Origin of the sequence: Polaromonas eurypsychrophila (assembly GCF_014641715.1) — a bacterium.
GTDB classification, from domain to species: Bacteria; Pseudomonadota; Gammaproteobacteria; order Burkholderiales; family Burkholderiaceae_C; genus Polaromonas; species Polaromonas eurypsychrophila.
Window position 1 is genome coordinate 451,397 of the sequence record NZ_BMIG01000001.1, and the last position, 54,077, is coordinate 505,473.

Below are 54,077 nucleotides of genomic sequence, written 5' to 3' on the forward strand. Positions count from 1 at the left end.
TAGAGACGCCAGAGCCGAGAAAAATTATTGCCCTCCTTCTTGCTAGCTCATCCACCAGCGGTACGGGCCATGTGATCATTCCAAGTCCCCAAGATTCACCACTACGTGATCGGCGATTTCCTGGATGGTTTTCTTATACTCGGCTACTTTTGCAAAATGGGCACCCACGACTCCATCCACCGCTCTAAGTGAGAATATTGGGCGACGGCTAGTTTGACTAAGTGGGATCAAGCTATGCAACGTAGGAATAGTCCCCAATACATAGTCGACATTTTTTTTGGCCTCTGGTTGAAGTTTTGCGACTATTTGGTCTTTGATCGCGCTTGGCACTTTTTTAATAATGTGATCGAAAGCCCGAACAGCCCTGGGTTTTCCTTCAACATCTCGTTTCGCGGTGTATTGCTGAGTGACATAGCCTAGAAATTGAAGCCGCCAATTGAGGTCCTCAATTCCAATTTCCGAGGAATCATCGGCTTGATTTATAGCGTTTTCGTATTGCTTTTTCCACTTCACTAAAGATAGCGAAATATTCTCTAGAGCCTTAAGGCTGAAGATGTCAGTGGAAAGTGGAGTTAAAAAGTAACCAACGGCAAGTAGTACGGATCGATTTATCGCCCCTAGGGAGGGACCTACATCAAATAGCACGTAATCATAGTCTCCGCACATATGAAGCAGATGGCGGAAGAGTAGCGTAGTTCGCAAGCCGCGTACATTTCCAGAAACCGCGTGCCCCCAGTCGGTCGCGAGCAGGTCTTCTGTTAATGCAAGCCTAGGATCACCTACAAGTACGTCAACTCCAAAGTTTTTGCTTTTTCTTGTTTCTAGTAAGTCTGTATAGCCTTTGCCAAGCGCCAACGGCTTTACGACATTATCGATAGTGAAAGATTTTTTTTTGTAAATGGCATCTAACGTGTCATCCGAAAAAAGGCTTTGCGTGGCGTTGCATTGCGGGTCTGCATCGACGACTAGAACTTTGTATCCCTTCTCTAGAGCGAGATATCCAGCTACATTGCAAAGGAGCGTTGTTTTTCCAACACCACCTTTATTATTAAAGAAGGCAATAGACTTCATAGTTCTCCCTTTTTGACTCCATTAGCAAGATCACTGTTGCGATTCGCTATTTCCCCCAACTATCCTTCATCCCCGTCACCCGATTGAAAACCGCTTTCCCCGCAGCATGATCCTTCAAGTCGGTCACAAAGTACCCATGCTGCTCAAACTGAAAGCGCTGACCAGTCGCCATAGTCGCCAGTGAAGGCTCTACATAAGCCGTCACCACCGACAGGCTGTTGGGGTTGAGGTTCTCCAGAAAATCTTTGCCATCCGTTTCGGCTGGAACTCCTCTGGAGCCAGTCCGGTGTCCCGTTTATGCACTGTTCTTCCTGCAGGTCATCGCGCTTGTACCCTGTTTTTCCAGTACTGTGGCTTGCGGTGCTGATGGGCGACCGCGATGACCAAGAGGTCGCTCTCGTCTGCACTGTAGATGATGCTGTAAGGAAAACGATTCAGTCGGCAGCGCCTAAGGGTGGGCGACAGCGGATGCCACGCGTTTGGAAACTGGCTGATCAGCTTCAGGGTTTTCAGGGTTTCAAGCAAAAATGCCTGGCCCAAACCGGGCGCCTGACTTGCATACCATTCGATGGCCCCATCGAGTTCGGTCTGTGCGGGCTCAAGAAGCCGGATGTTCATGCCGACCGGTTGGCTACCTGGTATTTGCCCAGCACGTCTGACAGCGGGATGGCGCGGATCTCGCCGCGCCTGTATGCCGCAAGGCGGTCGTTGGCCTCTGCTGTCCACAGCGCTTCCAGCAATGTGTCAGGAACGTCGAGGCTGTCGAGAAGATGCTCGACCAGCGCCAGACGTTCATTCGGGGGCAATTGCAACGCTTGCGCGCTCAGGGCTTCTGCGGTTTGGCTCATTGTTCGCTCCTTGACAGGATCAGAGAAGGCATGACTCACTATAACGCCGACCCGTTTGCACGTGGCCTGCTGGCGTTATGTCTTATTTGGCCCAGGAATCCTTCATCCCCGTGACCCGATTGAACACGACTTTCCCCACAGCGTGATCCTTCAAGTCAGTGACAAAGTACCCATGCCTCTCAAACTGAAATCTCTGCCCGGCCGCAACAGAAGCCAGTGAAGGCTCCACATAAGCCGTCACCACCAACAGGCTGGCTGGATTCAGGTTCTGCAGAAAATCTTTTCCATCCGCTTCAGGTTGCGCCTTGTAGAACAGCCGGGCATACGATCGCATGTCCGTCCAAGCTCAAGCAGCTTTTTTGAGTTTCAACTGAACCGAGTACCCGAGACTGGCCGCTACGTTGACCAATGCGTCCAGCGTAAATTTGTGAGTACGGTTTTTAACCAGATCGTTCATGCGCGGCTGGGTAATCCCCACGCGTTTTGCGGCTTCTGCCTGGGTGATACCAAGCTTGTCTATCACTTTGCGGATGTGGATGACCAGATCAGCGCGCAGCAGCAGGTTTTGCGCTTCGGCCTCGGGAAAACCCAGATCGCGAAAGACGTTGTCACTGCCGACAACACGGCGCATTTTTTCAGTCATGATTTCTTCTCCTTCGACAGTGCGGCGTATCGGTTTCTCGCAACTTCCAGATCAGGCAGGGCAGTCTTGGGTGTCTTTTTAATGAAGGCGTGAAGCACGTAAACCGAGTCGGAAAATTTCGCCACATAAATCACACGGTACTGGTTTCCTGCACGTACCCGTATTTCATAAGCCCCGGAGCCTACCGAAAGCATGGGCTTGAAGTCGCTTGGCATCAAACCACTTTGCACCAGTCGAAGTTCCTGCCCGATGAACATACGCGCATCGACCGGGAACTCGCGTACCGCATTCAGCGATGTTCCCAGCCATTGAATGCGTTTCATTTTATATCAAATATGATAAGTTTTATCGTTTTCCGATATTGGCATCTACTTGCCCCAGGAGTCCTTCATCCCCGTCACCCGATTGAACACCGCTTTCCCCGCAGCGTGATCCTTCAAGTCAGTGACAAAGTACCCATGCCGCTCGAACTGGAAGCGCTGACCGACCGCGACAGAAGCCAGTGAAGGCTCAACATAAGCCGTCACCACCGACAGGCTGTTTGGGTTCAAGTTCTCCAGAAAATCTTTGCCGTCCGCTTCGGGATGCGCCTCGGTGAACAGGCGGTCGTAGAGCCGTACTTCGGCCTGCACTGCATCGTCGACGCCGACCCAGGTGATCACACCCTTGACCTTGACCGCGTCGGAGCCCGGTGTGCCGCTTTTGGTGTCGGGGATCAAGGTGGCCAATACTTCCGTGACATTGCCGTTGGCGTCTTTCATTGCGCCGGTGCATTCGATCACGTGGCCGTATTTCAGGCGCACCTTGCTGCCAGGAAAGAGGCGGAAGAAGCCCTTGGGCGGCGTTTCTTCGTAGTCGGTGCGTTCGATCCAGACTTCCTTGCCAATCTTGAATTCGCGTTTGCCCTGCTCGGGGTGGTGCGGGTGCACCGGGGCGCTGCAATCGTCGAGCGTTCCTGCGCCCATGACCTCATCCCAATTCGTCAGCACCAGCTTGACCGGGTCCAGCACAGCCATGGCGCGCGGGGCGATCGGGTCCAGCGTGTCGCGCAATGCGCCTTCGAGCGTGCTGTAGTCGATCCAGCTGTCGCTTTTGGTCACGCCTATGCGTTCGGCAAACAAATGAATCGCTTCGGGCGTGTAGCCGCGCCGGCGCAGGCCGACGATGGTGGGCATGCGTGGGTCGTCCCAGCCGCTGACGCGCTTCTCGTTGACGAGCTGGGCCAGCTTGCGTTTGCTGGTCAGTACATAGGTCAGATTGAGGCGCGCAAACTCGTATTGGCGCGGGTGTGGGGTGGCGATCAGTTGCCCTTCGGCCAGTTTGTCGAGCAGCCAGTCGTAGAAAGGGCGCTGATCCTCGAACTCCAGCGTGCAGATGCTGTGGGTGATCTGCTCAAGCGCGTCTTCGATCGGGTGGGCGTAGGTGTACATCGGGTAGATGCACCACTTGTCGCCGGTGTTGTGATGGTGCGCGCGGCGTATGCGGTAGATCGCCGGGTCGCGCATATTGATGTTGGGCGAGGCCATGTCGATTTTGGCGCGCAACACGGCGGCGCCGTCTGCCAGTTTGCCGTCACGCATTTCGCGGAAGCGCGCCAGATTTTCAGCCGGGGTGCGGGTGCGGAAGGGGCTGTTGACGCCGGGTTTGACAAAGTCGCCGCGGTGGATGCGCATCTCGTCGGCGCTTTGTTCGTCCACATAGGCGTTGCCACACTCGATCAAATACTCGGCGGCGCGGTACATGAAGTCGAAGTAGTCGCTGGCCTGATACAGGTTGACTTCTATACCGCGAGGACCGTTGTTGAGCCAGTCGAAGCCCAGCCACTGGACCGCGTCCTTGATGGCGTCGACGTACTCGGTGTCTTCTTTTTCGGGGTTGGTGTCGTCAAAACGCAGGTGGCAGATGCCGCCGTAGTCGCGCGCCAGGCCGAAATTCAGGCAAATGCTTTTGGCATGGCCGACGTGCAGGTAGCCGTTGGGCTCGGGCGGAAAACGCAGGCGGACCCTGGCCGGATCCGGCTGGCCGGCGGCGTGGTGGGCGGCGTCGCCGGGGCTGCCGCCCCATTTCCTGCCGGCGTAGGTGGCTTCGGCCAGATCTTTTTCGATGATCTGGCGCAAAAAATTGCTGGTTTTGGGGTGTTCTTTGTCTGCAGAGGGGGTCATGCGCTTGATTCTAGGGGGTGCCCGTGTTTAAAGACGGCCTGGGCGTTACTTTTGGCTACGCTCTTCACTGTGCAGTGGGTAGGCGGTTTCAGGGCTGGGACGTTTAATACCCACATAGGCAACAAGCGCCCCAACCAGGAGAAAGAAATGATCAAGTCAATCACCCGTTCCGATTCGTCCAGCCGGACCCTGCTGATGGCCGGTGCCGCTGCGGTGTTGTCCATTGCCGCGATGGGTTTTTCCAGCGGTGCACATGCCCGTGGCGATGTGAGTTTCTCTGTCGGGGTGTCCACCCCGGGCGTGGTTTTCGGTGTGAGCAACGCCTACCCGGTCTACACCTCGCCGGCTTATGGCCAGCCTGTGTATGGCTACCAGCAACAACCGTCATATGGCTACCATCCGCAGCCCGTGTATGTGCAGCCTCAGCCGGTCTACCGTCCGCACCCGGTTTATGTGCAGGCGCCGGTTTACATGGCGCCGCCTCCGGTTTATTACCGCGGCGGCCATCACTACCGCCATGAGGGTCACGGTCATCGCGGACACCGCGGACACGGTCAAGGTCAAGGTCAAGGTCACCGCGACCATGGCGACGGTCATGGAAATGGTCACCATCGTTAATATCAGCGCGGGGCGCTTCCGAAAGGTGCCATTCATAAAAAAGCCCCCAAGCTGCATGCTTGGGGGCTTTTTTTTATGGTTTGGTTTCGATCAAGAGGCCGTGGGTCGCCAGAACACGTAGTCGGCCTCATAAGGCACGTTGACACGCATGCCGAGTTCGGCTGAGCTGCAATTGCGCGTTGACGGCAAACCACCCAGGGTTCTGATGCGCTGGATGTAGCTGATGTTGTGGAGCGCGCCAGGCTGGTTGCCGGGTTCGACCCGGGCGCGCTGCAGCGGCAGGTTGGGGTCGCCGTTGTTCACTTCGATGAACTCTTTAACAGCCAGCTCGGAGCCGTCGCGGTGCAACCAGTTGCGGGCGCTACGCGCCAGCACGATGCGGTTGTTGGCGCTGTCCCTGAGCTCGATGCTGCGGTCCCTGGGCAGCCAGGCATACTGAAAGGGCGCACGGTTGACGGCCTGGCATTCGTATTGCAGTTCGCCAATGCCGCGGGCTTCAAGCACCGCCAGGTGGCCTGCCGGCACGCGGATGTCTAACGGCAAGGTGGGTTGCTGGGTCAGGTACTGCGTCAAATTCAAGGACCGGGAATTGCATCCCGCCAGCAGGGCGGCTGCAACAAGCAATGTCAGCGCAGGCAGGCCTTGCAAGGGGCGGCGGAGACGGGAAGAGGCAGGATATGGTTTCAAGATGCTTTCCGGTGATGACAAGCTCGTGCCCCTATCCAGGCGATCAACTCACCAAATTACATGCAATGTCGTAGGCGTGGTTGGTCGGAGGGCTGCAGTTTTTGACGGCTTTGCTCAGGCCCGTCGGTTTCACCACCAGAGTGTAGCTGACGGTTCTGGCTGCGCTTGAATAAATTGACGAACTGTCGGGCTCGCCGGACAGCACCCATTGAACTCGGCCGTTTACAAGAACGACGGGCTCATACAACACGGTGTCATGGCCGATAGCCTGGTGTGTTGTGGGCGGGAGAGGGGCGGTGACGGCGACGCGGCGATAGATATGGGTCGCGGGCGCAGGGGCGGAAAAAGCGGCCATCACGGCGGCGGTGCCGGTGATGACAAGCAGGGTCAGACCAATTCCTATGACCAAGGCGCGAATTGTGTTGTGTGTGCTTCTCATCGCAATCACCCCTTATTCAACTTTTGCTTTGCTTGCCAAGTTGTTTTGGCAGTCGGGTTGTTTACCCGCTTGTTACAGTACACCGCCAAAGTCGGTCCGCAGGTGTAGGAGTTAGCCCCCAAGGCATGCAGGTGCGCTTCCTTGCGTGGCCTGCGTACCTCGGGTTTGCCCTACCCTGACGCTTGATGCTTAACCCTGGCGCCAGAAGATGTAGTCAGCCTGGTAGGGCAGGGTCAGCTTTTCACCGGTGTTGAGGGCAGCGCAAGGTTTTGTTTTTTCAACACCGCCCTTGGTGTTGACCCGCTGGATGAAGCTGATGTTTTGCAATGCGCCGGTGCCCATGGACGGTTCGGCCCGCGCCAGTTGCAGCGGCAGCGTGTACTCACCGTTAGGCGCCACGGAGACCTGGGTGCCCACAACGCTGGAGCCGTCAATGTGCTTCCAGGTGGCGGGCGGGCCGGAATAAGCGACCACATCCTTGCCGGTGCGGTCCAGCAGGTTGGCTTGCGGGCTGACCAGCACCCAGCCGTAGGGGCCGGTGGCGGTGGGCTTGCATTCGTAATTGAGGATGCCGGTGGCGCGGGTTTCGAGCACGACCTGGTGGCCGGCCGGCACCATCACAGCTTGTGGCAGGCGGTCCTGGCTGTACATTTTGGGCAGCGGTGGCGCGCTGGAGCAAGCAGCCATGATCAGCGCGGTGCCACCGATCATCAGGGTGGTGCAGAGCAGACTTTTGCCAGCGGTGCGGAATTGGGTGTTGGTGCTTTTCATCTGGATTCCCCGGTTTGTTTTTACTTATTGCCAGTAGAGCCGGGAATGATGTAAGTGCATGTAGGACGCTTGGTCGGCAGACTGCAAGGCAAGAGCGCTTTCCAGATGCACCTCTGCAGTGCACCCGGAAGCAGGCGCAAAAAAGCCCACAGGGCGCACGCGGCCTGTGGGCTAAAACCAGCTCCGCCTAACTTCAGAGCTGGTCGCTCACCATCTGGACAGAAAGCGAGCTTCCCGAGAGCAGATCAACCTGGCCTTACATGGCCTTGTAGAAGATGTAGTCGGCCTGGTATTTGACGATTTGTTTGGCATTCAGGTTGCCGGCAGCGCATGGCATGGCCGGGGCGACGCCGCCGCGGGTGTCCACGCGCTGGATGAAGGTCACGCCCTGCATGGCGCCGGAGCCCATGGCGGGGTTGCCCTTGACGAGTTGCAGCGGGATGCTGCCGGCCATGCTGGCGTTGGGCGCAACAGCGACTTGCACGGCGGTCAGCTTGGAGCCGTCCATGGCTTCCCAGGTGGCCGGTGGGCCGTAATATTTGCCGACTTGCTTGCCGCTGCGGTCATTGAGCTTGGCGTCGGGGCCGACAAACACCCATTCGAACTGGCCTGCCATGTCTTTCTTGGCGCTGCACTGATAAGTGATCTCGCCGACGCCCACGGTTTCCAGGGCAACTTTGTTGCCGGCGGGCACTTGCACGGCTGCGGGCAGCGCGGCCTGGGAGTAGGTTGGCATCATTGGGGACATGCTGCCGCAGGCGGTGATCAGCGAAACGGCGGCGGTAGCGATGGCGGTGCGGATCATCATTTGGTAACTCCTGGTTAAGTGAGAGGTGAGCTGGCGGGTGCCAGTTTGTTGTCAGCTCCTCTGCACGACCGTTTTGACCTGGCCATGCATGGCTCCCTGAAAAGTTTACGCAAGCGGATGGACGCTGGATTCAGACCGGGACAAAAAAGTGCAAAAAGTCCCGTGGACGACCTGAGGCGGCGGCTGGGACGGCTGGTGTGACAGGCCGGTGTGACCGCCTCACTGCCCGAAGCGCGGGCCGTTTTTGAGGAACTCGAATTCCAGCGCCGAGTTGGCGCGTCCCAGCGCACTGTTTCGATAGGGAAAGCGGCCCAGGCGGGCGATGATGTCGCGGTGTTGCTCGGCAAAACGCAAGCTGCTGGCCAGTGTGACACGCAGGTCTTGAGGCACCGCGTCGGCCATTTCGCGAAAGCAGCGCACGCCTTCTTCCTGCAGCATCAGGTCTTCCGCGTGCATCAGCGGCATACACAAAAACATGCGGCCCACCCAGGGTAGTTGCGCATCCATGCTCTGCGCCAAAGCGTCTGTCACCAGGGACTGGGCGCGCTCGTCGCCGGCGAAGGCCTGGGCCTTGCCGCGATACATATTGCGCGGAAACTGGTCGAGCAGGATCACCAGCGCCAGGCGGTCCAGTGGCTGGCCCTCCCAGTCGGTCAGGCCACCGCCCAGCGCTTGCGTGACTGGTGTCCCAAAGCGGTCGGCAATCTGCTGGTCCAGCTCTGTCGTACCGCCAAACCACTGCCTGCCCATGTCGCGGCTGGGCCACCCGGAGGCGAAATTTTCACCGAGCCAGAAGTCGAGGACGGACGCAGGCGTGACGGAATCAGGCATGGCGGCAGTCGGAACAGGGCGCTTACATCGCCCGGAACTGCTGACTGTACAACCGGCTTACCGCCAGCCTCTCGGGCCGGCCGCGCAGAGTCAGCGACAGCTTGCCGGCTTCGTCGCGTTGCACGCTGTCGATGGTCTGGGCCTGCACCACCGTGCCGCGGTGGATCTGCCAGAACAGCTGCGCATCGAGCTGAGGCAGCAGCTCCTTGAGCGGCATGCGTATCAGGTACTCGTGGCTGGCGGTCAGCACGCGGATGTACTTGTCGGCAGCCTCGAAATACACCACGTCGGCAACCGGCACCATGCGAATGCTGCTGCCCGCACTGACCTGAATCAGCTTGAGCGGGCTGGCGGCCGGCGTCTGGCCAGCGGCCAGCAGATGGCGCAACTGGCCCAGCGCCTGGTCCAGGGCGGGGTTCCAGGTGGCGCTGTCATGTGCGCCTGAATTCACGGCTGCCTGCGCCCGTGCTGCAAGGGCTGACTGCACTTTTGACACTGTTTTTTGCAAGCGAGCCGGCTGCACGGGTTTGAGCAGGTAGTCGACCGCCTGGGTTTCAAACGCCTGCACCGCGTACTGGTCGTAGGCCGTGACGAACACCAGCGCGGGAAAGGCGCTGCTGGTCGGCCATTCGTCGGCCAGTTCGGCCGCAGCCTCCAGCCCGCCCAGGCCGGGCATGCGGATGTCAAAGAACAACACGTCGGGCCGCAGCGCCAGCGCCTGCGCCACAGCGGATGCACCGTCACCCACACTGGCCAGCACGCGCAACCCGGGCCAGGCGCGCGCCAGCTCGGCCTGCAGCGCCTGGGCCAGCAGTGGTTCGTCTTCGGCAATCAGGGCTGTGGCTGGAAGATGACTCATATTTTTAAGGAAAATCGGGCTGTAGCCCTTGCCCCGCCTGCGCTAACAGCTACTAATTCTATAGCGACCGAGGCGCCGTAGGTGCTGGCCAAGCGTTCGCGCACCTGGGCCATGCCGAAGCCGGTGCCGTCGGGGGCGCCAGCCAGCCCGACGCCGTTGTCGATGACATCCAGCACCAGCGCGTCGCCTTCACGGCGCGCGCTGACGGCGATGTGCCCGCCTTCGATCTTGGGCTCCAGCCCATGTTTGATGCTGTTTTCCACCAGTGGCTGAAGCAGCAGCGTGGGCACGGGGCAGTGGGCCAGCGCTTCGGGCAGGTCCAGCGCATATGACAGGCGCGGGCCCATGCGGATGGCCATCAGCGCCAGGTAATCGCGTACGCGGTCAAACTCGGCTTGCAGCGTATGTGTGGGCGCCAGCGATGCGCCTAGCGTGGCACGCAGATAGGCAATCATGTGGTCCAGCATGACCTGGGCGCGTTGCGGGTCGTTGCCGATCAGCGCGCGCAGGTTGGCCAGGGTGTTGAACAGCATGTGTGGCTCAAGCTGGGTTTCCAGCAGCTTGAGTCGCGCTTCGCTGGCATGCTGGCGCGCTTCGGTCATCTTGCGCTGCAGGTAGGCGCTCTTGTTGACCGCGTAGAAGTAAAAGCTGCCAACCATGCCGGCGATCGCGGTGATCAGGATGGAGCTGCGAAGCTGGGCCGGGTCCTGTTGGCCGGCGCCGGGCGGGTACCAGCCGTAGTATTGGCACAGCGTGTCCGCGATCCGGGTGCCGAGCACATAACCCAGCACAATACCGCCGAGCACCAGGGCCAGGCCGGCCCAACCCTGTGGCCAGCCAGTTTCTGCACTTGAGGGAAAGAGATCACGCCCCAGGTCAATCACGGCCCAGGTGATGGTGGCAATGAACAGGGAATACACCAGCGGCGGGCCATAGGGCTTGTCCGGCATGAAGGCGTACTGGAGCGTGGCAATGCCCAGCGCAAAGGCGATCACCTGCAGCAGATGGCGCAGCTTGGCGATCCAGTTGATCTGCATCACGGGCCGTTCGATGGCTTCGGGGCTGCGGGGCAAGGTCATGCGGATCATTCTAGGGCGGCAGCTACGGCAACAGGTGCTTGCGCATGAAGGCGGTGATCTGGCGGTCCACCGCCGGCAGCGCGCTGCGGTCGAAGCCGGGCGGGTCCAGCAGCAGGTCCTGGGCCAGAGGCGACAAGACATCGGCCGGCGGCGGCGGAGACAGCAAGGCGCCGTGTCCGCCGTTCGGCAGGTCGGCCACAAGTTCACAGGCTTTGCAGGCCTGCAGCACGCGGTCGCTGTGAAAACGCGGCAGCAGCCATTTGTCCTGCCGGGCCGTGACCAGTCCCAGCGGTACGGGCGGCGCGGCCAGGGAGTCCATGTCGAAGTCGGCGGCCAGCGGCACACCCGCCACCACCGCACGGATGCGGGGATCGGTGTGAACCAGCCAGGTGGCATCGCTGAATTTCTGCCGGATCACGGCCAGCGCCACGGTTTTCTTCAGACCGTCAAACACGCCGCCGGTCAGCCGCGTGATCAGCCCGACGCAGGTCTGAAAGTCTTCCGCGATGTTCGCACCGCAATGGCTGGCGAACTGGGCCGGCGACCAGCGCCCGCCGGCCAGGCTCAAGGCGGTGTGGCCGCCGGCCGACATGCCGTACATGCCCACCTTGTCCAGCGCCAGCAGTAGCGCAAAACGCGGGTCGCGCGCTACCGTGTCAATGGCGCGTGACACCTCGGCGGGTCGCAGCTTCCAGCTGTCGGGTCCGGGGCTGGACGGATCTTTGTGGTTGTCGCCACGGTGCCGAGGCAGCGCAACCACAAAGCCGTCATCGACCAGCGTGCGCGCCAGGTTGGTAAAAGTCCAGGGCGAGCCGCCCGAGCCGTGCGAAATGACAACCAGCCGGCCGTTGCCGCGCACCGGCGGACCTTGCAGGTCCAGTTGCAGGGAAAATGGGCCTTTCTGGATGCGCTGGCCTTCGCCGAGGGTGGGGTAGAAGACGGTGACGGGACCGTCGGCCTGCAGGCCCGGCAGTTCGGTGAAACCCATGCCGGCCTGGGCATAGGCGGCGGCGAGAGACAGCAGGCCGGTGATGAAGTAGTTGCGCATGGGGTGTTCCTGTAATTACCAGGGATCGCGCTGCAGCGTGAGGCGTTCGCGCTCTTGCTCCACCAGGCGCTCGTGTATGCCGGCGCCACCGGTGATCAGAAACACCACGGCGCCGTGCACCGCCAGGCCGATGCCCCAGCCGAGCAGCGGGAAGACGGCCCAGTGGCGTCCGCTGGCAAGCGACAGCGCGACCAGCAGCAGGTTGACCCCCAGGTAAACCGAGGCATGGATGTACCAGCCGAGTTTGGCGCCGGCGCGTTTGCGTGCCAGTCGTTCTAGGCCGGTGTCGACCAGGGCGGTGGAGACGTGCAATGCGTTCATGGTGTTTCCTTTCAGGTCTTGAGGAGCGGAGATGAAGATGCAGGGGTGGCGGGCTTCAGGGCCAGGCGCCAGAGGCGGGCGCTGCGTCCGGCAAAGGCGCCGCTGAACAGGCCGTACAACGCGCCGATGAGCAATGTGTACTGGCCGTCGCGCGCCAATTGCGGCTGCATGGCGAGGTCGACACCGACGGTGTACCTGGTCAGGAAGATGCCCACGATCAGCGCCAGCGGCAACCAGCTGCCGGGCACGGTGAAGCTGCGCGAAGCCGCGTCATACCGTGTGCCCGCAGGCGGCGACTGCGGAGCGATCAGGCACAGCGTGGCCGCTGCGCTGGCCAGCCAGGCCAGCACCACGAAGCCGAACAGCGGCGAGCCGCCAAAAGCCGAGACCGTGCCCCAGAGAGAGAGGCCGGTCATGGCCACGGGCATCAGCGTCATAGGCAGCGCGCTGACGCTGCGTGTGTGCAACTGGCTCAGGCCCAGCGCGAGCAGGGTGGCAAGCAGGCCCCAGACCCAGACCGGGGTGTTTTTCAGGACCGGCACCAGGGCCTGGAGGTGTTGCAAAAGCAGCGGGATCAGCATGGTGTTCTCCGTGTTGAAAGTAAAAGGATGGGGAAGGGCGCGTCAGATCAGGCCCTGGCTGCCCCACAGCAGCTTGCCGAGGTAGCGACTGGGTAACAGCGCGAGGCTGCCGGCGACCAGGCAGGCACCGATGTACAGGCCCTGCATGGTCAGGCGGTGACCGCGGATGTTGCCCCGCGCCAGAAACCAGAAGGCCAGCGCCAGCATGCCGACCACCACGGGAATGAGAAGGTGGATGGGGGTGTAACCGTTGATGTTGGGCAGCTTGAAGTCGCGGATGAACAGCGCTGATACGGCTGCTGCCAGCATCAGCGTGACCCAGGCGTAACCGAAGGCGCGGTGCAGGCGCGGTCGCTGGTCGCGTGCGCGGCGAGCCCACAGCGCAACCGGGCCCAGCACCGTGGCACTGGTAACGGCACTGAGGTGAACCGCGATAACGGGGGACATGTCCACGGGAGTCTCCTTGGAGGGGGTGGATCGGACTTTGCCGAAAGGCAGCCCTCGTCGCCAGTGGCTTGCGACGAAGTGCGGACGGCGCGGCGCGAAATGCAGCCGGGCGGCGTGAACGGATCCCCGTCAAGGGGCTGCTGGCGCCTGAGGCCCGGCGGCGATAATCATGCCTTATCTTCTGGAGCGTGCGTGGACATCACATTGCTGATCAAGGCGGCCGTCATGGGCATCGTCGAGGGGCTGACCGAGTTTTTGCCGATTTCTTCCACTGGCCACCTGATCCTCGCCGGCGCGCTGCTCGGTTTTGACGACGCCAAGGCCAAGGTCTTCGACATCGCGATCCAGACTGGCGCCATCTTTGCGGTGATTCTGGTCTACTGGCAGAAGATTCGCGATACGCTGGTGGCACTGCCCACCGACAAACAGGCGCAGCAGTTTGCGCTCAATGTGTTCGTGGCCTTTGTGCCGGCCGTCATTCTGGGGCTGCTCTTCGGCAAAGCCATCAAGGCCAACCTGTTCACGCCGGTGGTGGTGGCCAGCACCTTCATCATCGGCGGTTTCATCATTTTGTGGGCCGAGCGGCGCCAGCAGAACAACCCCGCCGCGGCGCGTATTCAAGAAGTGGAAGCCATGACTTTGATGGACGCGCTCAAGGTCGGCCTGGTGCAGTGCCTGGCCATGATTCCCGGCACCAGCCGCAGCGGCGCGACCATCATTGGCGGCATGTTGCTGGGCCTGTCGCGCAAGGCTGCGACGGACTTTTCGTTTTACCTGGCGATACCGACGCTGATAGGCGCGGGGGTCTACAGCCTGTACAAGGATCGCGCGCTGCTGTCGCTGGCCGACGTGCCGATGTTTGCTGTCGGCCTGCTGTTTTCATTCATCAGCGCCTGGCTCTGCATACGCTGGCTGCTGCGCTACATCGCCACCCACAGCTTTGTGCCTTTTGCCTGGTACCGCATCGTATTCGGCATCGTGGTGCTGGTGACGGCGCAGATGGGCTGGGTTCGCTGGGCCGATTGAGTTTTCCGTTCGTCGTGGCCCGGGGGGTGAGCTCCTGGCCTGTCATCCCGGACTTGATCCGGGATCCATGTTGGATAACTCGCACAGCTTGGTTCACCACCGTTCGGGCTGAGTGTGTCGAAGCCGCCTCTTGCCTCGACGTTTCAGGCTTTGCCAACAAGCCGGGGGTTGCCCGGCGGCAACTCACTTTCTTTTTGCGTGGCCAAAAAGAAAGTAAGCAAAGAAAAAGGCGATCCGATGGTCTGGGTCCCCTGCGCTGCGCTTCGGGGCAATCTACGGTGCTCTGTAAAAGCGGGGTCTCGCTAGCACTCTCCCGGTTCAGACAATCGCGAGCCCTGATCCGCTTTGACCTGCGCTCCTCGGCCCAGCCCGACGGGTGGAGAAGAAAACCAATACCTGAGAAAAATCCGGAGTTTTTGAAGCGCAAAGCGCTTCAAGGACGGGAATCCCAACAGACCGTCACGTTTGCACGCGAGCGCAGCGCACGCGGCCAAATGAAGTCCCCCTCCATCGCCCAGCGGGGCGAGGGAGGGGCTAGGGGTGGGAGTGGGGAGTTGGAACTACTGTCGAGAACGGACTGTAGGCGCAGCGTGATGCATGAAAACATCTCGCCAACGCCGCAACTCAATGCGCATGGCTTGCGAGTCAAGCCCGCAATGACAATCCGGCGGGCTCAGCCCATCATGTTGCGCAGCGAGGCCTCGATGGCCGCTGCGGTGACCACCGGCTTTTCCATCGGAAACAGGTGGCTGCCGTCCAGCATCATGATGCGGCCTTTGGTAACCTTTTCAGTCATCGCCATGCCGACCTGTTTCATCTCGGCCGACTGGCGCCCGCCGATGAAAGCCACCGGACATTTGAGCGGGTGCCGCTTGAGGAGGCCTTCCAGGTTGTGCGGCAAGGTGTTGTAGATCGCGGTTTCAACGTCGCGGTCAAAACTGAGCATGCGCTGGTTGTCACCTTCACCCTGGGCATCGTGTGTGCCATGTTCGATGTAGTCGAGCAGCACCTGTTCGTCCCACTGCGCAAATGCCTTCTTGCTGCGGAAATGCGCCAGCACCTCGGCTTGACCCAGCCACTGGTGTTTGCGCTTGCGACTGATGGCGCCGGGCGAGATCGAGCCCACGAGTTGCGCGCGTTTGGCCACGCTCAATGCGGCGGCACGCCAGCCACCCAGAATCGGTGAATCAATCAGCAACACGCCGCGCAACGGCTGGCCGCCGATGTCGGGGTTGCGCGCCGCACACATCAGGCTCAAAAAACCGCCCAGCGAGTGACCGACCAGGAATACAGGCTGACCGGTTTTTTCCACGGCTTCGGCGCTGAAGTCGGCCAGTTGTTGCACCAGGTGCGGCCAGTTGCTGGTGACCGGGTAACGCGGGTCGTGACCGAATTTTTCAATGGCTCGCACCTGAAAGCCACGCGCCTTCAGGCTCTGGAACAAGACACCGTAGGTGCTTGCGGGAAAGCTGTTGCCGTGGGAGAAAATGATGAGGGGTTTGGTCAGGGCGGGCACGTGGTCTTTGTGGTTGGCGCGTACACGAACAGTTCGCTTGTCATCCCGGACTTGATCCGGGATCCATGGGTTACGGATCAGGTCCGCAATGACAGACAGGGCGCATCAGGCTGCCCCGTCCCGTGTCAAATCAACTTTTCTTCGGGCGAGGTTATTTTCTTGAGTGGCTGGTTGCGCGTCAGCGGCGTCAGCAGCGGCACCTGGGTTTCGCCACCGGTCCACATCGGGTCCTCGATGCTGTCGAAAACTTCGCGCAATTTTTTGCCCCAGTTGTTGTGCAGCATGCGGAAGTATGGGTTTTCGTGGTCGATACACACGACCTTGTCGGTCTGCAGCGCATTGGCTTCATAAACCACCATGTCCAGCGGCAGGCCGACCGACAGGTTGGACTTGAGCGTCGAGTCCATGGACACCAGCGCGCATTTGGCGGCTTCGTCCAGCGGGGTGTCGGGCGTGATCACGCGGTCCAGCACCGGCTTGCCATATTTGGACTCGCCGACCTGAAAGTAGGGCGTCTCGGGCGTCGCTTCAATAAAGTTGCCGGCCGAATAGACCTGGAACAGCCGCATGCCTTCGCCGCGAATCTGCCCGCCGAAAATCAGCGAGACATTGAACTCGACACCGGCATGTTTGAGGTCGTCAGCGTCACGCTCATGCACGCGGCGGATCGCTGAGCCCAGCACCCGCGCCGCGTCGAACATGCTTTTGGCGTTCCAGATCGTGATCGGCGGGCCGCCTTCGGGATCCTTGAGCTGCTCGATCTGCAGGATCTCGCGCACCGATTGCGAGATCGACAAATTGCCGGCCGACAGCAGCACCATGAAGCGGTCTTCCGGTTTTTCATAAATGATCATCTTTCGGAAAGTACTGATCTGGTCCAGCCCGGCGTTGGTCCGGGAGTCCGAGAGAAACACCAGGCCGGCGTTGAGTTTGATGGCGACGCAGTAAGTCATGAGAAATCGATAGTGGGTGAAAAGTCAGCCGGCGGCAAGCTTTTTGAGTTGGTAAAGAGCGTCCAGCGCTTCGCGCGGACTCAGTAGATCGGGGTTGATGCCGACCAGCGCTTTTTCGACAGCGCTGGCCTCAGGCGAAGGCTGTTCGGGCGGCGCGGCGAACAGGTCGACCTGAGCGCGCGTCGCATCCTGCTGGGTCTCCAGCGCGGCCAGCGCATGCCGCGCATGGTGGACGACACCGGCCGGCACACCGGCGAGTTTGGCCACGGCGATACCGTAACTCTTGCTGGCCGGGCCGGGCTCAATGTGGTGCAGGAACACGATGTCGGCGCCGGACTCGACCGCGCTGACATGGACATTAACGGCCGCATGGTGGCGCGCCGGGAATTCGGTGAGTTCGAAATAATGAGTGGCGAACAGCGTGAAGGCCTGGGTCTTGTTGTGCAGGTGCGCGGCAATGCCGCCGGCCAGCGCCAGGCCGTCGAAGGTCGAGGTGCCGCGGCCGATCTCGTCCATCAGCACCAGCGAATGCGGTGTGGCGGCGTGCAGGATTTGCGCGGCTTCCAGCATCTCGAGCATGAAGGTGGACTGGGCATTGGCCACGTCGTCGGCCGCGCCTATGCGGGTCAGGATGGCGTCAATCGGGCCGAGCCGGCAACTGGCGGCCGGCACATACGAGCCCATGCTGGCCAGAAGCACAATCAGCGCGACCTGGCGCATATAGGTCGATTTGCCGCCCATGTTGGGGCCGGTGATGATCTGCATGCGGCTTTTGCCGCCCAGGTCGCAGTCGTTGGCAATAAAGGCGCCCCCGCTGGTTTCATCGAGTCGGGCCTCGACCACCGGATGCCTGCCTTCGCGGATGCTTATGCAGGGTTCCTTCACAAATACCGGCGCGGCCCAGTTCAATGTCAGCGAGCGTTCAGCCAGCGCGCACAACACATCCAGGCTGGCCAGTGCACGCGCTAGCCGGCTCAGCGCCGGTACAAAGTGCTGCAGTTCGTCCAGCAACTGCTCGTACAGCCATTTTTCGCGGGCCAGCGCGCGCTCCTGGGCCGACAGCGCCTTGTCTTCAAAAGCCTTGAGTTCAGGCGTGATGTAACGCTCGGCGTTTTTCAGGGTCTGGCGGCGCCGGTAGTCGTCAGGTACCTTGGCGGCCTGGCCCTGCGTGACCTCGATGTAAAAACCATGCACCTTGTTGAACTGCACACGCAGATTGGCGATACCGGTGCGGGCGCGTTCGCGGCTTTCAAGGTCCAGCAAAAAGCCATCGCAGTTGGTCTGGATGCCGCGCAACTCGTCGAGGTCGGCGTCGCAGCCGTGGTTGATCACGCCGCCGTCGCGGATCAGCGCGGCGGGTTCCTCCAGCAGATAACGCCCCAACAGCGCCGCACAGTCCGGTGGTGCCTGCAAATCCTCGAAGATAGTGGTCAAATACGCCTCTAGCCCATGCTGGTCGGGCGTGAGGCGCTCTGTTTTTTGTAGCGTCTGACATAGCGCCACCAGTTCGCGCGGGCGCACCTGGCGCAGTGCGATGCGTGCGGTGATGCGTTCGACGTCGCTGCAACCCTTGAGCCCGGCGCGCAGGCTTTGCTGCAGGCCACCGCGCAGCACCGTGATCGCGTCGAGCCGCGCCTGGGCCTGGCTGCGCTCGCGGCGCGGGCTCAGCAGCCAGCTTTTGAGTGCGCGGCTGCCCATGCCGGTGCTGCAGGTGTCCAGCAGTGAAAACAGTGTGGGCGAATCCTCGCCGCGCAGGGTTTGTGTCAATTCGAGGTTGCGGCGCGTGGTTTGCGGCAGCTCGATCAGCTCACCCGAGCGCACCACCTGCAGGCTGTGCACATGTGGCAGGGTCCGGCCCTGCGTGTGTTCCGCATACCCGAGCAGGGCTGAGGCCGCTGCATGGGCTTCCGGCAAGGCTTCGGCGTTCCAGGAAGCGAGCGAAGCGACCTGTAACTGCGCCAGCAGCCGGCGCGCACCGAGTGCCGCATCGAACTGCCAGGCCGGGCGGGCGCTGACGGCGCAGCGCTGGGTTTTCAGGCGCTGCTCGAAGGCAGCCGTGACCTCGACGTTGTAGAGCAACTCGCTGGGCGCGATGCGCGCAATCCAGGCTTCAAGCTCGTCGGCCGGGCAATGTGCCAGGTGGATCACGCCCTGGGTCACGCTGAGCCAGGCCAGGCCGCAGCTGTTGCGCAGGCCCTGGTGCACGGCCAGCAGAATCGATTCGGTCTTGTCGCTGAGCAGTTCGGTGTCGGTCAGGGTGCCGGGCGTGACGACGCGCACCACCTTGCGTTCAACCGGGCCCTTGGCGGTGGCAACGTCGCCGACCTGCTCGCAGATTGCCACCGACTCACCGAGTTTGATCAGTTTGGCCAGATAGCCTTCGAGCGAATGGAAGGGCACACCGGCCATCACCACCGGTTCTCCTGCCGACTGGCCGCGCCGGGTCAGTGTGATGTCGAGCAGGCGTGCGGCCTTTTCGGCATCGGCATAAAACAGCTCATAAAAGTCGCCCATGCGGTAGAGCAGCAGCGTGTCCGGGTAGTCAGCCTTCAGCCCAAAGTACTGGACCATCATGGGCGTGTGTTTTCCGCCCGCAGCGGGGGCGGTGTCGGCAATCTCCGCAACGGTGTCGGAATGGGAAAGGTTCACGGAAGGTTCTGGCGTGGCTCAGGCGGGAGGGAAAGGGCCGGCAAGGCGGCGCAGCGGCAGCACGACCGGTGAAAATAATAGCACTTGCGCGCCCGCGCATGCCCTGCGGGTGCGCCAAGTCAGGTATTTACAGGCGAGCTGCGGCTGTGTAAAGCGACATTTCACTACAAATATTGGTGTGGACGGCGCTTAAACTCAGGAGGGCATCGCACACAGGCGCGATAGCTGCCGTTTTTAACCAAGGACCTGTCCATGACCGAGCCCCACTCGCCCACTTCTTTCTGCAATGCTGGGGACGCCGAATGTGATGTGCTGGTCATAGGTGGTGGCCCTGCTGGTGCCACGGCGGGTGCCCTGCTGGCACAGCGTGGCCACAAGGTGGTGGTGCTTGAAAAAGAGCATCACCCACGTTTTCACATCGGCGAGTCGCTGCTTCCCGCCAACTTGTCTCTGCTTGAAAAGCTGGGTGTAGCCGACGCTGTCAAAGCCATCGGGATGGAAAAGTGGGGCGCCGAATTTGTCTCTCCCTGGCATGCCGCCAAAAGCCAGACCTTTGCATTTGCCGACGCTTGGGACAAATCCATGCCGTTTTCCTACCAGGTGCGGCGTTCCGAGTTTGATGAAATTTTGATTCGCAATGCGGCCCGGCTCGGTGCCGAGGTGATTGAAGGCTGCCGTGTCAGGGGCGTAGATTTTGCGCCTGACGGCAGCGGCGCCACGGTGCAGGCGCAGCACGAAGACGGCAGCAGCGCTCGCTGGCGCACGCGTTTTGTGGTGGACGCCTCGGGACGCGACACCGTGCTCGGCAAGCAGTTCGACATGAAACGCCGCAATCCCAAACACAACAGTTCGGCGCTCTACGGCCACTTCACCGGCGCGACGCGGCATCCGGGCCAGGACGAAGGCAACATCACGATTTTCTGGTTCGACCACGGCTGGTTCTGGTTCATCCCGCTGACCGACGGCTTCACCAGCATAGGCGCGGTGGTCTGGCCGCACTACCTCAAGAGCCGGACCAAGCCGGTCAGGGAGTTTTTCCTCGACACCATCGCCCTGTGCCCGGCGCTCGCCGAGCGACTGGCTGGTGCCACGCTTTCTTCGGAGGTGGAAGCCACCGGCAATTTTTCTTACGCCTGCGACCGGACCCATGGCCCCGGCTACGTGATGATCGGCGACGCCTTCACCTTCATCGACCCGGTGTTTTCATCGGGCGTGATGCTGGCGATGCAAGGTGGTTTTGTCGGTGCCGAGACGGTGGACATCTGTCTGCGCCAGCCGGCCAAAGCCGCTGAGGCGCTTGCCCACTTCGACCGCCAGGTGCGCAAGGGTCCCAAGGAGTTTTCGTGGTTCATCTACCGCGTGACCAACCCGACCATGCGTGACCTGTTCATGGCACCCAACAATGTCTGGCGCGTCAAGGAAGCCTTGTTGTCCATGTTGGCGGGTGATATTTTCGGCAAGACACCGATTTGGCGCTCATTGGCTGCGCTCAAGGGTATTTTCTACGTCGCCTCGGCGTTGAACTTCAAACGCTCCTGGCACGCAATGCGTTTGCGCAAGGCCAACATCCGTGTTGTGGATGCCGTGGATAGCGTCGAGCAGCCAGCGCATGGCGCGCCAATCGCGCGCTGAGCCATGAACTACAAACCGCAAGTTCTGCTCGATGAACCGCTGAAGATGCAGGTCGGGCGTACCCGCCTGCACGAGTCTCTTCGCATGCACCTGGGTTACCTCGTGCTTGGCGTGATTTGCCTGAGCGTCACGCTGTTGGCTTTTCCAATGCGTGCGCTGCTGCCGCGTGTGTTGAGCAAGCGCCTGGGCCGCAAGCTGGTCACGCTGACCACGCGTATCTACTTGCGCTTTCTGGTGCGCATGGGTGCCTGCCGCTTTGATCTTTCAGAACTGGATGCGCTCAGCGATGGACCGGCCATGGTGATTGCGCCCAACCACCCCTGCCTGCTCGACGCGGTGATGATTCTCTCGCGCCTGCCCGGTGCCGCCTGCATCATGAAGGCCGAGCTGGTCAATAGCGTTTTCTTTGGCGCGGGCGCCAGACTGGCAGGCTATATCCGCAACACACCGCTTCGCACCATGGTGCAGCTCGGCGTCGACGATCTGGCCAACGGCAGCCACCTGTTGCTGTTCCCCGAAGGCACGCGCACCCCGCGGTTTCCAGTGGGCGCGATGCAGGGCACAACCGGTCTGATCGCGAAAAAGGCCGGCGTGCCGGTGCAAACGGTGTTCATCGAAACCGATTCAGGTTTTCTCGGAAAAGGTTGGTCCTTGCTGTGGACACCGAAAATGCCGATCACTTACCGGGTGCGGCTCGGCAGGCGTTTCGAGCCGCCTCGCGACACGGCACAATTTGTCTGCGAACTTGAACACTACTTCCAGTCCGAGCTTGCGCACGCACAGTTGCCAGATTTTCCTGTCAAGGCGCCGCCGGCCTGAGCTACAGTTCCCTGATCTCCACCGCCCTCTCGTTGACGCCGATGACAGACTCCTCAACCAGCACCCCGTCCCGCAGCGCCTCGCCTTCCCACCTCGTCCTGATTCCCAGCTACAACCCCGGCCCCAAGGTGTATGAGACCGTGCGCTCGGCGCGCGCTCAGTGGACGCCGGTGTGGGTGGTGGTCGATGGCAGCACCGATGACAGCGCCGCTGGCCTCCAGGCCTTGGCCGCGCAGGACCCCGGCCTGCATGTGATCGTGCTGCCCCACAACGTCGGCAAGGGCGCCGCAGTGTTGCACGGCATTGATCTGGCTGCCCGGCAAGGGTTGACGCATGTGCTGACGATGGACTCGGATGGCCAGCATCCGGCGCATTTGATTCCCGAGTTCATGGCGACCTCGGCTGCCCAACCCGCGGTGATGGTGCTCGGTGTGCCGGTGTTTGCGGCGGATGCACCGCGCCTGCGCGTGAACGGACGCAAGGTGTCTAACGGTTGGGCCAACCTGGAAACCCTGTGGGCGGGCATCGGTGACTCGCTGTTCGGTTTTCGCGTGTACCCGATTGAGCCGCTGCGGCGCGTCATGCACGGTCAGCGCTGGATGCGCCGCTTCGATTTTGACCCCGAGGCGGTGGTGCGCATGTGCTGGCTGGGAGTCAAACCTGTCAACATTCCCGCCACGGTAAAGTATTTCCGGCCTGACGAAGGCGGCGTGTCCCATTTCAACTACCTGCGCGACAACCTGCTGCTGACCTGGATGCATTCCAGGCTGCTGCTGGGATTTATTGTGCGCTTGCCGCTACTGCTTTGGCGGCGCATCGAAGGCGCGTAGCTCGAAGCAAACGAGGCCTCCGTCTTTTTCAAGCAGGGGCCGCGGGTCCGGCTTTGCCGGCCCGCAGGCGCAGCGCCCCCTCGGGGGGCAGAGAGCTACGCGAAGCGAACGAACGTGGGGGCTATATCATCCCGCCGTTGATCGAGATGATTTGCCCGCTGATGTAGGCAGCTTTGTCTGACGCCAAAAAACCCACCAGGTCGGCCACTTCTTCGGCCTTGCCGGCGCGTTTCATCGGCACCATGGTGTTGATGATTTCGGGGCTGAAACTGTCCTTGGTCATGGCGGTGTCTATGATGCCGGGCGCCACCGCGTTGACGGTGATGCCACGGCTGGCGACTTCGAGCGCCAGGGATTTGGTGGCGGCATGCAACGCGCCCTTGGCCGCCGAATAGTTGACCTGCCCGCGGTTGCCGGCCACGGCGGCGACCGAGGTGATGGTGATGATGCGGCCCCAGCGCGTGCGGATCATGGGCAGGGTCAGAGGCTGGGTTACATGGAAAAAACCATTGAGCGATACATCGAGCACGCGCTGCCACTGGGCCAGTCGCATGCCCGGAAACACGGCATCGTCATGGATGCCGGCGTTGTTGACCAACACCTGAACAGGCCCGTCTTCCAGCAAGGCGTTGATCGCTGTTGCTGTTGCTTGTGCATCGGTCACGTCAAAGGCTATCGCCTGGGCCAGACCGCCGCCGGCGACGATGTCGGCCGCCAGCGCCTGCGCGGTGGCCAGGTTGCCGTTGGCGTGGACGATGACGCTGTAACCGTCGGTCGCAAGCCGCCGGCAGATGGCCGAACCGATGCCGCCGCTGCCGCCGGTGACAAGTGCGCGTTTGGGAGGGGTGCTCATGGGTTTCTCCTTGGGGGTAGCCCGGTTTAGCCAGGGGCGACGGACGGCAATGACAGCGCGGAGGCATCAAGCACCACCACAGCGCGTCCACTGAGCAGCGCTGTGTCGCCGGCATTCACCGCAAAGCTGTACAACACCGTGTTGTCGTCGCCGGTGATACGTTCCGCGCTGATCCGCAGCGGCGCAGCAACGGTGTCCAGTCGGTCCGTATGCAAGGTCACGCTGCGGATGCTGGCGAGGTAGCCGGCGCGTGGGACAGAATAGGCATCCAGACTGGTCGTCATGCTTTCGGCCACCAGCGCGCCGTGTACTGCCATGGCCTGCGCCGCGTATTCGACACCGCAAGCGGCACCGAGTCGGCCCTGAGCGCGCAGCGGATTGTCGGCGGCCTGGTGGCTGCTGGCTTGGCACTCGATGCGGTCGCCGTCCCAGGCTGTGACAGTGGCCAGCAGGCACATATTGCCCTGGTGCGGGATGCGCCTGGCAATTTCGTCGTGGTTCAGCGTGCGGGGCGGATTCATGGTGGCGCAACATCCACGGCCAGTCGAATGTCGTCCAGATAGTCCAGCGCAACGGTTGCCGGCTGCCGGCCCGCGATGAGCCTCAACAAAGGCAGGGCGCGCGCAGCCGGAATGGTCTGGCGCAGGAACTCCAGCGCGGGATCGTTCATGATGGCTGCCGCCGCGTCAGTCAGGCCACAGTCGCCTGACAGCGTGATGCGGGCCAGGCTGCGCTCGCTGCGCTGCGGACGCAACACCAGTGCCACGCCCAGCGTGTCGGGAATCGGCCGTTTGCTGTGCAGGGGTTCGGGGTAATGGGTGTCGTAGGCCACCAGCAGCACCGGCGTGTCGTCGACCACGGCCTGCGTGATGGCTTCCAGCAAGCCAGCGGAAAAACTGCCGTCATGCGCGCAGAGCACCGACGAGGTCGGCGTCGCGCCGGTTGAAATGCTCCAGTAACCCGAGGCTGCGTTATGCACCGAGTTGTGAAAACGCGTGGGCGAGATCAGCCGGTCGCTCGATGCCAGCGTCGAGCAGATGTCGTGGCAGTTCACGCCGTCGCCGCCGGAAGAGGTGAAGACCGAGGGCAGGCTGGACGCCAGCAGCCCGGCGGCGTTGACAGCCTCCTGGCCCACTGCCAGCGACACCTTGATGACGGCGCCGGCGCGGCGGCGCTCTGCGGCGGGCAGCGACATGGGTGTGGGCAACACGGTGGCGGCGGACATGTAGGGCGACTGGCCCAGCAGTTTGTCCCGGCCGTCTTCCCAACTGGACAGGCCGGGGCCGACCAGGCCGATGCCTTCCACAAACACCGTGAGCGCTGAAATATTGCTGGCAGTCATTGTGCTTCCTATCTCGCGCGGCCGAGAACCAGGCTGCAATTGGTGCCGCCAAAACCAAAGGAGTTGCTGAGCACATGTTGCGGCGCTTCGTCGCGCTTGTGCAGCAGGTAGTCCACCGGTAGCGCCGGATCCACGGCGTGTGTGTTCACGCCGCCGGGCATGAAGCCCTGCTGCAGGGCCAAGGCGCTGATCACGGCCTCCAGACCACCGGCCGCGCCCAGGGTGTGGCCGGTCGCGCCCTTGGTCGAACTGCAGGGCAGGGCGTGGTCGCCAAATACCGAGGCCACGGCCTTGCCTTCGACGGTGTCGTTGGAGGGTGTGGCCGTTCCGTGCAGATTGATGTAGTCGATACGGCCGGGCTGCAGCCCCGCGCTTGCCAGCGCCTGACGCATGGCGCTGATGGCGCCCAGGCCTTCAGGATGCGGTGCCGACATGTGGTGGGCGTCGCTCGACTCACCGACACCGCGCAGCAGGACCGCACCCGCGTCCAGGCTGTTGGGCAGCTTCTCAAGCAGCACGAAAGCCGCGCCTTCACCGATGGAAATACCCTTGCGCCCCGCGTCAAACGGCTGGCACGGCTGGCGCGAGAGCAGGTCCAGCGAGTTGAAACCGTACAAGGTGGTCAGGCACAGCGAATCCACGCCGCCGACGACGGCCGCATCAATCAGCCCGGCAGCCATCATGCGGCGCGCCGAGGCAAACACCTTGGCGCTGGAGGAGCAGGCCGACGACACCGTCATGGCCGGCCCTTCGAGGCCGAAGTAGCCGCGAACGAAGGCCGTGACTGAAAACGGGTTGTGGCTGCCCGCATACACAAAAGTCGCAGGCAGGGCGCCGGTGCGGGGGTCCAGCGCGCGGTAGGCGAGTTCGGTCTCAAGGATGCCCGATGTGCTGGTTCCCAGAAACACACCGATGCGCCGCTTGCCGTAACGGCTTGCAGCAGCCAGCACCGCTTGTTCAAAACCGTCCTGACGCAGGCCGAGCTGGGCCAGACGGTTGTTACGGCAGTCAAAGGCGCGCAGGTCAGGACGCAGCACCTGCCCGTCAACATCCTCGACCTCGCCTATCCAGGTTGCGAGGTCGGCCGAATCAAAGTCGCAGGGCTTGAGGCCGCTGCGTTCTGACTGCAGCGATGCCAGTGTGGCATCAAGTCCGGCGCCAATCGAGCTGGTAGCGGTGAAATGCGACAGCAGCAGCGCCTGCATGGCGCCAGTCGGGGAAGGAGGAGCAAGGGTCATCAGGGTCCTCGGGAGGGTCATGAAACGGGGCGCAGGCGGGCCACCAGCAGGACGTTGGCAAACGGCGTGCCCTGGCTCATGGACTGCGCTTCCACCACAAAGCCGAGCTGGCGCAGCGTGTCCTGCCAGGCCGTCAGCGGGCGGCAATGGAGGATGCCCAGGCGGTGCCCGCGCAAGGTGGTCACCACATGGTCCACCCAGTTGCTGATGGAAAAACGCAGGCCGCCTGCGGCATCACCCACACGCAGCAGCAACACGCCGTCGGGAGACAGACTGCGGCGCACACGCGCCAGCACCTCGTCCTGCGCCGCCAGCGGAACATAGTGCAGCACATCGAGAATCACCACCGCATCGGTCTGGCCAAAGTCTGCGCTGCACATGTCGGCCTGCACAAAGCTGGCTTGGCCTGCGCTGACCGCTGGCGCCAGCGCGCTGTCGGCCCGCGCCACGTCATGTGCCATCAGCTCGACCCCGCGTATGTGCGAGGGTTGAGGTGCAGATGGCCAGCTCACCGGCCAGATGCCCTTGGCGCTGGCAGCCTGCGCGGCGAGCAGCCACGCGCTCAGCAGGCCCTGGCCGCAGCCGATGTCGAGGATGCGCCTGCGCCCGGTCAGCAGCCCGGCAGCCAGCAAGTGCGAAAATGCCGGGTCGCCGCCCAGCTTGCCGCGTGCGAAAAACCAGGCATAAAGTCCGGCCGCCCGGTAGGGCGCCGCCGCCCTGGAGATCAGGTGTTTGACGAACGCGGTGGGGGTGGCCGTCATGTGAGCGCTTCACGAAGGGTGACGGGCCGCAGGCCGGCTTCCGCGATGGCTTGCAGCAGGGGTGGCAAGACCTCCAGAATCACCGGCACGCCGTCTGGCGTGAGGGCCGCATGGCGGTCGTGCAGAAGCAGGATGTCGCCAGCCCGCAGCGAGGTGCAGAGTTTGCGCAGCACGGTGGCGGGGTTGCCCTCCCGCGTGTCATAGGCGCGCCGCGTCCAGCTCGCCAGACGCAGGCCGCTGCGCTGCAGCGCCGGGTCCAGGAAAGGGTTGCGCAAACCGGCCGGCGCGCGGAAAAATTGCGGGCGGTCTCCGGTGATGGCGGTCAAGGTGGTCTGGGCAGCTTCCAGTTCACGCCGAAAGCCGCCGGGACCGAGCAATGAAAAATTGTGGCGATGCTGCTGGCTGTGGTTTTCAATGCGGTGGCCGCGCCGGACGATCTCGCGGCAAATCTCAGGGTACAGCGAAGCTTGCCGGCCCACGCAGAAAAACGTGGCTTTGGCGCCATGGCGGTCCAGCAGGTCCAGCACGGCGGGTGTCACCACCGGGTCAGGCCCATCGTCGATGGTCAGCGCGACTTCCCCGCGCGCCGCGGCGGCGGCGGGCAGCCGGGTCCAGTTGGCGCCCAGCCAATGGGTGCGCGGCAGCAGGCCGACCGTCGCCAGCAGCGCATGGTTGAGTACCAGTGCCGCCAGCGCCCACGGCCACCATGCCGGGGCGACCAGAATGGCCAGTGCGGCGGCCGCGTGCACGCCCAGTGAAACCTTCATCAGGGCGGGCATGTCCCAGCGGCCGTTCACGGTGGCTGAAGTCAGCGGCGCGCTCATGGCGTGATGTCCCTGGCCGGTGCCGTCAATGCCGAAGATTGCTGAGCCGCAAAAATGGCAGAAAACAGCAGCACCAGCACAGAGCCGGGGCCGACCGTCAACCCTATGGCCTGAAACACCGGCACGCTGGAGATCGCCAGCACGCCAAAACCTGCCACCGTGGTGAGGTTGGCAAACAGCAGCGAGGCCAGGGTGCGCGGTGTGATGCCGGATGCCTCGCGGTCCGCTCGTGCCGTCTCGTCTTCAGGGCCGGACCTGCGCGGGCCGCTGTTGAAAAACAGCGCGTAGTTGGAGCCCACGGCCACCACCAGCAGCAGGCCGATCAAATGAAGAATGGTCAAGCGGTGACCGGCCAGTGCCAGGCCGCCCAGCACCACGATGATGGCGGCTGCAGGCGGGGCCAGCACGCGCAGTGTTTGCACCGCCGAACGCAGGCTCAGCAGCAGCAACAGCGCCACTGCAGCCAGGCCGGCCAGGGATAACACAATCGCCTCGCGCAGGTAGCCGCTGTACAGGCGGTCGGCCTCGCCCTTGAGGTCCACGAACAGGGCGCTGCCGGTGGCACGGTTGCCTGGCGCGTCTGCCAGGACCTGCCTTACGGCGGCAGCATCAATGATGCCGTTGACAGGTGCGTGCAGCGGCAGCAGCGCACTCCAGCCTGCCGGCCGGCCGGGTGAAGCGCCGCGCTGCAACAACATGCCATCGACGGCCACGGCCAGCGTGGTGCCGGTGAGGTCAGCGCGTTGCAGCGGGCGGCTCTGGCGTGCCGCCTCGGCATCGGCCAGAAAGGGGGCCAGCCGGGCGGCCTGGATGGGCAAGTCGCTCACGGCCTGAGCCAGGCTTTCCTTGAGTTGCGCTGCAGGGGGCAGACTGGCCAGCCGGGCCTGCTGGGTTGCCATACTGGGCAAAAACCGCGTCGGCGTGTCCACACCCGTGATCACCTTCCGCTCGACCAGGCCCTGCAGTGCCTGCACGGTGCCCTCCGCAGCCTGGAGCACCTGCTCCTGGGTAGCCGCGCTGATGACCACCAGGTAACGCACGTCGGGCGCGCCGAGGTCTGCGCGCAGGGTGGTGTCCTGCATCTGATCGGCCAGCGAGATTGGGCTCAGTCCCGACAATTCATGGTTCCACAACTTGTCGCGGTGCATGGCCAGCGGAACACAGGCCAGCACCATCAGTGCCAGTGCGGCCCATTTCAGGCGCGGTGCAAAGCGCACCCAGACCGATAGCCGTTCGCCCAGCGCGGACACATCGCGTACGCGAAAGCCCGCAGGCAGCAGCAGCGGCATGACAAAACGCGTGACGGCTGCCGCTGTCAGCAAGCCGACGATGGAGTACAGGCCGAGCTGCGCCAGCCCCGGAAAGCCCGAAAACAGCAAGGAGGCGAATCCCGCAACCGAGGTCAACACCCCCAGGCGGATGGTCGGCCAGAAGCGCCGCACCCAGTCGGTTTTGGAGGTTGCCGTGCGCTCTGATTGCACAAACAGGTATATCGAATAGTCGACCGCCTCGCCGATCAGCGTGGTGCCGAAGCCGAGCGTGATGCCATGCACCTCACCAAAGCCGAGGCTGACGGCGACGATGCCGGCCACGGTGCCTGACACCACCGGCACCATTCCCAAAGCCAGCGTGGTCAGCGAGCGGTAGATCACGATCAGCAGGGTCAGCATCAGAATCATGCTGATGACCGAGGTGCGGGTGACTTCGCGCTTGATGGTTTCGCGCGCCTGCACCGCGAAAACACCGGGGCCGGTGACTACAAGTTGCATTGCCTGACCTGGCGTTCCGGTCAGCGGTGCCTGTGCGAAGGCCGTGCGCACGGCGCCAATCGCCTCTTCCTGGGCATCGGTGTCCGAACCGGGCGCCACGGTTTGCACAAGTAACAGGGCGCGCTGGCCATCGCGTGAGGCCCAGACGCCGCCGGCCACGTTGGGTCGGTTCGCGCCGCTGCCGCCATCGCCCGAAAACTCCTCAAGCAACAAGGGGATCTCGCCGGTCGGATCGCGTGGCAACAGGGACTTGGTCAGCAAGCCGGCCGGTGAGGCCAGCAGGTCCAGCGTGTCGCCAATTGCAGCGCGCAGACCTCCGACGCTGAAGCGCGCCGGTGTGACGGCGGGGCTCAGCAGGTAGCGGTGCTCGAACAGGAAAGCCTGGTCGCGCTGCATGCCGCCGGACTCGCCGTTGCTGACGGTGGTGAAGCGTTTGTCGCCGCGCAACTGGCCGGCCATGGCACCGGATGCGGCGGCGCGGCTGGCCGGGTCACCACCCTCAACGGCGACCAGGATCAGGCGTGATACCAGCCCGTCGCGCAGTTGGTCCACCAGCAGTTGTTGTTCGGGCGTGGGTGAGCGCGGCAAAAAGGCCGACATGTCGGCGGTGAAATGTGTGCGGGCCACCAGTACGCCGCACAGCAGCAGCGTCGCCAGCCAGACCCAGACCGGCAGCAAGCGAGCCTGGAAAAAACCTTTTGTCATGGCGCCAGCGGAGCGATGACCATGACCGAACGATCCTTATCGGTCTGCTCGATCTCGATGGTTTTGACCTCGGCGCGGCTGCCGCCGATACGAATGCGCTGCACCACTTCCAGCATTTTGGTTTCGATGGGGCGCAGTGTCAGTGTCCAGCGCTCTTCGGTGCCTTCAAGGTCGAGGTTGTAAATGCGCCTGAGCGCGGCAACATCGCCGGCCAGCGTGCCGCGTATGCTTTCGGTGAAAGCCACCAGCTCCGGGTAGTCCTGCAGACGCAAGGTCATGCGGCGCTTGCCGCGTTCCACCGTCAGCGTGCCGCTTTCAATCAGCATCGACTCGGGCCGGGGTTTGAGCGTGCGTTTCTCCAGCCGGCCCGGCGCGGTGTACAACAACTCACCCGATGACTCCACCGGTTTGTCGAGCAGCGCGATGTATTTTTTCTCGACAAAGCTGGCGCGGCCCGACTTGTTCTGGGCCAGGCCCTGCATCAATTGCGCGAGGTCCCACGCCGCCAGGGCCGGTGTGCCCCACAGAGCCAGCAGCAGGCCGGCGGCGGCCAGCCCGAAGGAGAAAGCCGAAGAGAAGCGGGAGGATAGCGGGCGCACTGCGTCATGCATGGGGAGGTACCGGGGTTGCGTCGGCCATGCGTCGGGCGGATTGCCAGAAGTCAAAAAAATTGAACCAGTTATAGGGCGCTGCGCGGCAGTGGGTTTCCAGCAGCGCGGCGTAACGCGCCATCGCGGCCTGCACGGCGGCTTCGCGCCCGCCAGCGGGAATGTTGGAAAAATCAGCCAGCGTCTCAAAGTGAATATCGTAGCGATTGCCGCCACCGTAGAGCCCGACCATGAACAGCACCGGCCGTCGCAAAATCGCCGCCATCCGGAAAGGGCCCACCGGAAACTCGGCCGACTCACCCAGAAACGGCACGGGGCGTGTGCTGTCGTGGTTCAGGCAGCGGTCGGCCAGCATGCCGACGACGCTGCCGCCTTCAATCAGCTCATGCACCTTGAGCATGGAGTCGGCATGGCCCAGCGCCACAATGTCCTGCTGCGCCGCCGGGTTGATGGCAGTGAGCGCGGCGTTGATCTTGCGGGCATTTTCTTCAAACATGACCATCGCCACGCGCAGGCCCGGCCTGCGCCGCCCAATGGCGCGCAACACCTCAAAGCTGCCGACATGGGCGCCCATCAGGAACACGCCTTTTTGATCGGCCGTCAGGTCGAAGATCAAATGCTCCTGGTGAATGCGGATATCGAAGAGCTCGAATTTGTCGTTGATCAGGTAGACCCGGTCGTGGATGCACGAGGCAAAACTCAGGAAGTGCCGAAAGACATGGCGCCAGCCGACCTGCGGAACGTCCCCGACCCGGCGCAGGTAGTCGCGCGAAGCGCGGCGCGCGGCCGCGTTGGCCAGCAGGAAGTAAGCGGCTATGCCGTAAAGCACGCAGCGGCCCGCGCGGCGGCCCAGGCGCAGGGAGATCCAGGTCATGACCCGCAGCATCAGCATGTTGCTGCGTTCTGGCCGCTCGCGCCAGGCGGCCCGGGCGGGGGCGGTGTTGCCGGCGTCGCTCATGGGGGCGCCCAACCCAGCACACCGGTCGCCACCTGGCGATCGCTGCCCGCGATGTCAAAACGGATCTGGCCCTGGCCGGTGTCGCGCCAGGAAAGGGTCAGGCTTTCGTCCGGCGTGACCGGGCTGAGAAATTTGGCCGAGCTGACTTGCCCGATGGCGCTACCGCCGGCCGTGCCGTCACGGGCCTGCACGATGGCATGGATGGCCGCATCGAGCAGCAGCACACCTGGCACGATGGGTCGTCCCGGAAAATGGTCGGCAAACGCCGGATGGCTGGCTGCAAAACTCAGGCGAATTTCACCCTGCATCCGGGCCGCCTTTCGGGCACGCGGGCGCCCGCTGCGATTCGGCCAGCGCCCGCAGCGCTTCGCGCGGCAGCTTGCCGGTGCTGTTGCGTGGCAAGGCGTCGAGCAGCACCAGCGGGCGTGGCAAAAAGGTGGTGTCAATGCGTTTTTTCAGCGCCGCCTGCAGTGTGGCAGTGCTCATGCCTGGCGCCACCACAAAGGCCATCAGGCGCACCACCGCTTCGTGATCACTGTCGTCTGGCATGAAAAACGCGCCGTCCTGCACGCCTTCGATGCTGAGCAACTGGTGGTTCAGGTAGTCCAGGGAGTTGCGCTTGCCCGCGATGTTGATCAGGTCGCTCAGGCGCCCGTGCAGAAAAAACCGGTGGTTGTCGATGGATTCGAGCACGTCGTTCATGGGCATGACTTGCTCGACGTGACCGCCGCAGGCCCACATGCGCTCATCGTGCGGCGTCAGCGTGACCAGCGGAAACAACTCCCATTGGTCGGTTTGCGCGCTGCGCCGCGACGCGATTTGCCCGGTTTCGGTGGAGCCATAAATTTCGAACAGGGGCGCCGAAAACTGCGCTTCACAAGACTGGGCCAGCGCCGGTGGCATGGGTGCGGTCGCCGACAGCACCAGGTCCAGCGCAGGCAGGCTTATCCCGGAGGACAGCAACACGCGCAAATGCACCGGCGTGGTTACCAGAAGACGCGGGCGCGGGACGGCCTGCAGGGCGCTGACGATGTCCGCCGGGTAAAAGGGCTGGCCCGCCTGAAGCGCGGCTCCGCTTTGCAGCGCCAACAGCACGGTCGATTCAAAGCCGAACATGTGCTGCGGCGGGACCGTGCCGACAATGCTGTAGGGACGTCTTTTTTTCTGGTCCAGGTTCAGGTCCACGCCCAGGCGCAGCGCTTCGGCCCGTGCGCTGTGCACGAGAGAACCCCAGGTTTTTCGGTGCGGCTGCGGCAGGCCGGTCGAGCCCGAGGTGAACACATCGGCCACCGGCTGGTTGCCGGGTATCAGCGGTATCTCGCAGGCCTCGTCGGCGTCGGCATCGGCGGGCCCCCGGGTAAATGCGTCGTGGTAAACAAAGCCAGGCAGGTCAATCGCGTGCGGTGCGTCAGCCAGGCAAAAAACATCGGGCGCCAGCGCCTGCAGTTGGCAGATCATTTCCGGTGTGTGGGTGGGCGGCAGCAGGCTGACTTTGCGCGTTAGCAAAGCGGCGCCCAGCCCGACGGTGAAGTGGTAGCGGTCGCTGCAGGCGTTGAGCATGTGGCCGCCCGCAGGCAGGGCTGCAGCCAACTGCCGCACGTCGGCCAGAAACTGGCGCACGCTGATGCGTTGACCATGACGCCAGGCCACGATGTTGTCGCCATGGTCGTGGGAAATGAGCGCAAAGTTGGTTACAGGCATGGGCGGCGATCAGGGCGGCGGCGCGGTGCGTGAGCCTGCATGCCGGTAGGCGCGTATTGCCTCAAGCGGCCCGGCGCGGTCCGAGGGTGGCAGAAAATACAGCCGCGCGCCGTACTCTGCCGCAAACATCAGGACCAGCAGTGGCAGGTTCAGCAGATTGGCAAAGACCGACCAGACCGCCACCGGTGCCAGCCAGAACAGCAGCAGCGACAGTGTCGTCATGACCGCGAAATAAACGGTCCAGGCCCAGGTGACCTGGCGGGTGTAACGTGCGAGCGCCGGCGACAGGCTGCCATGAACAACCGCCGCAAAACGTGACACCATGGGCTCTTGTCCGGCGCGCAGGCTTCGACCGAAAGCCAGGCCCAGCAAGGCCTGCATACCGGCATGCTGCAGCAGAAAAATCCAGTTGAAATGCTGCACTAGCCAACTGCTGGTCGCATACAGGGCGGCGCAGCTTGCCAGGAACAGCAGCAGCATCCAAGGACGCTGCGGTGAGCGCCAGGCCAGCAGTACGGCCAGCGCCAGCAACGGGGCGATGGCGACGGCCGCGTCAAACAGGTCGGGGTGGGGGTCGGCGGCGGCGAAATGAGCCATCACCGAATAAGCGATACCGAAGGCGGCAATGGCTGCCCAGCGCGCGCCAAGCAGCAGTTTCGCCGTCAAGCCGGGTTTCACTTCGTTCTTTGCAGCGCGATGTGATTGCTCAGGCTGCGCAGCGACTGGAAGATGACCGTGTTGTCCTCGTGGTCGGCGCGCAACTGCAGGCCATAACGCTTGGAGACCACCAGCGCGATTTCCAGGATGTCGATCGAATCGAGCCCCAGGCCGTCGCCATACAAGGGATCGTCAGGCTGAATGTCGGCGGCGGCTGTTTCGAGGTTGAGCGACGACACCACCAGTTCGGCGACTTCGCGCATCAATGCCGAGTCGGCCGCCTGTGGAACAGATGTTGTGGTTGTTGAGTCGGGCATCGTGGGCATGGACGTTGTTTGGAGGATTTTCAGGTGCTGCGCCATGGCTGCCAGCCCCCCTTTGGGTGATGTTTTGATGGTAACTGACATTGTTTGGCCGCAGGCTTGCCGCTGTAGGCGCTCAGCCCAGCAGCGCGTCAGCCACCAGCGAAACAGGATGTAAATTCGCCCAGCCCACGCGGTGTGCGCGATGCATCCGGTGGTGGCGCTCCTCAGGCGTGTCGCCATCCGCAGAAATCAGTGTCAAACAGGGCTCCAGCCCATGCTGAGTAGGCGAAAGCCGCTATGTTTTTAATAGCATTTGCTGCGGCAGCGGGCCTTGCCGAGCCTCAGAACGGCGCGTCAGGCGGGTTCTGGGACGGGGTGTTGCCCGGCCTGGCGTCGCCGGCCTTGATGCGTTTGGACTTGAGTGTGGCTTTCGCGGGGGCCGCCGCAGCGGCCGCGCCGTCGTCGACTTTCGCCCCATCGGCTGCGTTATTGAGCGCCGCTTGCCGGACCGTGGCCTTGTCGCCAGCGCCGGCGAACTTGCTGTATTTGCCCAGCGTGCCGACCAGTTGGCCATAAATGCGCGGGTTGCCGGCCACACATTCGCCATGGTCCATGAAGTCGGCCTCGCCGGTGAAGTTGCCGATCAGGCCGCCGGCTTCGGTGACCAGCAGCGAGCCGGCTGCCACGTCCCAGGGCTTGAGGTTGGATTCGAAAAAGCCGTCGCTGTAGCCGGCCGCGACATAGGCCAGGTCCAGCGCGGCCGCGCCGGGGCGGCGCACGCCGGCGCACTGGCTCATGACTTCGCCGAGCATGTTGAGGTAGGTTTTGAGCTTGTCGCCGGGGCGATAGGGAAAGCCGGTGGAGATCAGGCACTCCTGCAGGCGGGTGCGTTTGGCCACGCGGATGCGGCGGTCGTTCTGGTAGGCACCGCGGCCCTTGGTGGCGCAGAAGATGTCGTTGCGGGTGGGGTCGTAGACCACCGCCTGTTCGACCTTGCCCTTGACCGCCAGCGCGATGCTGACGCAGTACACAGGAAAGCCGTGGATGAAGTTGGTGGTGCCGTCCAGCGGGTCGATGATCCACACGAAGTCGGAATCCTTCGCGCCGTGTTCGCTGCCCGATTCCTCGGCCAGGATGCCGTGGCCGGGGTAGGCGGTCAGCAGTGTTTCGATGATGGCGGCTTCGGCGGCCTGGTCGATTTCGGTGACGAAGTCGTTGGTCTGTTTGACCGAGACCCGGACCGATTCCACGTCCAGTGCGGCGCGGTTGATGATGGCGCCGGCGGCGCGCGCAGCCTTGATGGCCACATTGAGCATGGGGTGGAGATTGCTAGACATATAGGACTAAGAAAGAGCACAAGGGCTGCGGCCCGGTAACCGGGGGCAGGCGACAATACCGCATTTTACCGGCTCAACACCCGCCCTCGCCCCTTTATCCATGAAAACGCGATTCGTCCTGATCAACACCAGCCATGCCGGCAACGTCGGCGCCACCGCGCGCGCCATGAAAGTCATGGGCTTTGGCGACCTGGTGCTGGTGGCGCCGCGTTGGGCGAATGTGCTTAGGCGCGAGGAAACCATACAGCGTGCCAGCGGGGCGCTGGACGTGCTGAACAACGCGCGTATCGTGGCCACGCTTGATGAAGCGCTGGACGGCATCACGCATCTTTGCGCCACGGCGATGACGCCGCGCGACTTCGGCCCGCCGACACGTGCGCCGCGTGAGCATTTTGCCGCGCTGCTTGGCACTGCCGATTTGCTATCAAAAGAAGAGCTGCTTGCGCCCGCTGGACATGGGCTGGAGGCCGATTCGACTTCAAAACCGGAGGGTGTGGCATTTTTGTTCGGTTCCGAGCGCTTCGGCATGCAAAACGAAGACGTTTACCGCTGCCATGTGGCGCTCAGCATCCCGACCGATCCGAATTTCGGATCGCTGAACCTGGCCGCAGCGGTGCAGCTGATTGCCTACGACTGGCGCGAGGCGCTGGGCGGGTTTTCTGTGCAGGCGGCCACGCCCGAGCCGCAACTGGCCGACGCCGCGGCGGTGGCCGGCATGCTGGGGCACTGGGAGCAGGCGCTGGCCGGCATCGGCTTTCTGGACCCGGCCTCGCCGAAAAAACTGATGCCGCGGCTGAATCAGCTGTTCAACCGAGCCGGGTTGAGCCCGGAAGAAATTCACATTCTGCGCGGGATTGCCAAGGCCATGTCGCAAAAAACCTTGCCGCCCGTGCCCGCGCCGGAGCGCAGGGCCGCCCCAAGCGAGGCGAGCCCCCTTGGGGGGCAGCGAAGCACAGGCACTGGCGAGCGTGGGGGCTCTGAAAACAGCGCGCCAGCAAAGACGCCGGCCAAGCCATAAACTCACTGCATGTTCTCCCGACTCCGCTCCGACATCCAGTGCATCCTCGACCGCGACCCGGCTGCGCGCAGCGCCTGGGAGGTGCTGACCTGCTACCCCGGCCTGCACGCCATATTGCTGCACCGGCTGGCGCACGCCTGCTGGACCAGCGGCCTCAAATGGCTGGGCCGCTTCATCTCGCACATTGCGCGCTGGCTGACCGGGATTGAAATTCATCCCGGCGCCATCATTGGCGAGCGCGTGTTTTTTGATCATGCGATGGGTGTGGTGGTGGGTGAGACCGCCGAAATCGGCGACGGCTGCACGATTTACCAAGGCGTGACCCTGGGCGGCACCTCGCTCTACAAGGGCACCAAGCGCCATCCGACCCTCGGCAAAAACGTGGTGGTCAGTGCCGGCGCCAAGGTGCTGGGTGGCTTTGAGGTCGGCGACGGCGCCAAGATCGGCAGCAACGCCGTGGTGATCAAGCCGGTGCCAGCCGGCGCCACGGCGGTTGGCATTCCGGCGCGCATCATCCCGTCCAAAACCGGCGAAAGTGCTGACGTGACCACGGCGCAGGGCACCTTCTCGGCTTACGGTATCACGCTGGAAGACGACCCGGTGTCGCAGGCCATGAAAGGTTTGATCGACAACGCCTCATCGCAGGAGCACCAGATTGCGCTGCTCTGGCAGGCGATCGAAAAATTGTCCGACAGCGGACGCGCGCAGCGCGACTGTGTGCCGGACGACGCGGCGCGGCGGGAGACCTTTGAGGCTGACAAGCTCAATCAGTTGATGGGGAAATAGTGTTTTGTCTCAGTCGCTCGGCGCTGTGGCTTGCTGCTTGCCCGCCCGCTAGGCTGGAGGCCTGTCGGGCATGAAAAACTGGTCAAACAGCACGGTCAGCGGCGTGAAGTCCTCGGTAAAACGCGACCGGCTCACAAAGTAGGCCTCGGAGGCCACAGCGAAGAACTCTGCCGGGGAAGTGGCGCCGTAGGGGTCCAGCCAGGTCGGCTCGCCGCCGAAGCGTTCGGCGATGGCAACCTTGTCGCGAAAACCGTCATAGGCCGTTTGCATGGTGTCATGCCAGACCTTGCGTGCGGCGCGCGAAGGCAGGGGTGGGCAGCCGTCGGCTGCCCCATCGCGCATGTCGATTTTGTGGACAAATTCGTGAATAACCACGTTGTAACCCTGGCCGGCGGAGTGCCCGGCGCCGGCCACGTCTGGCCAGCTCAGCGCGACCGGTCCACCCTCCATCGCTTCGCCGGCGAGCACCTCGCTGTAGCGGTGGACCACACCGATGTCGTCGGTTTGTTCGCAGCGCGCCAGCATTTGGCCGGGATGCACCACGATGCCGACAAAGTCGTCGTACCAGGCCAGGCCCAACTGCAGCACCGGCAAACAGGCCTGGGCGGCAATCGCCACGGCGATGTCATCGGTGACGACCATGCCTTGCGCACCGTGGAATTCTTTGTGTGCCAGAAAGCGGCTGCTCAATGTGCGCAGCGCGCTGCGCTGCGTGGCTGGCAATTGTGCCAAGAAGGGGTAGTCGGCCAGCGTGGCCTGCCACAAGGCCTCGGGAATGGCGCGTTCGGTCGCCTTGCCTTTGAAAAGCCGCTGCAACCAGTTCAGCATGGCAGGGGGTCAGGTTAGCGTGATGCGCTGAAGGCCCAACGGGCCCAGGCGCAGGACTTCGGTGCGCGGCAATTGCGCGGTTGCGTCCCAGTCGCTGAGCACCACACGCTCCAGCCCTGACCCGAGCGCGTGCACAGCCGGTTGGTGGGTGTGGCCGTGGATCAGCGTGGGCGCGTTCGCGGCCTGCAGCCACAGGCGCGCGGCCTCGGCGTTCACGTCGATATAAGGCTCACCCGACTGCCAGCGTTTTTCATGCTGCTCCAGGCTTTGCCGGCGCAGGCCGCGCGCGATGGCTTGCCGCTCGGTCAGCGGCTGGCCCAGGAAGGTTTGTTGCCAGTCGCCGCTGCGCACCTGCTCGCGAAAACGCATGTAGTCCACATCGTCCAGGCACAAGGCGTCGCCGTGGCTCAGCAGCCAGCGACTGCCGGCAAAATCCAGTACGGTGGGGTCGGCCAGCAAGGTGCTGCGGCAGCGTGCCATCAGTTCGGGGCCGACCAGGAAGTCGCGGTTGCCATGCATGAAAAACAGCGCCAGGCGTTCGCCGGTGCGTTGCAGCACTTGCACACACGACGCGTCAAAGTCCGATGCCGCGTGGCCCGCAGCATCGTCGCCGACCCAGACGTCAAACAGGTCGCCGAGGATGAAGACGGCATCGGCCGGCGTGCTCTGCATGTAGGCCTGCCAAGCCGCGAAATTGGCGGGCTCGCTGGCCTGCAAATGGATGTCGGAAATGAAATCGACCGTGCGCCAGGCTGCCGGCGCAACAAGTTCGGCGATCGGGGGCACGGCCGGGGCCATGGGCACCTGGTTTAAAGCGCGACCGCTTTTTCAATCACCACATCGGTCTGCGGCACATCGCTGTGGCCACCCTTGCTGCCGGTCTTGACAGCTTCGATCTTGTCGACCACTTCGGTGCCCGCGACCACCTTGCCGAACACGGCGTAGCCCCAGCCGGACGGTGTCGGCGATGTGTGGTTCAGGAAGCCGTTGTCGGATGCGTTGATGAAAAATTGCGCGGTGGCCGAATCAGGCACGTTGGTGCGCGCCATGGCGACGGTGTACTTGTCGTTTTTCAGGCCGTTGGCGGCTTCGTTGGCAATCGGTGCGTCCGACGGTTTTTGTTTCATGCCGGGGGTAAAACCACCGCCCTGCACCATAAAACCGGGAATCACGCGATGAAAAACGGTGTTGTCGTAGTGACCCTTGGCGACATAACTAAGGAAGTTGGCGACCGACTTGGGTGCCTTTTCCTGATCGAGTTCAAGGGTGATGACGCCGTGACCGGCAATATGGAGTTCGACTTGGGGATTGCTCATGATGCTTTTACTTGAGGAGGGTTGCGGAGTTGATGAGGATCGGTGTTTTCGGTACATCGCCGGGGAAGGGGCCGCCTGCGCCAGTGGGCGCGGCCTTCATCTTGTTGACCACGTCCATGCCACTGACGACCTTGCCGAACACGGTGTAGCCAAACAACTGGGGCGCGTTGACAAGCTGCGCGCGCGACGTGTTTTCATAGACGCGGCCCTGGTACTCGAACTTGGGCACCGGATCGCCAGGCGGAATAAGGGTCGGGTTGAGGAAGTCGTTGTCCTTGACGTTGATAAAGAACTGCGACGAGGCGGAATTGGGCTCACTGGTGCGCGCCATGGCCAGGGTGCCCACGATGTTTTTGTCGCCCCCTTTGGCCAGCGCTTCACGGCCTTCGTGTAGCACTGGCGCACGGGTCTTCTTCTCGGCGAAGGCGGCATCGTAGCCACCGCCTTGCACCATGAAGTTGTTGATTACGCGATGGAACACCGTGCCATCGTAGTGTTTGTCTTGCACGTATTGCAAGAAATTTTCCACCGTTTTTGGCGCCTTGTCGGGATAGACCTCGACCACAAAATCGCCGGCCGTGGTGGCAAATTTCACGCGGGGAGCGGCGGCCGTAGTCTGGGACCAAGCCTGGCCGGCGACTAGGCTCAGCGCGGCCAATGCCAGGCAGGCGCGTCGTGTGTGTTTGCTGAGGGTCATCCAATCACTCCTTCAAAAAATATCTTCCACTGGCTGCCCTGGCGCACCCAGTATTGACGGCGGGTTGGGCCGGTGCGCGAGCCGCTGACGACCTCGCCAAAGGTGACCACCATGGTGTCGTTGCTGTCGGTCCAGCGCAGGTAGGACAAGTCCTTGAGTTGCACCGAACGGCCGGCCCGTTTGTCCAGATCGGCACGCAGCACGGTGGTCCAGTCGGCCAGCGTTTTGCCATAACTGCTGAAGTCGCTCGTGTACAGGCTGGTCAGGGCGGCAAGATCGCTGCCGGAGCGGGCCTTGTGCCAGCTTTGCAGTGCATCCTCGAAGGTCTTGCCTTCGGCCTTGGCGCTTTGCGGCGCAATCCATTTGAGGCTTTGCGCGATCACAACCGGTGTGCTGCGCACCTCCACGGTGCGGATAATGCGTTCGAGGTCGGGGTTGGCCAGCACCACGCAGCCGTCGCTGGCCAGCGGCGCACGCGCAAATTGTGTGGGTGGCGTGCCGTGCAGCCAGATGCCGCCGCCGGTTTTGCCGCGCTTGAGGTCCAGCGCATTGGGGTAGTTGATGGGCAGCGCGCCGGAACCGTAGAAGTCTTTGAGCGACTTCGGATCCAGGTTACTGGTCACAAAATAAACACCGAGCGGCGTGCGTGAATCGCCTTCAACGGACTTTTCAATGCCGGCTTTGCCCACCGAGATGTAGTAGTCGGCCAGCAGTCTGAGGCCGGTGGCGGTGTTTTCAAACAGATAAAGGCGGGCCCGTGAGGTATCGACTGCAATCGCATGTTTGTTGCGCGGTGACAGCGCCAGAAACTGGGAGGGGATGGTCCCCGCTGCCGGTCGTTCACGCAGCGCTTTCAGGCGCAACAGCGACTCCTGGCGCAGGTCGCCCAGCATGCCGGCCCCGGCTTTGGCTGTGTCGTCGGGCACATCGCCCAAGGTGCGCAGAGGGCGAGCCTGAGCCGCCAGCAAGTCGCCGTACACAAGTTGCGCGAGCTGGAAGTTGGGATGGGCATTGACCAGGCGCTCTGCCTTGTCGAGCGCTTCCCGCCCCTTGGCTTGACCCGCGAGTTTGTAAATCTCGATCAGTCGTGCCTCGGCTTCACCGTCCCGGACTTCCGGTCCAGCCAGTGGACGGGGAGCAATTTCGCGTTTTTTCTCTGCCGCCGCGTTTTGGGCCGGGTCTTTTTTGCTCTTTTTCGCAGAGGTCTCAGCGCCGGTCGCGACGCCACACACCACCGAGAAGGCGACGAAAAGGAGAGCGGCGGCGGCCCGTTGCATGGAGGTGGTCAGAAGAATAATCAGTGGTGCGTCACAGGGCGCGCGTACCGTGTCTGGTGCCAGTCATGGGCATCAGCCCCCGGTCGATTCCCTGACGATGAGCCACCGCTCGCCAGCCTTGGCCATGTCCAGCGTTTTGCGGCTTGACACGTTGAGCGCGTCGGCACTGTAGTCCTGCTTGAATCTGGCGGTGGCCTTGCTGCCCTTGACGGCCACGGACACATTGCTGAGCTTCACGCTGATGCGTGATTTGCCGACGATGCGGCTGCGTCGCTCCTCTTCCCAGGCCTTGCGAGTCTGGTTGCCGGGGGTATCGAAGTCTTTGCCGTAGGCGGCAAGATAAGCGGCCATGTCCTTGGCGGCCCAGGCGCTGGCCCAGGCACGAACGGCAGCTTCGACTTCTTTTTCAAGGGCACTTACCGGTGCGGCGGTCGGCTGTGTGACCGGCGCTGTCGAGGGGGCCGCAGGTGCCGGGGCGGGCGGCGCCACAGGCACCACCACAGCCGGGCGTGCCGGTGCAGCTGGCGGCGGTGTGGTCACGGGCCCGGAGGCTGAATTGCTGGCCGCCGGTTTTTGCCCCTTGGGCTCGGCGCTGAAGAGTGTGCGGATCAGCGCCAACTTGGGCTGCACACCGGCGTTGCCGCCGTCGAGTTGCAGCGCCTTGCTGTAAGCCTGGCTGGCCAGCTTGGCGTAGACATCACCCAGGTTCTCATGCGCGGTGGCGTAACTCGGGTTGGTGCGAATCGCCATCTCCAGCGCGGCCCTGGCCTTGTCGAACTGGTTTTGCCCGGCGTACAGCACGGCCAGGTTGTTGTAGGGCTCAGGTAATTCTGGATAGTCCTGGGTGATCTTGGTGAAGGTGCTGATGGCGTCGGCTGGCTTGCCGGCTTCGGTCTGAAGCACGCCTTTGATAAAACGCATTTGCGGGTCGCGCGGCTTGCCTGCGAGGTACTGGTCAGCTTTGGCCATGGCTTCGGTCAGCTTGCCGGAACGGGCCAGGTCGTTCACGTCAGAGTAATCGTCGGCATGGGCTGCGGACAGTGACAAGGCCGCAGCCAGTGCCAGCCAGCGCAGTGAGGCCGACAGCGGTTTGCTCGAAAGTGAAGCTGACTTGGACATATTTCCTCTGGAACGCATTGGGGTGGCTGGCACGAAAACATGAGCCTACGAGCCTGCGAGCCAGCGTTGCAGCGTGCTGCACGGGCCCTGGCCAGCTAGATATACTGGGCGATTGTATCTGAGGGGTATAGTTTAATCTTGACCTCGATTTAAGCATTTTCACTGGTCCGGCGATTCAAGTCGGGCTGAAATTCCAGACATTCATGAGCTTGCGCATTTACAACACGCTGTCGCGTGCCGTGGAAGATTTTTCGCCTTTGGTGCCCGGTCAGGTCCGCATGTACGTGTGCGGCATGACGATTTACGACCTCTGCCACATCGGCCATGCCCGCATGATGATGGCCTTCGACGTGGTGCAGCGCTGGCTTAAGGCCGGTGGTTATGCGGTCACCTACGTGCGGAACATCACCGACATCGACGACAAGATCATCAAACGCGCTGTTGAGCGCGGCATCAGCATCCGCGCGTTGACCGACGAGATGATTGTGGCCATGCACCAGGACATCGGTGCGCTCGGGATTGAGCCGCCGACGCTGGAGCCGCGCGCCACCGAATACGTGCCGCAGATGTTGTCCATGATTGCCACGCTGGAGCAAAAAGGCCTGGCCTACCGCTCGGGCAACGGCGACGTGAACTACGCGGTGCGCAAGTTTGAAGGTTACGGCAAGCTCTCAGGCAAATCGCTTGACGAGCTTCGCGCGGGTGAACGTGTGGCGGTGCTGGACGGCAAGGAAGACCCGCTGGATTTTGTGCTCTGGAAATCGGCCAAGCCGACCGAGCCTGACGATGCCAAATGGGCCAGTGACTACGGCAGCGGCCGGCCCGGCTGGCACATCGAATGTTCGGCCATGAGTTGCCATACCCTAGGCGAGACTTTTGACATCCATGGTGGCGGCGCCGACCTGCAGTTTCCGCACCATGAAAACGAAATCGCCCAGAGCGAGGCGGCCAATGGCAAGCCGCTGGCCAGGTTCTGGATGCACAACGGCTTTGTGCGGGTAGACAACGAAAAGATGTCCAAAAGCCTGGGCAACTTTTTCACCATCCGCGAAGTGCTGGCCCAATACGACGCCGAGACCATCCGCTTTTTCATCGTGCGAGCGCATTACCGGAGCGCGCTCAATTACAGCGATGCCCACCTGGACGACGCGCGCAACTCGCTCAAACGTCTGTACACCGCGCTGAGTCTGGCTAGGCCAGCCGATGTGGCGACCGACTGGTCGCATCCGTTTGCCGTCCGCTTCAAGGCCGCCATGGACGAGGACTTTGGCACACCGGAAGCGGTGGCCGTCCTGTTTGAGATAGCCGGGGAAGTCAACAAGACCGGCTCGACCGAACTGGCCAGCTTGCTGAAAAACCTGGGCGGCGCGCTGGGTCTGCTGCAGGGCGATCCGGCCGCATTTTTGCAGGCTGGTGCCGGGCTGGATGCCGCAGCCATAGATGTCCTGATTACCCAGCGCGCCCAGGCCAAGGCCGCCAGGAATTTTGCCGAGTCCGATCGCATCCGGCAGAACCTGCTGGCGCAGGGCATTGTGCTGAAAGACGCCGTCGGCGGCACCACCTGGGAAGTTCAGCTTTGACACTGCTTTTAAGCTATTTTAGCCACCAGCCCATACCCGGCGGGTGCATTCTGCTATGAAAAAGATAGTGAAAAGCGGGCCGTCCAGCTCCGAGTTGACGGAAGTCGCCGAGTCTGCCCTGACCAGCGTGCCTGAGTACTGGGCCGAGGCCTGCAAACACCTGGTCAAAAAAGATCGGGTGATGAAACGCCTGATCCCCCAGTTTGGCGACGCCTGCCTGCAGTCGCGTGGCGACGCCTTCAGCACCTTGGCGCGCAGCATCGTCGGCCAGCAGATTTCGGTCAAGGCGGCGCAAACCGTCTGGCACCGTTTCGCAGCCCTGCCCAGAAAAATGACGCCGGGCAATGTGCTCAAGCTCAAGGTGGACGACATGCGTGCTGCTGGTCTGAGCGCGCGCAAGGTTGAGTACCTGGTCGATCTGTCCATCCATTTTGATGCCGGTACGGTGCATGTGAAGGACTGGCAGGCGATGGACGATGAGGCCATCATTGCCGAGCTGATTGCCATTCGCGGCATTGGTCGCTGGACCGCAGAGATGTTTTTGATCTTTTACCTGCGCCGGCCCAATGTGCTGCCGCTGGACGATGTCGGCCTGATCAATGGCATCAGTCAGAGTTATTTTTCCGGTGAAGCGGTCAGCCGCAGCGATGCACGTGAAGTCGCCGCCGCCTGGGCGCCGTATTGCAGTGTTGCAACTTGGTATATTTGGCGCTCGCTGGACCCCTTGCCGGTTCTGGGTGCCGAGTAAGCCTATTCAAGAAGCCTGAGGAGCAGACCATGGCCAAAAAAACCTTCCTCGATTTCGAGCAGCCGATTGCGGAGCTTGAAGGAAAAATAGAAGAGCTGCGTTATGTGCAGACCGAGTCGGCGGTCGATATCTCCGACGAAATCGACCAGCTCGCCAAGAAAAGCCAACAGCTCACCAAGGACATCTACAGCGACTTGACACCCTGGCAGATCACCAAGATCGCGCGCCACCCCGAGCGTCCCTACACGCTGGACTATGTCAACGAACTGTTCACCGACTTTGTCGAACTGCACGGCGACAGGCATTTCTCCGACGACCTCAGCATCGTCGGCGGCCTGGCGCGTTTCAACGGCACCGCCTGCATGGTGCTGGGCCACCAGAAGGGCCGCGACACCAAAGAGCGCGGCCTGCGCAACTTCGGCATGAGCAAGCCCGAGGGTTACCGCAAGGCGCTGCGCCTGATGAAAACCGCCGAGAAGTTCAAGCTGCCGGTGTTCACCTTTGTCGATACGCCGGGCGCCTACCCCGGCATTGACGCCGAGGAGCGCGGCCAGTCCGAAGCCATTGGCCGCAACATCTTTGAAATGGCGCAGCTCGAAGTGCCCATCATCACCACCATCATCGGTGAAGGCGGCTCCGGCGGCGCGTTGGCGATCTCGGTTGCCGACCAGGTGGTGATGCTGCAGTACTCAATTTACTCAGTGATCAGTCCCGAAGGCTGCGCCTCCATCCTCTGGAAAACCTCGGAAAAAGCCGAGGAAGCCGCTGAGGCGCTGGGCATCACCGCACACCGGCTCAAGGCGCTGGGCGTGATCGACAAGATTGTCAATGAGCCGGTGGGCGGCGCGCACCGCGACCACAAGCAGATGGCAGCTTTTCTCAAGCGTGCGTTAAACGACGCCTTCCGCCAGGTCAGCGACCTCAAGGGCAAGGAGTTGCTGGACCGCCGCTACGAGCGCCTGCAAAGTTATGGCCGCTACACCGACACCAAAGCCGACGCCAAATAAGCGGCCACCGGACGGCTCGGCAGCCGGCACCGGTTCTGACATTCCCAATCCGGCGTTCGCTGCGCTGGAACCGTTTTCTCCTGTTTTGCCTGTTGGCGTTGCCTACAGTGGCGGCGCCGATTCCACCGCCTTGTTGCACGCGGCCGCGCAGCGCTGGCCGGGGCAGGTCAGCGCGATTCATGTGCACCACGGTTTGCAGGCTGCGGCCGATGGCTTTGAGCGCACGTGCGAAGACAGCTGCACTGGCCTCGGTGTGCCGTTGCAAGTGGTGCGTGTCAGTGCCGGCCATGCAGCGGGTCAGAGTCCGGAAGATGCGGCGCGGCGGGCGCGTTATGCGGCACTGGCGCAGGCTGCCACCTCTCTGGGTCTGCAGGCCGTAATGCTCGGTCAGCATGCCGATGATCAGGTCGAAACACTGCTGCTGGCGCTGAGCCGTGGTGCCGGTTTACCGGGCCTGTCCGCGATGGCGGCGCGGTTCGAGCGCGGTGGCGTGGTGTTCCATCGTCCCTTGTTGCAGGTGCCTGCCGCCGACCTGCGCCAGTGGCTCGTGAAAAGCGGCGTTCCTTTTGTCGACGATCCAACCAACACCGACGAACGCTACACCCGCAATCGCATCCGTGCGCGCCTGCTGCCGGCCCTGCAAGACAGCTTCCCGCAGTTTCGCGAAACCTTTGCGCGCAGCGCCCGTCACGCGGCGCAGGCGCAGGCGCTGCTGGCCGAACTCGCCAGCGAAGACCTGGCCCTTGTTGGCATGCCGCCCGCGATCAAGGTCCTGCAGGGACTGTCGCGCGCACGGCAGGCCAATGTGCTGCGCCACTGGTTGTTCACCGCCCATCAGGCCGCGCCAAGCACGGCCCAGCTTGAGCAACTGCTGGGGCAAATTGAAGCCTGCAACACGCGCGGTCACCGAATCGAGCTCAAGGTGGCGGCCGGGCAGGTGAGGCGGGATGGGGCCGCCTTGGTCTATCTGCTCTAGGGGTTTGCCCCCAGATATAATTGAGAGCTTTGCTGGCCCAGACCGTGTGTTTGCCATCAGCGAAAGTTCGCCCAACCAATCCTTGATTGACCTTCTGCAATGGCCTTGATCGTTCATAAATACGGCGGCACCTCGATGGGCTCGACCGAGCGCATTCGCAACGTCGCCAAACGCGTTGCCAAGTGGGCCCGCGCCGGCCACCAGATGGTGGTGGTGCCCAGCGCCATGAGCGGCGAAACCAACCGCCTGCTGGGCCTGGCCAAAGAGCTGGCTCCATCGCACGCCGCTGACGCCTACCATCGCGAGCTCGACGCTCTGGCCGCCACCGGGGAGCAGGCTTCCAGCGCGTTGCTGGCCATCGCCCTGCAGGCCGAGGGCATGCAGGCTGTCAGCTACGCCGGCTGGCAGGTCGCGATCAAAACCAACAGCGCCCACACCAAGGCTCGCATCGAGTCGATTGACGACAAACGCGTGCGCGCCGATCTGGACGCCGGCAAGGTGGTCATCATCACCGGGTTTCAGGGTGTGGACGAGGGCGGAAATGTCACGACGCTGGGCCGTGGCGGCTCCGACACCTCGGCCGTGGCGATTGCGGCCGCGCTGAAGGCGCACGAGTGCCTGATTTACACCGACGTGGACGGCGTCTATACCACCGACCCGCGCGTCGTGCCCGAGGCGCGCCGCCTGCAGACCGTGAGCTTTGAGGAGATGCTGGAGATGGCTTCCATGGGCTCCAAGGTGCTGCAGATCCGCTCGGTTGAATTTGCCGGCAAGTACAAGGTGCCGCTGCGCGTGTTGTCGAGTTTCACCGACTGGGACATCAACATCGACGAAGAGGCCAAGTCCGGTACCCTGATCAGTTTTGAGGAAGATGAACAAATGGAACAAGCCATCGTATCGGGCATCGCATTCAACCGCGACGAAGCCAAAATTTCCATCCTCGGCGTGCCCGACAAGCCTGGTATCGCCTACCAGATCCTGGGCGCCGTGGCAGACGCCAACATCGAAGTCGACGTGATCATCCAGAACGTCAGCAAGGACGGCAAGACCGACTTTAGCTTCACCGTGCACCGCAACGACTACGCGCGCGCCGTCGAGCTGCTGCGCACCAGCGTGCTGGGCCCGCTGGGCGCTGAAGAGATTACCGGCGACGCCAAGATATGCAAAGTCAGCATCGTCGGCATCGGCATGCGCAGCCATGTTGGCGTTGCCGCCAGGATGTTCCGGGTGCTCAGCGAAGAGGGCATCAACATCCAGATGATCTCCACCAGCGAGATCAAGACTTCGGTCGTGATCGACGAAAAGTACATGGAACTGGCTGTGCGCGCCCTGCACAAGGCCTTTGACCTGGACCAGCCCGCTGCAGCCTGAAGCCTTGCGTGCTGGACAGGGACGCAAGTCGTGAGATAATCGCGGCTAGCCAGAAATCAGGAAACGTGACCGAGTGGCCGAAGGTGCTCCCCTGCTAAGGGAGTATGGGGTGTAGAGCCTCATCAAGGGTTCGAATCCCTTCGTTTCCGCCAAGAACACCGACTCTCTTCCCTATGTGGATCAGAGTCGGTTTTTTTTAGTTCAGCCGTCGCACCCGGTCCCCTGCCTTCGAATGCTGTCATTACTTGGCTCGTGGTCTGATTTTCGCCAGAGCTTGCTGCCTTTTTTGGGAAAAATACAGCATGCGAAAACAATCCGTCAAAAATGAATTACGCAGCTCCGTTGAAGCCGAGCAGTTGAGGATGCACCGTGTTCGCTGGCGTTACGCGGCCCTGTCCGCCAAGGTCAGCGCTTACCAGGAAGGCGCCGCGCCGGCACCCACGCAACAGAATTTTGGCAATGGAGCGAGGATGGCCAGGAGCTTGCGAGGCTGCGGGGATTGCAACTGGGGGCTGTCCAGAAGCTCGCTCGCTAGCACTGGCCATGACGAGCTGCATTGTGCGTTGCAGGCTCCTCGTGTTCAGCCTTTGCTTCGTTGTAACAGCGCCTCGCCGATGAATTTGGCACGCTCACGGGAGAAGGTGAAAAAGATCCAGCCAAAGCCAAGGTGGCGCAAGCCGAAGCTCACATGCCGTTCAGGTGTTTGCGTCTGGGCGACGGCAAAGTCGGCGTCGTGCTGCACCAGCACGGGCATGTCAGCGGTCACTTCCTCCTGCACGGGAGGCTGCATCTGGTTGCGGGCTTGCGCAAGCTGGTGCATCAGCGCTTCAAGCTGGCGCGTGGAGAACTGCTGGCCGAGGACGGTGAGGGTGCCGTCGGTGTTGGGTGTCATGGGTGCCCTTTCAGTGGCAATGGATGGGGTGGTCAGGCCGGAAGACCGGCGTCGGACATGGGTTCGATTTTATCCTGAGCGTTTAATGCCTTACGCGACGCAACCAGTCGTAAATATGCGGGTGTGACCAGCCCTCACACGGTATGGTGATTGTTTTTCACGGAGAAAATATGGTTCCCAAAGTCATTCTCATCAGCGTAGCGGCATGGCTCCTCGTGGGCTGTACCACGCCCGCACCTCCGCCGGCCGGAACAGGCACCGTCCCGACCGGGCCGACCACGGGTGCATGCAATGCGCAGGGCGCGGAGTTTGCTGTTGGTAAAACAGCGGGCGCCAGCGTGGTCGAAGAGGCGCGTCAACGGTCAGGCTCTCTGATGGCGCGCGTGCTGCGGCCAGGCCAGATGGTGACCATGGAGTTCAATGCGCAGCGGCTGAATCTGGATGTGGACTCGGCCAGTGTGATCCGGCGCGCTCGCTGCGGCTAGGGCTAGGCAGCGGATGCATGGGCGGCCAGATACTTCACACTGACCAGCCACGCTTCCAACACTGTGGCGTGGACGCTGAATCAGCGAATTGCGAAATTCTTCTTTCAAATCAGGACCGCCCCCGGCGTGTACGAAGCCCTCCCAAGCACAGGCAACCAAAGGCTTAATGTCGGCATGTCAAAATCCCTGCCATGGAACTTATCGCCTTTCTGATCGACTTCATTCTCCATGTGGACAAACACCTGGAAGCCTTCACGCGTACTTACGGCATGTGGGTGTACGCCCTGCTGTTCCTGATCGTGTTTGTCGAAACCGGCGTGGTGGTGATGCCCTTCCTGCCCGGCGATTCTCTGTTGTTCATCGTAGGGACCTTGTGCGGTGCCGGATTGCTGAGCCTGCCGCTGGCCATGGGCTTGCTGGTTGTGGCGGCGATTCTTGGCGACCAGTGCAATTACTTGATAGGCCGCTATTTCGGGCCCAAGGTGTTCCAGTGGGAGCAGTCGAAGTTTTTCAACAAACGCGCTTTCAACCAGGCGCACGAGTTTTACGAGCGTTATGGAGGCATCACCATCATCATCGCGCGTTTCATGCCTTTCATACGCACCTTCGCGCCTTTTGTGGCCGGCGTGGCCGAGATGAACCGCGGCAAGTTCAGCGCCTACAACGTCATCGGCGCGCTGATCTGGGTAGTCGGACTGTGCAGCGCCGGTTATTTCTTCGGCAACCTGCCGTGGGTGCAGGCCAACCTGAGCAAGATCATCTGGGCCATGATTTTGATTCCCGGCCTGGTCGTGCTGTACGGCGCCTGGAAGGCCAGCCGCAAAAAACCTGCAGTGGTGTGACCGCGCGGCTTGTGGCTGGTCGAAATTAATAAGTAAGCGTATTATTTATTCTGGACGGAGACACAGCCAAATGAACGCACCCCACACCCTGTCGCGCTGGAGCCAGCCGGGCTCCAGCCGCATTCCCTTCTGGGCCTACACCGACGAGCAGTTGTACCAGCGTGAGCTGGAGAAAATTTTCTACGGCCCGCACTGGTGTTATGTCGGCCTGACGGTAGAGATCCCCAACCTCGGAGACTTCAAACTCAGCCATGTGGGCGAGCGCCAGGTGGTGATGGTGCGTGACCGGGTGGCCCCCAAAGACCGGGACTCCGACCACGGCATTCGCGTGGTGGAAAACCGCTGCGCCCACCGCGGCGTGCGTTTCTGCCAGAACCCGCAGGGCAATGCGCGCAGTTTTGTCTGCCCTTACCACCAGTGGACCTACAAGCTCAACGGCGACTTGGCCGGTCTGCCGTTCAAGGACGGCGTGAAGGACGGCGAGTGTGTCAACGGGGGCATGCCCGATGGCTTTGATCTGAAGGACCATGGCCTGACCAAACTGCGGGTCGCGGTGCTGCATGGTCTGGTGTTTGCGACCTTCAGCGATGCGGTCGAGCCGCTTGAAGATTACCTCGGACCGAACGTGTTGCCCTGGCTGGACCGCATCTTCAAGGGCCGGCAACTGACTTTGCTCGGCTACAACTGCCAGCGCATTCCGGGCAACTGGAAGCTGATGATGGAAAACATCAAGGACCCCTACCACCCCGGCCTTCTGCATACCTGGTTTGTCACCTTCGGCCTGTGGCGCGCCGACCAGAAAAGCCGCATGGTGATGGACGAACATGGGCGGCATGCGGTGATGATCTCGCGCCGCAACGAGGGCCGGCAGAACGCCGCCGTGACCGAGGGCGTGACCTCGTTCAAGGCCGACATGGCGCTGCACGACGACCGTCTCCTCGACGTGGTGCCCGAAGCCTGGTGGAAGGTCGATGACCCGGCTAACCCCGGCAGCGACATCACGCCGACTGTGACCATGATCACGCTGTTTCCCAGCCTGATCATCCAGCAGCAGGTCAACTCGCTGAGCACCCGCCACATCGTGCCGCGCGGCCAGGGCGAGTTCGATTTTGTCTGGACCCATTTTGGATTTTTCGACGACACGCCCGAGATGACGCGGCGCCGGCTGCGCCAGGCCAATTTGTTCGGGCCGGCCGGTTTTGTCAGCGCCGATGATGGCGAGGTGATCGAGTTCAGTCAGGCTGGCTTTGCGCAATGGGGCGAGTCTGGGAAAACGCTGTGCGAACTCGGCGGCACCGGCACCGAGATGACCGAACACATGGTGACCGAAACCCTGATCCGCAGCATGTATGCCTACTGGAAGAAAGTGATGGCGGTATGAGCGCACTTGGCGAGGGGCCCCACAAAGTGGGGATCGACATAGCGCGAATGGCGCCGGCCGCCGACACCTGGGTGTTTGCAGATGGTGTGATGACAGAGGTGGCGGTATGAGCGCACTTGGCAAGGGGCCCCACAAAGTGGGGATCGACATAGCGCGAATGGCGCCGGCCGCCGACACCTGGATGCTTGCAGAGCGAGTGATGACGGAGGCGGCGGTATGAGCCTGGAGAAATTGCTACTGCAGCAGGAGGTAGACCAGCTTTACGCGGCGTATGCGGCAGCCCTGGATGAAAAACGTTTTGACGCCTGGCCGGAATTTTTTGTCGAGGACGGGCGTTACTCCCTGCAGGCGCGCGAGAACCATGACCGCGGCCTGCCGCTGGCGTTGATGGATCTCGAAAGCCGCGGCATGATGAAAGACCGTGTCTACGGCATCACGCAAACGATTTACCACGGGCCGTATTACACGCGCCACGTCGTCAGCCCGGCGCAGGTGCTCGGCGTTGAAGGTGATGTGGTGAAGGCGCAGGCCAACTACGCGGTGTTTCGCACCAAACCGGCTGGTATCAGCGAGGTCTACAACGTCGGGCGTTATATCGACGAGATCGTGCGCACGCCCGAAGGCTTGAAGTTCCGGTTACGGCTTTGTGTGTATGACAGCGAGATGATCCTCAATTCGCTGATTTATCCGGTTTGATCCCCACTGTGTAGTTGGCCAGCACGCCGGGGGTTGCCCGGCGGCAACTCACTTTCTTTTTGCGTCGCCAAAAAGAAAGTAAGCAAAGAAGAAGGCGACCCGATGATCTGGGTCCCCTGCGCTGCGCTTCGGGGCAACCTGCGGTGCTCGCCGAAAACGGGGTCGATCTCGAACTCGCCTTCGGCTCAACCAATCGCTCGCCCTGATCCGTTTTCGGCTGTGCTCCTCGGCCCAGCCCGACGGGTGGAGGAGAAATTCTATACCGGATTCAATCCGGAGTCCTTGGAGCGCACAGCGCTTCAAGGACGGAAATCTCAGGAGTCAGTCATGTTTGCACGCGAGCCCAGCGCACGCGGCCACATGAGGTCCCCCTCCATCGCCCAGCGGGGCGAGGGAGGGGCTAAGGGGGGGAGTGGGGAGTTAGACCTGCCAAATCAGGCAAACCACAGCCTCAAGCTGTTGCAGCTGATGAGGCGCTATTGCGGTTATTTCTGGTCCTGGCGCTTGCCAATTTCGTTACCGATCACCGCACCGGCAGCAGCCCCGCCGACCGTACCCAGTGTTCCACCGCCGAGCGCGCTGCCTGCCACGCCGCCGATCACCGCGCCGGTACCTGTGCCGATTTGCTGATTGGTCAGTGAAGTGCCACAGCCGGTCAGGGCAATCAGGGATGCGGCTGCGGTTGCCATCAGAATGTTCTTGATCATCATGTTCACCTTTGTCGGATTGCAGGCAGGTCTCGATAAGCTTGGGATGAAGCCTTGTTGTTGCCTGTAGGAGAACTGTAGCTTTGGCCTGCTGCCAGAGCTGTAGGAAAGGGCCTGCGCGTTCTGTCATCTGCCCGCGTGAACGCGCGCGGGGTCTTGCTATTACAGGGGCCGGTTGCGCGCCAGCGGCGGATTTTTCGCGAAGTAGCTGCTGATTCCGCGCATCAGTGCGTCGGCCAGTTGTACCTGGTAGGCCTCGCTGCGCAGTTTGGCCTCTTCGTCGGGGTTGCTGATGAAGGCCGTCTCGACCAGCACGCTAGGAATATCGGGTGCCTTGAGCACCGCAAAGCCGGCCTGCTCGACACGCGGTTTGTGCAGCTTGCCGACGCTGCCGATTTCACCCAGCATCGCGCCGCCCAACTTGAGGCTGTCGTTGATTTGTGCGGTGGTGCTCATGTCGAGCAGCGCCTTCTGCACTTGCGCGTCTTTGGCCTTGACGTTCACGCCACCGACCAGGTCGGCCGAGTTCTCCTTGTCGGCGATCCAGCGGGCCGCACTGCTGGAGGCGCCTTTCTCGCTGAGCGCAAACACACTGGCGCCCTGCGGCCGCGGTGTGAAAAACGCATCAGCATGGATGCTGATGAATAGGTCCGCC

59 protein-coding genes, 1 tRNA gene and 3 pseudogenes (2 of these 63 running past the window's edge) are annotated in these 54,077 nt (G+C 62.4%); 17 read left to right on the forward strand and 46 right to left on the reverse strand.

The window, feature by feature from the left end; genetic code table 11:
• From IEX16_RS02145 to IEX16_RS02185, 9 genes and pseudogenes are all read right to left on the reverse strand, one after another.
• Positions 1 to 79 carry the 5' portion of an SIR2 family protein gene (locus IEX16_RS02145; protein WP_188706096.1) on the reverse strand. 788 nt of this gene lie to the left of the window's left edge, so the window shows 79 of its 867 coding nt (coding positions 1-79); its start codon is at positions 77 to 79; its stop codon lies beyond the left edge, outside the window.
• Positions 76 to 1,071 carry a ParA family protein gene (locus IEX16_RS02150; protein ID WP_188706098.1) on the reverse strand — a complete coding sequence of 332 codons (996 nt, stop codon included), beginning with the start codon at positions 1,069 to 1,071 and terminating at the stop codon, positions 76 to 78. Before IEX16_RS02150 ends, IEX16_RS02145 begins: the two co-directional genes overlap by 4 nt.
• 46 nt (positions 1,072 to 1,117) lie before the next feature.
• A pseudogene (locus tag IEX16_RS02155) lies at positions 1,118 to 1,330 on the reverse strand (glutamine--tRNA ligase); the annotation flags it as partial.
• Positions 1,331 to 1,389: 59 nt separating this feature from the next.
• Positions 1,390 to 1,689 carry a type II toxin-antitoxin system RelE/ParE family toxin gene (locus IEX16_RS02160; RefSeq protein ID WP_188706100.1) on the reverse strand — a complete coding sequence of 100 codons (300 nt, stop codon included), beginning with the start codon at positions 1,687 to 1,689 and terminating at the stop codon, positions 1,390 to 1,392.
• A complete protein-coding gene (locus IEX16_RS02165) occupies positions 1,686 to 1,919 on the reverse strand; it encodes an addiction module protein (RefSeq protein ID WP_188706102.1) in 234 nt (77 codons plus the stop codon). The genes IEX16_RS02160 and IEX16_RS02165 overlap by 4 nt, the downstream gene beginning before the upstream one ends.
• 82 nt (positions 1,920 to 2,001) lie before the next feature.
• Positions 2,002 to 2,256, reverse strand: a pseudogene (locus IEX16_RS02170) (glutamine--tRNA ligase); the annotation flags it as partial.
• 9 nt (positions 2,257 to 2,265) lie between these two features.
• Positions 2,266 to 2,562, reverse strand: a complete 297-nt coding sequence (locus IEX16_RS02175) for a helix-turn-helix domain-containing protein (protein WP_229676115.1) — start codon at positions 2,560 to 2,562, stop codon at positions 2,266 to 2,268.
• On the reverse strand, positions 2,559 to 2,885 hold the full coding sequence (locus IEX16_RS02180) for a type II toxin-antitoxin system RelE/ParE family toxin (protein WP_188706104.1): 327 nt from the start codon (positions 2,883 to 2,885) through the stop codon (positions 2,559 to 2,561). Before IEX16_RS02180 ends, IEX16_RS02175 begins: the two co-directional genes overlap by 4 nt.
• A 45-nt stretch (positions 2,886 to 2,930) precedes the next feature.
• Positions 2,931 to 4,724 (reverse strand): glutamine--tRNA ligase/YqeY domain fusion protein, encoded by a 1,794-nt coding sequence (locus tag IEX16_RS02185; RefSeq protein ID WP_188706106.1) that lies wholly within the window; start codon positions 4,722 to 4,724, stop codon positions 2,931 to 2,933.
• Between the two features lie 147 nt (positions 4,725 to 4,871).
• Between IEX16_RS02185 and IEX16_RS02190 the strand changes: the two genes are divergently transcribed.
• Positions 4,872 to 5,342, forward strand: coding sequence for a hypothetical protein (locus tag IEX16_RS02190; protein WP_188706108.1), 471 nt, complete (start codon positions 4,872 to 4,874; stop codon positions 5,340 to 5,342).
• A 90-nt stretch (positions 5,343 to 5,432) separates the two neighbouring features.
• Here the strand turns inward: IEX16_RS02190 and IEX16_RS02195 are convergent, their stop codons facing one another.
• The 11 genes from IEX16_RS02195 to IEX16_RS02245 all read right to left on the reverse strand — a co-directional run bounded on the left by IEX16_RS02195 (position 5,433) and on the right by IEX16_RS02245 (position 13,219).
• A complete protein-coding gene (locus IEX16_RS02195; RefSeq protein ID WP_188706110.1) occupies positions 5,433 to 5,921 on the reverse strand; it encodes a DUF3455 domain-containing protein in 489 nt (162 codons plus the stop codon).
• Between the two features lie 151 nt (positions 5,922 to 6,072).
• Positions 6,073 to 6,438: a hypothetical protein gene (locus IEX16_RS02200; RefSeq protein WP_188706112.1), complete on the reverse strand. Its 366-nt coding sequence runs from the start codon at positions 6,436 to 6,438 to the stop codon at positions 6,073 to 6,075.
• A 219-nt stretch (positions 6,439 to 6,657) separates the two neighbouring features.
• Positions 6,658 to 7,239: a DUF3455 domain-containing protein gene (locus IEX16_RS02205; RefSeq protein ID WP_188706114.1), complete on the reverse strand. Its 582-nt coding sequence runs from the start codon at positions 7,237 to 7,239 to the stop codon at positions 6,658 to 6,660.
• A 256-nt stretch (positions 7,240 to 7,495) separates the two neighbouring features.
• Positions 7,496 to 8,047 (reverse strand): DUF3455 domain-containing protein, encoded by a 552-nt coding sequence (locus IEX16_RS02210; RefSeq protein WP_188706116.1) that lies wholly within the window; start codon positions 8,045 to 8,047, stop codon positions 7,496 to 7,498.
• A 219-nt stretch (positions 8,048 to 8,266) separates the two neighbouring features.
• Positions 8,267 to 8,878: a DUF924 family protein gene (locus IEX16_RS02215; RefSeq protein ID WP_188706118.1), complete on the reverse strand. Its 612-nt coding sequence runs from the start codon at positions 8,876 to 8,878 to the stop codon at positions 8,267 to 8,269.
• 22 nt (positions 8,879 to 8,900) lie between these two features.
• On the reverse strand, positions 8,901 to 9,737 hold the full coding sequence (locus tag IEX16_RS02220; protein WP_188706119.1) for a LytR/AlgR family response regulator transcription factor: 837 nt from the start codon (positions 9,735 to 9,737) through the stop codon (positions 8,901 to 8,903).
• Complete coding sequence (locus IEX16_RS02225; protein ID WP_229676116.1) at positions 9,734 to 10,816, reverse strand: sensor histidine kinase; 1,083 nt, start codon at positions 10,814 to 10,816, stop codon at positions 9,734 to 9,736. The genes IEX16_RS02220 and IEX16_RS02225 overlap by 4 nt, the downstream gene beginning before the upstream one ends.
• Positions 10,817 to 10,838: 22 nt before the next feature.
• Positions 10,839 to 11,864: an alpha/beta hydrolase family protein gene (locus tag IEX16_RS02230; RefSeq protein WP_188706121.1), complete on the reverse strand. Its 1,026-nt coding sequence runs from the start codon at positions 11,862 to 11,864 to the stop codon at positions 10,839 to 10,841.
• A gap of 15 nt (positions 11,865 to 11,879) precedes the next feature.
• A complete protein-coding gene (locus IEX16_RS02235) occupies positions 11,880 to 12,185 on the reverse strand; it encodes a 2TM domain-containing protein (protein WP_188706123.1) in 306 nt (101 codons plus the stop codon).
• A gap of 11 nt (positions 12,186 to 12,196) precedes the next feature.
• On the reverse strand, positions 12,197 to 12,766 hold the full coding sequence (locus tag IEX16_RS02240) for a DUF6622 family protein (RefSeq protein WP_188706125.1): 570 nt from the start codon (positions 12,764 to 12,766) through the stop codon (positions 12,197 to 12,199).
• A 42-nt stretch (positions 12,767 to 12,808) separates the two neighbouring features.
• Positions 12,809 to 13,219, reverse strand: coding sequence for a DUF2306 domain-containing protein (locus IEX16_RS02245; protein ID WP_188706127.1), 411 nt, complete (start codon positions 13,217 to 13,219; stop codon positions 12,809 to 12,811).
• Between the two features lie 186 nt (positions 13,220 to 13,405).
• Here IEX16_RS02245 and IEX16_RS02250 point away from each other — a divergent pair, with 186 nt between their 5' ends.
• Complete coding sequence (locus tag IEX16_RS02250; RefSeq protein ID WP_188706130.1) at positions 13,406 to 14,239, forward strand: undecaprenyl-diphosphate phosphatase; 834 nt, start codon at positions 13,406 to 13,408, stop codon at positions 14,237 to 14,239.
• A gap of 673 nt (positions 14,240 to 14,912) precedes the next feature.
• On the opposite strand, the gene IEX16_RS02255 is transcribed toward IEX16_RS02250, so the two are convergent.
• The 3 genes from IEX16_RS02255 to mutS all read right to left on the reverse strand — a co-directional run bounded on the left by IEX16_RS02255 (position 14,913) and on the right by mutS (position 19,282).
• On the reverse strand, positions 14,913 to 15,755 hold the full coding sequence (locus IEX16_RS02255; protein ID WP_229676117.1) for an alpha/beta fold hydrolase: 843 nt from the start codon (positions 15,753 to 15,755) through the stop codon (positions 14,913 to 14,915).
• Positions 15,756 to 15,880: 125 nt separating this feature from the next.
• Entirely contained in the window at positions 15,881 to 16,708 is an 828-nt protein-coding gene (locus tag IEX16_RS02260; RefSeq protein WP_188706132.1) for a proteasome-type protease, read from the reverse strand.
• Between the two features lie 24 nt (positions 16,709 to 16,732).
• Positions 16,733 to 19,282, reverse strand: a complete 2,550-nt coding sequence (gene mutS / locus IEX16_RS02265) for a DNA mismatch repair protein MutS (RefSeq protein ID WP_188706297.1) — start codon at positions 19,280 to 19,282, stop codon at positions 16,733 to 16,735.
• A gap of 327 nt (positions 19,283 to 19,609) precedes the next feature.
• On the opposite strand from mutS, the gene IEX16_RS02270 reads away from it, so the two are divergent.
• From IEX16_RS02270 to IEX16_RS02280, 3 genes are read left to right on the forward strand one after another with little or no spacing between them, the layout of a single operon-like run.
• Positions 19,610 to 20,989, forward strand: coding sequence for an NAD(P)/FAD-dependent oxidoreductase (locus tag IEX16_RS02270; RefSeq protein WP_188706134.1), 1,380 nt, complete (start codon positions 19,610 to 19,612; stop codon positions 20,987 to 20,989).
• A gap of 3 nt (positions 20,990 to 20,992) precedes the next feature.
• A complete protein-coding gene (locus IEX16_RS02275) occupies positions 20,993 to 21,808 on the forward strand; it encodes a lysophospholipid acyltransferase family protein (RefSeq protein WP_188706137.1) in 816 nt (271 codons plus the stop codon).
• 41 nt (positions 21,809 to 21,849) lie between these two features.
• The gene (locus tag IEX16_RS02280; protein ID WP_188706139.1) at positions 21,850 to 22,638 is read left to right on the forward strand and encodes a glycosyltransferase family 2 protein; all 789 of its coding nucleotides are present in this window, start codon (positions 21,850 to 21,852) and stop codon (positions 22,636 to 22,638) included.
• A 121-nt stretch (positions 22,639 to 22,759) separates the two neighbouring features.
• Here IEX16_RS02280 and fabG read toward each other — a convergent pair whose 3' ends face one another.
• From fabG to IEX16_RS02350, 14 genes and pseudogenes are all read right to left on the reverse strand, one after another.
• The gene (fabG, locus tag IEX16_RS02285; protein WP_188706141.1) at positions 22,760 to 23,491 is read right to left on the reverse strand and encodes a 3-oxoacyl-ACP reductase FabG; all 732 of its coding nucleotides are present in this window, start codon (positions 23,489 to 23,491) and stop codon (positions 22,760 to 22,762) included.
• A gap of 26 nt (positions 23,492 to 23,517) precedes the next feature.
• On the reverse strand, positions 23,518 to 24,012 hold the full coding sequence (locus IEX16_RS02290) for a hotdog family protein (RefSeq protein ID WP_188706143.1): 495 nt from the start codon (positions 24,010 to 24,012) through the stop codon (positions 23,518 to 23,520).
• Positions 24,009 to 24,833: a beta-ketoacyl synthase chain length factor gene (locus IEX16_RS02295; protein ID WP_188706144.1), complete on the reverse strand. Its 825-nt coding sequence runs from the start codon at positions 24,831 to 24,833 to the stop codon at positions 24,009 to 24,011. Before IEX16_RS02295 ends, IEX16_RS02290 begins: the two co-directional genes overlap by 4 nt.
• A gap of 8 nt (positions 24,834 to 24,841) precedes the next feature.
• Positions 24,842 to 26,038, reverse strand: a complete 1,197-nt coding sequence (locus IEX16_RS02300; RefSeq protein WP_188706299.1) for a beta-ketoacyl-[acyl-carrier-protein] synthase family protein — start codon at positions 26,036 to 26,038, stop codon at positions 24,842 to 24,844.
• A gap of 50 nt (positions 26,039 to 26,088) precedes the next feature.
• A complete protein-coding gene (locus IEX16_RS02305) occupies positions 26,089 to 26,832 on the reverse strand; it encodes an SAM-dependent methyltransferase (RefSeq protein WP_188706146.1) in 744 nt (247 codons plus the stop codon).
• On the reverse strand, positions 26,829 to 27,656 hold the full coding sequence (locus tag IEX16_RS02310) for a polysaccharide deacetylase family protein (RefSeq protein WP_229676118.1): 828 nt from the start codon (positions 27,654 to 27,656) through the stop codon (positions 26,829 to 26,831). The genes IEX16_RS02305 and IEX16_RS02310 overlap by 4 nt, the downstream gene beginning before the upstream one ends.
• A complete protein-coding gene (locus IEX16_RS02315) occupies positions 27,653 to 30,130 on the reverse strand; it encodes an MMPL family transporter (RefSeq protein ID WP_188706147.1) in 2,478 nt (825 codons plus the stop codon). The genes IEX16_RS02310 and IEX16_RS02315 overlap by 4 nt, the downstream gene beginning before the upstream one ends.
• Positions 30,127 to 30,741: a LolA-related protein gene (locus IEX16_RS02320; RefSeq protein WP_229676119.1), complete on the reverse strand. Its 615-nt coding sequence runs from the start codon at positions 30,739 to 30,741 to the stop codon at positions 30,127 to 30,129. The genes IEX16_RS02315 and IEX16_RS02320 overlap by 4 nt, the downstream gene beginning before the upstream one ends.
• A complete protein-coding gene (locus IEX16_RS02325; protein WP_188706151.1) occupies positions 30,734 to 31,696 on the reverse strand; it encodes a lysophospholipid acyltransferase family protein in 963 nt (320 codons plus the stop codon). The genes IEX16_RS02320 and IEX16_RS02325 overlap by 8 nt, the downstream gene beginning before the upstream one ends.
• Positions 31,693 to 33,397, reverse strand: a pseudogene (locus IEX16_RS02335) (AMP-binding protein). The gene IEX16_RS02325 and the pseudogene IEX16_RS02335 overlap by 4 nt, the downstream one beginning before the upstream one ends.
• Before the next feature lie 9 nt (positions 33,398 to 33,406).
• Positions 33,407 to 34,063, reverse strand: coding sequence for a COG4648 family protein (locus IEX16_RS02340; protein WP_229676120.1), 657 nt, complete (start codon positions 34,061 to 34,063; stop codon positions 33,407 to 33,409).
• An 8-nt stretch (positions 34,064 to 34,071) separates the two neighbouring features.
• The gene (locus IEX16_RS02345) at positions 34,072 to 34,371 is read right to left on the reverse strand and encodes a phosphopantetheine-binding protein (protein WP_188706159.1); all 300 of its coding nucleotides are present in this window, start codon (positions 34,369 to 34,371) and stop codon (positions 34,072 to 34,074) included.
• 121 nt (positions 34,372 to 34,492) lie between these two features.
• Positions 34,493 to 34,618, reverse strand: coding sequence for a hypothetical protein (locus IEX16_RS20195; protein ID WP_268236580.1), 126 nt, complete (start codon positions 34,616 to 34,618; stop codon positions 34,493 to 34,495).
• 82 nt (positions 34,619 to 34,700) lie between these two features.
• Positions 34,701 to 35,696 carry an inositol monophosphatase family protein gene (locus IEX16_RS02350; RefSeq protein ID WP_188706161.1) on the reverse strand — a complete coding sequence of 332 codons (996 nt, stop codon included), beginning with the start codon at positions 35,694 to 35,696 and terminating at the stop codon, positions 34,701 to 34,703.
• 100 nt (positions 35,697 to 35,796) lie between these two features.
• Between IEX16_RS02350 and IEX16_RS02355 the strand changes: the two genes are divergently transcribed.
• Together IEX16_RS02355 and cysE are read left to right on the forward strand one after the other, a co-directional pair.
• Entirely contained in the window at positions 35,797 to 36,714 is a 918-nt protein-coding gene (locus tag IEX16_RS02355) for an RNA methyltransferase (RefSeq protein ID WP_188706162.1), read from the forward strand.
• Between the two features lie 9 nt (positions 36,715 to 36,723).
• Positions 36,724 to 37,500 (forward strand): serine O-acetyltransferase, encoded by a 777-nt coding sequence (gene cysE / locus IEX16_RS02360; RefSeq protein WP_188706164.1) that lies wholly within the window; start codon positions 36,724 to 36,726, stop codon positions 37,498 to 37,500.
• A gap of 48 nt (positions 37,501 to 37,548) precedes the next feature.
• On the opposite strand, the gene IEX16_RS02365 is transcribed toward cysE, so the two are convergent.
• The 6 genes from IEX16_RS02365 to IEX16_RS02390 form a co-directional block, all read right to left on the reverse strand.
• Positions 37,549 to 38,328 (reverse strand): M90 family metallopeptidase, encoded by a 780-nt coding sequence (locus IEX16_RS02365; RefSeq protein ID WP_188706166.1) that lies wholly within the window; start codon positions 38,326 to 38,328, stop codon positions 37,549 to 37,551.
• A 9-nt stretch (positions 38,329 to 38,337) separates the two neighbouring features.
• Positions 38,338 to 39,126 carry a UDP-2,3-diacylglucosamine diphosphatase gene (locus IEX16_RS02370; protein ID WP_188706168.1) on the reverse strand — a complete coding sequence of 263 codons (789 nt, stop codon included), beginning with the start codon at positions 39,124 to 39,126 and terminating at the stop codon, positions 38,338 to 38,340.
• Positions 39,127 to 39,137: 11 nt separating this feature from the next.
• A complete protein-coding gene (locus IEX16_RS02375; RefSeq protein WP_188706170.1) occupies positions 39,138 to 39,644 on the reverse strand; it encodes a peptidylprolyl isomerase in 507 nt (168 codons plus the stop codon).
• Positions 39,645 to 39,651: 7 nt separating this feature from the next.
• Positions 39,652 to 40,341 (reverse strand): peptidylprolyl isomerase, encoded by a 690-nt coding sequence (locus IEX16_RS02380; protein ID WP_188706172.1) that lies wholly within the window; start codon positions 40,339 to 40,341, stop codon positions 39,652 to 39,654.
• A complete protein-coding gene (locus IEX16_RS02385; RefSeq protein WP_188706174.1) occupies positions 40,338 to 41,618 on the reverse strand; it encodes a L,D-transpeptidase family protein in 1,281 nt (426 codons plus the stop codon). The genes IEX16_RS02380 and IEX16_RS02385 overlap by 4 nt, the downstream gene beginning before the upstream one ends.
• Before the next feature lie 72 nt (positions 41,619 to 41,690).
• Positions 41,691 to 42,737, reverse strand: a complete 1,047-nt coding sequence (locus IEX16_RS02390; RefSeq protein WP_188706177.1) for a nuclear transport factor 2 family protein — start codon at positions 42,735 to 42,737, stop codon at positions 41,691 to 41,693.
• Between the two features lie 203 nt (positions 42,738 to 42,940).
• Between IEX16_RS02390 and cysS the strand changes: the two genes are divergently transcribed.
• From cysS to IEX16_RS02420, 6 genes are all read left to right on the forward strand, one after another.
• Positions 42,941 to 44,317, forward strand: coding sequence for a cysteine--tRNA ligase (gene cysS, locus IEX16_RS02395; protein ID WP_188706179.1), 1,377 nt, complete (start codon positions 42,941 to 42,943; stop codon positions 44,315 to 44,317).
• A 55-nt stretch (positions 44,318 to 44,372) separates the two neighbouring features.
• Complete coding sequence (locus IEX16_RS02400) at positions 44,373 to 45,065, forward strand: DNA-3-methyladenine glycosylase family protein (RefSeq protein WP_188706180.1); 693 nt, start codon at positions 44,373 to 44,375, stop codon at positions 45,063 to 45,065.
• Between the two features lie 29 nt (positions 45,066 to 45,094).
• Positions 45,095 to 46,072 carry an acetyl-CoA carboxylase carboxyltransferase subunit alpha gene (locus IEX16_RS02405; RefSeq protein ID WP_188706182.1) on the forward strand — a complete coding sequence of 326 codons (978 nt, stop codon included), beginning with the start codon at positions 45,095 to 45,097 and terminating at the stop codon, positions 46,070 to 46,072.
• Positions 46,035 to 47,048, forward strand: a complete 1,014-nt coding sequence (gene tilS, locus IEX16_RS02410) for a tRNA lysidine(34) synthetase TilS (RefSeq protein WP_188706184.1) — start codon at positions 46,035 to 46,037, stop codon at positions 47,046 to 47,048. The genes IEX16_RS02405 and tilS overlap by 38 nt, the downstream gene beginning before the upstream one ends.
• A 99-nt stretch (positions 47,049 to 47,147) precedes the next feature.
• Positions 47,148 to 48,419, forward strand: coding sequence for an aspartate kinase (locus tag IEX16_RS02415; RefSeq protein ID WP_188706186.1), 1,272 nt, complete (start codon positions 47,148 to 47,150; stop codon positions 48,417 to 48,419).
• Positions 48,420 to 48,478: 59 nt separating this feature from the next.
• A tRNA-Ser gene (locus IEX16_RS02420) sits at positions 48,479 to 48,571 on the forward strand.
• Positions 48,572 to 48,999: 428 nt separating this feature from the next.
• Here IEX16_RS02420 and IEX16_RS02425 read toward each other — a convergent pair.
• The gene (locus IEX16_RS02425; RefSeq protein WP_188706188.1) at positions 49,000 to 49,311 is read right to left on the reverse strand and encodes a hypothetical protein; all 312 of its coding nucleotides are present in this window, start codon (positions 49,309 to 49,311) and stop codon (positions 49,000 to 49,002) included.
• A 170-nt stretch (positions 49,312 to 49,481) separates the two neighbouring features.
• Here IEX16_RS02425 and IEX16_RS02430 point away from each other — a divergent pair, with 170 nt between their 5' ends.
• The 4 genes from IEX16_RS02430 to IEX16_RS02445 all read left to right on the forward strand — a co-directional run bounded on the left by IEX16_RS02430 (position 49,482) and on the right by IEX16_RS02445 (position 52,715).
• The gene (locus IEX16_RS02430; protein ID WP_188706190.1) at positions 49,482 to 49,796 is read left to right on the forward strand and encodes an I78 family peptidase inhibitor; all 315 of its coding nucleotides are present in this window, start codon (positions 49,482 to 49,484) and stop codon (positions 49,794 to 49,796) included.
• 191 nt (positions 49,797 to 49,987) lie between these two features.
• Complete coding sequence (locus IEX16_RS02435) at positions 49,988 to 50,638, forward strand: DedA family protein (protein ID WP_188706192.1); 651 nt, start codon at positions 49,988 to 49,990, stop codon at positions 50,636 to 50,638.
• 70 nt (positions 50,639 to 50,708) lie between these two features.
• On the forward strand, positions 50,709 to 52,019 hold the full coding sequence (locus IEX16_RS02440; protein WP_188706194.1) for an aromatic ring-hydroxylating dioxygenase subunit alpha: 1,311 nt from the start codon (positions 50,709 to 50,711) through the stop codon (positions 52,017 to 52,019).
• A gap of 216 nt (positions 52,020 to 52,235) precedes the next feature.
• Entirely contained in the window at positions 52,236 to 52,715 is a 480-nt protein-coding gene (locus IEX16_RS02445; RefSeq protein WP_188706196.1) for an aromatic-ring-hydroxylating dioxygenase subunit beta, read from the forward strand.
• A gap of 485 nt (positions 52,716 to 53,200) precedes the next feature.
• Here the strand turns inward: IEX16_RS02445 and IEX16_RS02450 are convergent, their stop codons facing one another.
• Together IEX16_RS02450 and IEX16_RS02455 are read right to left on the reverse strand one after the other, a co-directional pair.
• Positions 53,201 to 53,425, reverse strand: coding sequence for a YMGG-like glycine zipper-containing protein (locus IEX16_RS02450; RefSeq protein ID WP_188706197.1), 225 nt, complete (start codon positions 53,423 to 53,425; stop codon positions 53,201 to 53,203).
• Positions 53,426 to 53,584: 159 nt separating this feature from the next.
• Positions 53,585 to 54,077, reverse strand: the 3' portion of a protein-coding gene (locus tag IEX16_RS02455) for an N-acetylmuramoyl-L-alanine amidase (protein WP_229676121.1). It continues 878 nt past the right edge of the window; the window shows 493 of its 1,371 coding nt (coding positions 879-1,371); its start codon lies beyond the right edge, outside the window — the gene reads right to left on this strand; the stop codon is at positions 53,585 to 53,587.

Bases quoted from the DNA above. Each gene is read 5' to 3' on its own strand.
- IEX16_RS02150 (WP_188706098.1), bottom strand. From the start codon at position 1,071: ATGAAGTCTATTGCCTTCTTTAATAATAAAGGTGGTGTTGGAAAAACA.
- IEX16_RS02160 (WP_188706100.1), bottom strand. From the start codon at position 1,689: ATGAACATCCGGCTTCTTGAGCCCGCACAGACCGAACTCGATGGGGCC.
- IEX16_RS02165 (WP_188706102.1), bottom strand. From the start codon at position 1,919: ATGAGCCAAACCGCAGAAGCCCTGAGCGCGCAAGCGTTGCAATTGCCC.
- IEX16_RS02175 (WP_229676115.1), bottom strand. From the start codon at position 2,562: ATGACTGAAAAAATGCGCCGTGTTGTCGGCAGTGACAACGTCTTTCGC.
- IEX16_RS02180 (WP_188706104.1), bottom strand. From the start codon at position 2,885: ATGAAACGCATTCAATGGCTGGGAACATCGCTGAATGCGGTACGCGAG.
- IEX16_RS02185 (WP_188706106.1), bottom strand. From the start codon at position 4,724: ATGACCCCCTCTGCAGACAAAGAACACCCCAAAACCAGCAATTTTTTG.
- IEX16_RS02190 (WP_188706108.1), top strand. From the start codon at position 4,872: ATGATCAAGTCAATCACCCGTTCCGATTCGTCCAGCCGGACCCTGCTG.
- IEX16_RS02205 (WP_188706114.1), bottom strand. From the start codon at position 7,239: ATGAAAAGCACCAACACCCAATTCCGCACCGCTGGCAAAAGTCTGCTC.
- IEX16_RS02210 (WP_188706116.1), bottom strand. From the start codon at position 8,047: ATGATGATCCGCACCGCCATCGCTACCGCCGCCGTTTCGCTGATCACC.
- IEX16_RS02215 (WP_188706118.1), bottom strand. From the start codon at position 8,878: ATGCCTGATTCCGTCACGCCTGCGTCCGTCCTCGACTTCTGGCTCGGT.
- IEX16_RS02220 (WP_188706119.1), bottom strand. From the start codon at position 9,737: ATGAGTCATCTTCCAGCCACAGCCCTGATTGCCGAAGACGAACCACTG.
- IEX16_RS02225 (WP_229676116.1), bottom strand. From the start codon at position 10,816: ATGACCTTGCCCCGCAGCCCCGAAGCCATCGAACGGCCCGTGATGCAG.
- IEX16_RS02230 (WP_188706121.1), bottom strand. From the start codon at position 11,864: ATGCGCAACTACTTCATCACCGGCCTGCTGTCTCTCGCCGCCGCCTAT.
- IEX16_RS02235 (WP_188706123.1), bottom strand. From the start codon at position 12,185: ATGAACGCATTGCACGTCTCCACCGCCCTGGTCGACACCGGCCTAGAA.
- IEX16_RS02240 (WP_188706125.1), bottom strand. From the start codon at position 12,766: ATGCTGATCCCGCTGCTTTTGCAACACCTCCAGGCCCTGGTGCCGGTC.
- IEX16_RS02260 (WP_188706132.1), bottom strand. From the start codon at position 16,708: ATGACTTACTGCGTCGCCATCAAACTCAACGCCGGCCTGGTGTTTCTC.
- mutS (WP_188706297.1), bottom strand. From the start codon at position 19,282: ATGATGGTCCAGTACTTTGGGCTGAAGGCTGACTACCCGGACACGCTG.
- IEX16_RS02270 (WP_188706134.1), top strand. From the start codon at position 19,610: ATGACCGAGCCCCACTCGCCCACTTCTTTCTGCAATGCTGGGGACGCC.
- IEX16_RS02275 (WP_188706137.1), top strand. From the start codon at position 20,993: ATGAACTACAAACCGCAAGTTCTGCTCGATGAACCGCTGAAGATGCAG.
- IEX16_RS02280 (WP_188706139.1), top strand. From the start codon at position 21,850: ATGACAGACTCCTCAACCAGCACCCCGTCCCGCAGCGCCTCGCCTTCC.
- fabG (WP_188706141.1), bottom strand. From the start codon at position 23,491: ATGAGCACCCCTCCCAAACGCGCACTTGTCACCGGCGGCAGCGGCGGC.
- IEX16_RS02290 (WP_188706143.1), bottom strand. From the start codon at position 24,012: ATGAATCCGCCCCGCACGCTGAACCACGACGAAATTGCCAGGCGCATC.
- IEX16_RS02295 (WP_188706144.1), bottom strand. From the start codon at position 24,833: ATGACTGCCAGCAATATTTCAGCGCTCACGGTGTTTGTGGAAGGCATC.
- IEX16_RS02300 (WP_188706299.1), bottom strand. From the start codon at position 26,038: ATGCAGGCGCTGCTGCTGTCGCATTTCACCGCTACCAGCTCGATTGGC.
- IEX16_RS02305 (WP_188706146.1), bottom strand. From the start codon at position 26,832: ATGACGGCCACCCCCACCGCGTTCGTCAAACACCTGATCTCCAGGGCG.
- IEX16_RS02310 (WP_229676118.1), bottom strand. From the start codon at position 27,656: ATGAGCGCGCCGCTGACTTCAGCCACCGTGAACGGCCGCTGGGACATG.
- IEX16_RS02315 (WP_188706147.1), bottom strand. From the start codon at position 30,130: ATGACAAAAGGTTTTTTCCAGGCTCGCTTGCTGCCGGTCTGGGTCTGG.
- IEX16_RS02320 (WP_229676119.1), bottom strand. From the start codon at position 30,741: ATGCATGACGCAGTGCGCCCGCTATCCTCCCGCTTCTCTTCGGCTTTC.
- IEX16_RS02325 (WP_188706151.1), bottom strand. From the start codon at position 31,696: ATGAGCGACGCCGGCAACACCGCCCCCGCCCGGGCCGCCTGGCGCGAG.
- IEX16_RS02345 (WP_188706159.1), bottom strand. From the start codon at position 34,371: ATGCCCGACTCAACAACCACAACATCTGTTCCACAGGCGGCCGACTCG.
- IEX16_RS02350 (WP_188706161.1), bottom strand. From the start codon at position 35,696: ATGTCTAGCAATCTCCACCCCATGCTCAATGTGGCCATCAAGGCTGCG.
- IEX16_RS02355 (WP_188706162.1), top strand. From the start codon at position 35,797: ATGAAAACGCGATTCGTCCTGATCAACACCAGCCATGCCGGCAACGTC.
- cysE (WP_188706164.1), top strand. From the start codon at position 36,724: ATGTTCTCCCGACTCCGCTCCGACATCCAGTGCATCCTCGACCGCGAC.
- IEX16_RS02365 (WP_188706166.1), bottom strand. From the start codon at position 38,328: ATGCTGAACTGGTTGCAGCGGCTTTTCAAAGGCAAGGCGACCGAACGC.
- IEX16_RS02370 (WP_188706168.1), bottom strand. From the start codon at position 39,126: ATGGCCCCGGCCGTGCCCCCGATCGCCGAACTTGTTGCGCCGGCAGCC.
- IEX16_RS02375 (WP_188706170.1), bottom strand. From the start codon at position 39,644: ATGAGCAATCCCCAAGTCGAACTCCATATTGCCGGTCACGGCGTCATC.
- IEX16_RS02380 (WP_188706172.1), bottom strand. From the start codon at position 40,341: ATGACCCTCAGCAAACACACACGACGCGCCTGCCTGGCATTGGCCGCG.
- IEX16_RS02385 (WP_188706174.1), bottom strand. From the start codon at position 41,618: ATGCAACGGGCCGCCGCCGCTCTCCTTTTCGTCGCCTTCTCGGTGGTG.
- IEX16_RS02390 (WP_188706177.1), bottom strand. From the start codon at position 42,737: ATGTCCAAGTCAGCTTCACTTTCGAGCAAACCGCTGTCGGCCTCACTG.
- cysS (WP_188706179.1), top strand. From the start codon at position 42,941: ATGAGCTTGCGCATTTACAACACGCTGTCGCGTGCCGTGGAAGATTTT.
- IEX16_RS02400 (WP_188706180.1), top strand. From the start codon at position 44,373: ATGAAAAAGATAGTGAAAAGCGGGCCGTCCAGCTCCGAGTTGACGGAA.
- IEX16_RS02405 (WP_188706182.1), top strand. From the start codon at position 45,095: ATGGCCAAAAAAACCTTCCTCGATTTCGAGCAGCCGATTGCGGAGCTT.
- tilS (WP_188706184.1), top strand. From the start codon at position 46,035: ATGGCCGCTACACCGACACCAAAGCCGACGCCAAATAAGCGGCCACCG.
- IEX16_RS02415 (WP_188706186.1), top strand. From the start codon at position 47,148: ATGGCCTTGATCGTTCATAAATACGGCGGCACCTCGATGGGCTCGACC.
- IEX16_RS02425 (WP_188706188.1), bottom strand. From the start codon at position 49,311: ATGACACCCAACACCGACGGCACCCTCACCGTCCTCGGCCAGCAGTTC.
- IEX16_RS02430 (WP_188706190.1), top strand. From the start codon at position 49,482: ATGGTTCCCAAAGTCATTCTCATCAGCGTAGCGGCATGGCTCCTCGTG.
- IEX16_RS02435 (WP_188706192.1), top strand. From the start codon at position 49,988: ATGGAACTTATCGCCTTTCTGATCGACTTCATTCTCCATGTGGACAAA.
- IEX16_RS02440 (WP_188706194.1), top strand. From the start codon at position 50,709: ATGAACGCACCCCACACCCTGTCGCGCTGGAGCCAGCCGGGCTCCAGC.
- IEX16_RS02445 (WP_188706196.1), top strand. From the start codon at position 52,236: ATGAGCCTGGAGAAATTGCTACTGCAGCAGGAGGTAGACCAGCTTTAC.
- IEX16_RS02450 (WP_188706197.1), bottom strand. From the start codon at position 53,425: ATGATGATCAAGAACATTCTGATGGCAACCGCAGCCGCATCCCTGATT.